This is a genomic window from Arthrobacter sp. 754, assembly GCF_040548695.1.
Lineage (GTDB): Bacteria > Actinomycetota > Actinomycetes > Actinomycetales > Micrococcaceae > Arthrobacter.
The window spans coordinates 1-57276 of sequence record NZ_JBEPSC010000002.1 but is presented as its reverse complement, the minus strand read 5'-3'; the positions used below and the strand labels follow the sequence as shown (position 1 = coordinate 57276).

General features: G+C 64.6%; 50 protein-coding genes, 1 tRNA gene and 1 rRNA gene (1 of these 52 only partly in view). 28 read left to right on the top strand and 24 right to left on the bottom strand.

Annotation, left to right across the window (positions count from 1 at the left end):
• Together ABIA70_RS05810 and ABIA70_RS05805 are read left to right on the top strand one after the other, a co-directional pair.
• Positions 1-483: the 3' portion of a uracil-DNA glycosylase gene (locus ABIA70_RS05810; RefSeq protein WP_354146651.1), read on the top strand. The gene continues 288 nt to the left of window position 1, outside the view; 483 of the gene's 771 nt are visible here — the last part of the coding sequence; its start codon lies beyond the left edge, outside the window; it ends in the stop codon at positions 481-483.
• Between the two features lie 14 nt (positions 484-497).
• Positions 498-1337, top strand: a complete 840-nt coding sequence (locus tag ABIA70_RS05805) for a siderophore-interacting protein (protein ID WP_354146650.1) — start codon at positions 498-500, stop codon at positions 1335-1337.
• A gap of 17 nt (positions 1338-1354) precedes the next feature.
• On the opposite strand, the gene ABIA70_RS05800 is transcribed toward ABIA70_RS05805, so the two are convergent.
• The 3 genes from ABIA70_RS05800 to ABIA70_RS05790 all read right to left on the bottom strand — a co-directional run bounded on the left by ABIA70_RS05800 (position 1355) and on the right by ABIA70_RS05790 (position 5392).
• Entirely contained in the window at positions 1355-2842 is a 1488-nt protein-coding gene (locus ABIA70_RS05800) for a threonine/serine exporter family protein (protein ID WP_354146649.1), read from the bottom strand.
• Between the two features lie 43 nt (positions 2843-2885).
• Positions 2886-4202 (bottom strand): peptidoglycan bridge formation glycyltransferase FemA/FemB family protein, encoded by a 1317-nt coding sequence (locus tag ABIA70_RS05795; protein ID WP_354146648.1) that lies wholly within the window; start codon positions 4200-4202, stop codon positions 2886-2888.
• A gap of 116 nt (positions 4203-4318) precedes the next feature.
• Positions 4319-5392, bottom strand: a complete 1074-nt coding sequence (locus ABIA70_RS05790) for a lipid II:glycine glycyltransferase FemX (protein ID WP_354146647.1) — start codon at positions 5390-5392, stop codon at positions 4319-4321.
• 208 nt (positions 5393-5600) lie between these two features.
• On the opposite strand from ABIA70_RS05790, the gene ABIA70_RS05785 reads away from it, so the two are divergent.
• Positions 5601-6143, top strand: a complete 543-nt coding sequence (locus ABIA70_RS05785; RefSeq protein ID WP_354146646.1) for a TspO/MBR family protein — start codon at positions 5601-5603, stop codon at positions 6141-6143.
• Positions 6144-6163: 20 nt separating this feature from the next.
• Here ABIA70_RS05785 and gcvP read toward each other — a convergent pair whose 3' ends face one another.
• From gcvP to ABIA70_RS05765, 4 genes are all read right to left on the bottom strand, one after another.
• On the bottom strand, positions 6164-9040 hold the full coding sequence (gcvP, locus tag ABIA70_RS05780; protein ID WP_502917174.1) for an aminomethyl-transferring glycine dehydrogenase: 2877 nt from the start codon (positions 9038-9040) through the stop codon (positions 6164-6166).
• 209 nt (positions 9041-9249) lie between these two features.
• Entirely contained in the window at positions 9250-9729 is a 480-nt protein-coding gene (locus tag ABIA70_RS05775; protein WP_354146644.1) for a Dps family protein, read from the bottom strand.
• A 219-nt stretch (positions 9730-9948) separates the two neighbouring features.
• On the bottom strand, positions 9949-10497 hold the full coding sequence (locus ABIA70_RS05770) for an AMIN-like domain-containing (lipo)protein (RefSeq protein WP_354146643.1): 549 nt from the start codon (positions 10495-10497) through the stop codon (positions 9949-9951).
• A 225-nt stretch (positions 10498-10722) separates the two neighbouring features.
• Entirely contained in the window at positions 10723-11025 is a 303-nt protein-coding gene (locus tag ABIA70_RS05765; protein WP_108597886.1) for a DUF4193 domain-containing protein, read from the bottom strand.
• A gap of 175 nt (positions 11026-11200) precedes the next feature.
• Between ABIA70_RS05765 and ABIA70_RS05760 the strand changes: the two genes are divergently transcribed.
• The 3 genes from ABIA70_RS05760 to ABIA70_RS05750 all read left to right on the top strand — a co-directional run bounded on the left by ABIA70_RS05760 (position 11201) and on the right by ABIA70_RS05750 (position 14127).
• On the top strand, positions 11201-11548 hold the full coding sequence (locus ABIA70_RS05760; RefSeq protein ID WP_354146642.1) for a hypothetical protein: 348 nt from the start codon (positions 11201-11203) through the stop codon (positions 11546-11548).
• Between the two features lie 51 nt (positions 11549-11599).
• A complete protein-coding gene (locus ABIA70_RS05755) occupies positions 11600-12541 on the top strand; it encodes an alcohol dehydrogenase catalytic domain-containing protein (protein ID WP_354146641.1) in 942 nt (313 codons plus the stop codon).
• A 155-nt stretch (positions 12542-12696) separates the two neighbouring features.
• Positions 12697-14127, top strand: a complete 1431-nt coding sequence (locus tag ABIA70_RS05750) for an alkaline phosphatase PhoX (RefSeq protein WP_354146640.1) — start codon at positions 12697-12699, stop codon at positions 14125-14127.
• A gap of 653 nt (positions 14128-14780) precedes the next feature.
• Here the strand turns inward: ABIA70_RS05750 and ABIA70_RS05745 are convergent.
• The 3 genes from ABIA70_RS05745 to ABIA70_RS05735 form a co-directional block, all read right to left on the bottom strand.
• Positions 14781-16280 (bottom strand): FAD-dependent monooxygenase, encoded by a 1500-nt coding sequence (locus ABIA70_RS05745; RefSeq protein WP_354146639.1) that lies wholly within the window; start codon positions 16278-16280, stop codon positions 14781-14783.
• 133 nt (positions 16281-16413) lie between these two features.
• Positions 16414-17199, bottom strand: a complete 786-nt coding sequence (locus tag ABIA70_RS05740; RefSeq protein WP_354146638.1) for a glycoside hydrolase family 16 protein — start codon at positions 17197-17199, stop codon at positions 16414-16416.
• 47 nt (positions 17200-17246) lie between these two features.
• A complete protein-coding gene (locus tag ABIA70_RS05735) occupies positions 17247-17945 on the bottom strand; it encodes a maleylpyruvate isomerase family mycothiol-dependent enzyme (protein ID WP_354146637.1) in 699 nt (232 codons plus the stop codon).
• A 280-nt stretch (positions 17946-18225) separates the two neighbouring features.
• Here ABIA70_RS05735 and ABIA70_RS05730 point away from each other — a divergent pair, with 280 nt between their 5' ends.
• The 4 genes from ABIA70_RS05730 to catC all read left to right on the top strand — a co-directional run bounded on the left by ABIA70_RS05730 (position 18226) and on the right by catC (position 22089).
• On the top strand, positions 18226-19611 hold the full coding sequence (locus tag ABIA70_RS05730; protein WP_354146636.1) for an MFS transporter: 1386 nt from the start codon (positions 18226-18228) through the stop codon (positions 19609-19611).
• A gap of 128 nt (positions 19612-19739) precedes the next feature.
• Positions 19740-20684 carry a LysR substrate-binding domain-containing protein gene (locus tag ABIA70_RS05725; protein ID WP_354146635.1) on the top strand — a complete coding sequence of 315 codons (945 nt, stop codon included), beginning with the start codon at positions 19740-19742 and terminating at the stop codon, positions 20682-20684.
• The gene (locus tag ABIA70_RS05720; protein ID WP_354146634.1) at positions 20681-21784 is read left to right on the top strand and encodes a mandelate racemase/muconate lactonizing enzyme family protein; all 1104 of its coding nucleotides are present in this window, start codon (positions 20681-20683) and stop codon (positions 21782-21784) included. Before ABIA70_RS05725 ends, ABIA70_RS05720 begins: the two co-directional genes overlap by 4 nt.
• Positions 21785-21810: 26 nt before the next feature.
• Positions 21811-22089: a muconolactone Delta-isomerase gene (catC, locus tag ABIA70_RS05715; RefSeq protein ID WP_354146633.1), complete on the top strand. Its 279-nt coding sequence runs from the start codon at positions 21811-21813 to the stop codon at positions 22087-22089.
• 41 nt (positions 22090-22130) lie between these two features.
• Here the strand turns inward: catC and ABIA70_RS05710 are convergent, their stop codons facing one another.
• From ABIA70_RS05710 to benA, 5 genes are all read right to left on the bottom strand, one after another.
• Positions 22131-24962: an AAA family ATPase gene (locus tag ABIA70_RS05710; RefSeq protein ID WP_354146632.1), complete on the bottom strand. Its 2832-nt coding sequence runs from the start codon at positions 24960-24962 to the stop codon at positions 22131-22133.
• A gap of 60 nt (positions 24963-25022) precedes the next feature.
• A complete protein-coding gene (locus tag ABIA70_RS05705; protein WP_354146631.1) occupies positions 25023-25850 on the bottom strand; it encodes a 1,6-dihydroxycyclohexa-2,4-diene-1-carboxylate dehydrogenase in 828 nt (275 codons plus the stop codon).
• Positions 25850-27421, bottom strand: coding sequence for a benzoate 1,2-dioxygenase electron transfer component BenC (gene benC / locus ABIA70_RS05700; protein WP_354146630.1), 1572 nt, complete (start codon positions 27419-27421; stop codon positions 25850-25852). Before benC ends, ABIA70_RS05705 begins: the two co-directional genes overlap by 1 nt.
• A 121-nt stretch (positions 27422-27542) precedes the next feature.
• Positions 27543-28079 carry a benzoate 1,2-dioxygenase small subunit gene (gene benB / locus ABIA70_RS05695; RefSeq protein ID WP_354146629.1) on the bottom strand — a complete coding sequence of 179 codons (537 nt, stop codon included), beginning with the start codon at positions 28077-28079 and terminating at the stop codon, positions 27543-27545.
• Between the two features lie 36 nt (positions 28080-28115).
• The gene (gene benA / locus ABIA70_RS05690) at positions 28116-29498 is read right to left on the bottom strand and encodes a benzoate 1,2-dioxygenase large subunit (RefSeq protein ID WP_354146628.1); all 1383 of its coding nucleotides are present in this window, start codon (positions 29496-29498) and stop codon (positions 28116-28118) included.
• Between the two features lie 247 nt (positions 29499-29745).
• On the opposite strand from benA, the gene catA reads away from it, so the two are divergent.
• The 5 genes from catA to ABIA70_RS05665 all read left to right on the top strand — a co-directional run bounded on the left by catA (position 29746) and on the right by ABIA70_RS05665 (position 33217).
• Positions 29746-30642: a catechol 1,2-dioxygenase gene (gene catA / locus ABIA70_RS05685; protein WP_354146627.1), complete on the top strand. Its 897-nt coding sequence runs from the start codon at positions 29746-29748 to the stop codon at positions 30640-30642.
• A 110-nt stretch (positions 30643-30752) separates the two neighbouring features.
• The gene (locus ABIA70_RS05680) at positions 30753-32069 is read left to right on the top strand and encodes a benzoate/H(+) symporter BenE family transporter (protein ID WP_354146626.1); all 1317 of its coding nucleotides are present in this window, start codon (positions 30753-30755) and stop codon (positions 32067-32069) included.
• Positions 32070-32148: 79 nt separating this feature from the next.
• Positions 32149-32433, top strand: coding sequence for a hypothetical protein (locus tag ABIA70_RS05675; RefSeq protein ID WP_354146625.1), 285 nt, complete (start codon positions 32149-32151; stop codon positions 32431-32433).
• A 60-nt stretch (positions 32434-32493) separates the two neighbouring features.
• Positions 32494-32871 carry a YidH family protein gene (locus tag ABIA70_RS05670; RefSeq protein ID WP_354146624.1) on the top strand — a complete coding sequence of 126 codons (378 nt, stop codon included), beginning with the start codon at positions 32494-32496 and terminating at the stop codon, positions 32869-32871.
• Between the two features lie 4 nt (positions 32872-32875).
• Entirely contained in the window at positions 32876-33217 is a 342-nt protein-coding gene (locus ABIA70_RS05665; protein ID WP_354146623.1) for a DUF202 domain-containing protein, read from the top strand.
• 109 nt (positions 33218-33326) lie between these two features.
• Here ABIA70_RS05665 and ABIA70_RS05660 read toward each other — a convergent pair whose 3' ends face one another.
• A complete protein-coding gene (locus ABIA70_RS05660) occupies positions 33327-34028 on the bottom strand; it encodes a hypothetical protein (RefSeq protein ID WP_354146622.1) in 702 nt (233 codons plus the stop codon).
• Positions 34029-34184: 156 nt separating this feature from the next.
• Positions 34185-35234, bottom strand: a complete 1050-nt coding sequence (locus ABIA70_RS05655; protein ID WP_354146621.1) for a LacI family DNA-binding transcriptional regulator — start codon at positions 35232-35234, stop codon at positions 34185-34187.
• 235 nt (positions 35235-35469) lie between these two features.
• Here ABIA70_RS05655 and ABIA70_RS05650 point away from each other — a divergent pair, with 235 nt between their 5' ends.
• The 7 genes from ABIA70_RS05650 to ABIA70_RS05620 are packed head-to-tail and all read left to right on the top strand — an operon-like array spanning position 35470 to position 42761.
• Complete coding sequence (locus ABIA70_RS05650) at positions 35470-36801, top strand: extracellular solute-binding protein (protein WP_354146620.1); 1332 nt, start codon at positions 35470-35472, stop codon at positions 36799-36801.
• Positions 36798-37736, top strand: coding sequence for a carbohydrate ABC transporter permease (locus ABIA70_RS05645; protein ID WP_354146619.1), 939 nt, complete (start codon positions 36798-36800; stop codon positions 37734-37736). The genes ABIA70_RS05650 and ABIA70_RS05645 overlap by 4 nt, the downstream gene beginning before the upstream one ends.
• A gap of 1 nt (position 37737) precedes the next feature.
• On the top strand, positions 37738-38643 hold the full coding sequence (locus ABIA70_RS05640; protein WP_354146618.1) for a carbohydrate ABC transporter permease: 906 nt from the start codon (positions 37738-37740) through the stop codon (positions 38641-38643).
• Positions 38644-38672: 29 nt separating this feature from the next.
• Entirely contained in the window at positions 38673-39866 is a 1194-nt protein-coding gene (locus ABIA70_RS05635; RefSeq protein ID WP_354146617.1) for a Gfo/Idh/MocA family protein, read from the top strand.
• A 25-nt stretch (positions 39867-39891) separates the two neighbouring features.
• A complete protein-coding gene (locus tag ABIA70_RS05630) occupies positions 39892-40896 on the top strand; it encodes a sugar phosphate isomerase/epimerase family protein (RefSeq protein ID WP_354146616.1) in 1005 nt (334 codons plus the stop codon).
• Between the two features lie 51 nt (positions 40897-40947).
• The gene (locus ABIA70_RS05625; RefSeq protein WP_354146615.1) at positions 40948-41646 is read left to right on the top strand and encodes a ThuA domain-containing protein; all 699 of its coding nucleotides are present in this window, start codon (positions 40948-40950) and stop codon (positions 41644-41646) included.
• Positions 41631-42761 (top strand): Gfo/Idh/MocA family protein, encoded by a 1131-nt coding sequence (locus tag ABIA70_RS05620; RefSeq protein WP_354146614.1) that lies wholly within the window; start codon positions 41631-41633, stop codon positions 42759-42761. Before ABIA70_RS05625 ends, ABIA70_RS05620 begins: the two co-directional genes overlap by 16 nt.
• A 159-nt stretch (positions 42762-42920) precedes the next feature.
• Here ABIA70_RS05620 and ABIA70_RS05615 read toward each other — a convergent pair whose 3' ends face one another.
• The 4 genes from ABIA70_RS05615 to ABIA70_RS05600 form a co-directional block, all read right to left on the bottom strand.
• Positions 42921-43952, bottom strand: coding sequence for an aldo/keto reductase (locus ABIA70_RS05615; protein ID WP_354146613.1), 1032 nt, complete (start codon positions 43950-43952; stop codon positions 42921-42923).
• A gap of 21 nt (positions 43953-43973) precedes the next feature.
• Positions 43974-44846, bottom strand: a complete 873-nt coding sequence (locus ABIA70_RS05610; protein WP_354146612.1) for an NAD-dependent epimerase/dehydratase family protein — start codon at positions 44844-44846, stop codon at positions 43974-43976.
• A gap of 362 nt (positions 44847-45208) precedes the next feature.
• A tRNA-Thr gene (locus ABIA70_RS05605) sits at positions 45209-45285 on the bottom strand.
• Positions 45286-45450: 165 nt separating this feature from the next.
• The gene (locus ABIA70_RS05600) at positions 45451-46326 is read right to left on the bottom strand and encodes a DsbA family protein (protein ID WP_354146611.1); all 876 of its coding nucleotides are present in this window, start codon (positions 46324-46326) and stop codon (positions 45451-45453) included.
• A gap of 178 nt (positions 46327-46504) precedes the next feature.
• Here ABIA70_RS05600 and otsA point away from each other — a divergent pair, with 178 nt between their 5' ends.
• The 4 genes from otsA to ABIA70_RS05580 all read left to right on the top strand — a co-directional run bounded on the left by otsA (position 46505) and on the right by ABIA70_RS05580 (position 51689).
• Entirely contained in the window at positions 46505-48007 is a 1503-nt protein-coding gene (gene otsA, locus ABIA70_RS05595) for an alpha,alpha-trehalose-phosphate synthase (UDP-forming) (protein WP_354146610.1), read from the top strand.
• Positions 47997-48827: a trehalose-phosphatase gene (gene otsB, locus ABIA70_RS05590; RefSeq protein WP_354146609.1), complete on the top strand. Its 831-nt coding sequence runs from the start codon at positions 47997-47999 to the stop codon at positions 48825-48827. The genes otsA and otsB overlap by 11 nt, the downstream gene beginning before the upstream one ends.
• Before the next feature lie 235 nt (positions 48828-49062).
• Positions 49063-50145 (top strand): ABC transporter ATP-binding protein, encoded by a 1083-nt coding sequence (locus ABIA70_RS05585; protein ID WP_354146608.1) that lies wholly within the window; start codon positions 49063-49065, stop codon positions 50143-50145.
• Positions 50146-50270: 125 nt separating this feature from the next.
• Positions 50271-51689, top strand: a complete 1419-nt coding sequence (locus tag ABIA70_RS05580; protein WP_354146607.1) for a DUF4032 domain-containing protein — start codon at positions 50271-50273, stop codon at positions 51687-51689.
• A gap of 34 nt (positions 51690-51723) precedes the next feature.
• On the opposite strand, the gene ABIA70_RS05575 is transcribed toward ABIA70_RS05580, so the two are convergent.
• The gene (locus tag ABIA70_RS05575; RefSeq protein ID WP_354146606.1) at positions 51724-53094 is read right to left on the bottom strand and encodes an FAD-binding oxidoreductase; all 1371 of its coding nucleotides are present in this window, start codon (positions 53092-53094) and stop codon (positions 51724-51726) included.
• 207 nt (positions 53095-53301) lie between these two features.
• Here ABIA70_RS05575 and ABIA70_RS05570 point away from each other — a divergent pair, with 207 nt between their 5' ends.
• Together ABIA70_RS05570 and ABIA70_RS05565 are read left to right on the top strand one after the other, a co-directional pair.
• Positions 53302-55029 (top strand): glycoside hydrolase family 13 protein, encoded by a 1728-nt coding sequence (locus ABIA70_RS05570; RefSeq protein ID WP_354146605.1) that lies wholly within the window; start codon positions 53302-53304, stop codon positions 55027-55029.
• A complete protein-coding gene (locus ABIA70_RS05565; RefSeq protein WP_354146604.1) occupies positions 55029-56075 on the top strand; it encodes a LacI family DNA-binding transcriptional regulator in 1047 nt (348 codons plus the stop codon). The genes ABIA70_RS05570 and ABIA70_RS05565 overlap by 1 nt, the downstream gene beginning before the upstream one ends.
• 2 nt (positions 56076-56077) lie before the next feature.
• Here the strand turns inward: ABIA70_RS05565 and ABIA70_RS05560 are convergent, their stop codons facing one another.
• Complete coding sequence (locus ABIA70_RS05560; protein WP_354146603.1) at positions 56078-56572, bottom strand: SRPBCC domain-containing protein; 495 nt, start codon at positions 56570-56572, stop codon at positions 56078-56080.
• 457 nt (positions 56573-57029) lie between these two features.
• Positions 57030-57146, bottom strand: a 5S ribosomal RNA gene (gene rrf / locus ABIA70_RS05555).
• Positions 57147-57276 lie beyond the last annotated feature (130 nt).

Sequence of the window (57276 nt, the reverse complement as noted above, 5' to 3'; positions counted from 1 at the left end):
CACGCCGTCGGCCTTTCGTTCGCGGTCGACGGGCGGACACGCCCCATTCCGCGGAGCCTGGCGAACATCTACCGCGAGCTGGAGGCCGATCTCGGCATCCCCGCCCGCGTCCACGGCGATCTCTCCGCCTGGGCGGACCAGGGTATTCTCCTGCTCAACCGCGTCATGAGCGTCCGTGCCGGCAGCGCCGGATCCCACCGGGGCAAGGGCTGGGAGGCCATTACGACGGCGGCCGTCACCGCCGTTGCCAACCGGCGCACGCCCGACGGCGGCAGGCTCCCGCTCGTAGCGGTGCTGTGGGGCAGGGATGCGGAAAGCGTCCGGCCACTCCTGTCCGGCGCTGCTGTGGTGTCCAGCGCGCACCCCAGCCCGTTGTCGGCGTCGCGCGGTTTTTTTGGCTCCCGCCCGTTCAGCAAAATCAACGAACTGCTGCTGGAGCAGGGATCCCCGGGCGTAACCTGGGAGCTCCCTCCGGCCCCTTAGCTTAGGGTTGCCTTATGAGCACAGTCCCAGCTGCCACGAGCGCCTCCAGGAAATCCCGTCCGCAGATCGACCTCACGGTGATCCGGCGCGAACAGCTCTCGCCCCACATGGTGCGGATCGTTGCCGGCGGTGACGGGTTTTCCGATTTCATCAACAACGACTTCGTGGACCGCTACATCAAGATCGTTTTTCCCCAGCCGGGTGTGGACTACGCGCAGCCCCTGAATCTGTGGACCATCCGCGAAACCATGCCCCGGGCACAGTGGCCGTTTACGAGGACCTACACGGTCCGCTGGGTGGACGCCGCGGCCAGGGAGCTGGCCATCGACTTCGTGATCCACGGTGACGAGGGGCTGGCCGGGCCGTGGGCGGCTGCCGCGCAGCCGGGGGACGCCATCACCTTCACCGGTCCCGGCGGGGCCTACAACCCCTCGCCCGACGCCGACTGGTACCTTTTCGCCGGCGATGAGGCCGCCCTGCCTGCCATTGCGGCCATCCTCGAAACGCTGCCGCCGGACGCGCGCGGACTGGCTTTCCTTGAGGTGGACAGCGATGCCGACATCCAGCCCATCGCGGCGCCAACGGGAATCCAGGTCAGCTGGCTCCGCCGCAACGGCGTACCGGCCGGAGACAGCGACCTCCTGGTTTCGGCGGTCGCTGACGCACAGTGGCCGGACGGGCGGGTGGACGTCTTTGCCCACGGCGAGCGCGGGTACATGAAGGCCCTGCGCGACGTGCTGTTTGTTCAGCGCGGCCTGGAACGGAGCCAGGTTTCCCTGTCGGGCTACTGGGCGAAGGGCCGGGTAGAGGACGATTTCCAGGCCGAGAAAAAGCTGCCCGTCGGGAAGATCTGACAGCCGGCTTCCAACGGTCAGCGGCGGCGGGCGCGTCGCCGCTCGTTGCTGGCCAGGCTGCGGGTCAGCGGCCTGGCGAGGGTATCGCCGAGCACAATCCCGCCCGCTGTGCCCAGGACAATCGCGCCGGCGTTGAGCATGCCCCCGGCACCCAGCAGGATTTCGGATTCTTCGATGGTCAGCACATACATCGAGCGGAAGATCGTGAGCCCGGGCAGCAGGATGAGCGCTGCCGGCACCGCCACCACCAGCTGCGGGGCGCCCATCTTCAGGGCCACCACCCTCGCAAGCAGGCCAATGACGACGGCGGCGAGCGCCGGGGAGAACCGGTCACCGACGCCCAGCTGCCCCGCGCCGAGCAGCACGAAGTAGCCTGCCACCCCCACGGCCGCGGTGGGCAGCAACAGGTCCCAGGACGTCTGTTCGGTGACGCCGATGGCTATCACTGCGACGGCGGTCAGGATCACCAGGACCCAGAGGTCGTAGGCCGGCGGGAACGTCTGGGTGACACTGATCGGCTGCATTCCGCTCATGGCACCCACCACGAAGGCCACCGCGATGCCGGCCACGATCGCGCCGAAGGTAAGCAACGTGGACAGGAACCTGCCGGCCGCGGTCACCGGGAAGCCGTTGATGGCATCCTGGACCGACGAGACCAGCCGCCCGGTGGGCAGGAGCAGCAGGATGCCGCCCACCACCACAATGGCCGGCGAAGTGGTCAGGTCAAAACGCCACAGCAGCAGCGCGCTGAGCGTGACGGCGAACGCGCACGCCGCCGTCGTGAAGAAGTCAGGAACCCGCCACCGGCCCAGCTGGCGGGCCAGGAGGCTCACGCCGATGTTGGCCACAAAGGCAATCGCCGAGGACACAGGACCGCCGCCCAGTACCCCTACAAAGGCGGCAGCGAAGACGCCGAAGGCCACGGTGACCATCCAGCGCGGGAACGGTTTGGGGCTGGTGATCGCCTCGTCGAGCCGGCGGATGGCCTCATCACGGCCCACTCCCCCGGCCACTATGTCGGTCACCAGCCGGTGTACTTTGGCCAGCCCGGCATAGTTGTTGGTCCAGGACCGCACTACACGGAGCAGGGCGATGGGCGGCTGGTCCTTGGGCGCATAGTTGATGGCCACCGACTGGTTGGTGATGTCTACCTCGATGTTCTTCAGGCCCAGCGCCGCAGTGACGGCAATGATGCTCGTCTCCACTTCAAGGGCGCCGGCCCCGTACCGGAACATGGTCTCGGCCAGGTGCAGCGCAAAGTCCAGGGTCTTCCGCGCGGAGGTGTCCACGCCTCCCACCTGGATCATCGGGTTGGCGTAGGGGCTCCCGGCGAGCCGGTCCACAATGCTCATCGGCGCCGTCGGCGGGTGCTCCCCCTGGACCAGGCGCCGCAGCATCCTCTTGGCCGCCGCGTCCTGGCCGATCTGGGAGGGCGTCAGCCGCTCCGTTTTCGGCAGGCCGTCGGTGCCGGGCCTGCCCCGCGGATGGTCGCGTCGGTTGGTCACGCTGATCCTCCTCCCTGTCTGTAGTCTGCTGCTGTTCCGGGCGTTACGCCTGGCGCTTCAGCGGCAGCTTGCCCAGCAGGGTGCGGGCTGCGGCGAGGGCTGCACGGCCCAGGTGGTTGGCCCGGTAAACGAGCGGCCGTACCGGCATGACGAAGTCGCCCACCAGCTGGACCACGTCCCCGCCGAAGCCTTTCTTGAACTCGTAGCCGCCGTGGCCCTCTTCGTCCTGGCCCTGGATGCCGAACGTGCCATAGAAGTTGTAGCGCTTGTAGCCCTTTTCCAGCGCGTGCAGCATCATCCCCCAGTACAGCGAGGTGGCGCCGTTGAAGTAGATGTAGTCCTGCTTGGTGCCGCCGATCACGCACGTGACCTCGTCACCGAAGCAGACAAAGTGGATGGCAGCCACCGTTGCAACCCCCACTGAATCGGGGAAGCGCTCAATATCCTTGAGGCTGCGCTCATAGCTGTCCACGAGGTCCTGGACCACCTTGAGCCGGTTGGCCTTCTTTTTGCTGCCGGTCTCTTCGACCTCCCGGCGCAGCTCGGCGGCGGAGGCGGACTCTGCTTCCAGGCGTTCGGTGATGGACTTCCGGTATGCGGGGATGTCGATCTTGGCCATCATGAGTTTGGTGAACTCGGCCGACGTGGTCCGCAGGAGCTGTTCGTAGTACTCGCGCTCACGGTAGATGAAGCCCTTCTCATCCCCGGCCGTGCTCAGTGCATCGTAGAACTCATCGAGGGTCTCCAGCGTGGCCTGCTCCAGGAAGACGCCGTTCTTTTCAGCCTTCCGGATGGCTTTCCGGGTCCGGTAGCTGGTGCCCATGATCAGCTCCTCGGCGTCCTTGATGCCATCGAGTTTCTTGATGAACATCCAGTTGACGTTTGCGAAGTTCATGTCCGGGCCCTGATGGCTAAAGCCGAGGCCCGCCAGTTCGGCCACCAGCGGCCTGTTGTCAGCGATTTCCGGGTGCTCGGCTCCGTCGGCATCGCGGGCGATGTACGGCAGGTTGGGGGAAATCCGCAGTTCCGCGGCCTTGCGGTCCGCCGCGCGTCCTTTGAGGAGTCCGACGACGTCGCTGACCAGTGCGGAGTCCGTGTAGTCCATGAGGGGGCCTTTGGCGCACTCGCACACGCGGTAGCCGAACCGGTTGGTGGTGTAGTTCAGTTTGCCGGCGGCTACGAGCTCGCCGTTGCGCCGGACACCGAACAGGTCCACGTCCTGTCCGCGGGCGCGCTGGAAGCGGGTGAAGTCTGCGGACTGGATGAAGCTGTTCTGCGGGTGGTTGACGGAGAAGGTCTCGAACTCGGCATCGCTGAGGACGCCGAACTCGAGGGCGGTTGCGGCCTGGGTGGGATTCACGGAAGTAACCTCATCTATCGCTGTGCTGCCGGCTGGGGCAGGCGCGGGCGGTGGTGGTGGAAAAATCGGGGAGGTGGACGGGGGTGCGCTGTCCGTTGGAACTGTCAGCCGGCACCTCAGTAGAACTGGCGGCCTGTGCGTGCGGTTTCGATCCGCCGGAAGATCCGTTCGGCGCCCTTGACCCAGAGCGCATGCCTGAGGGGGGAGAGCACGTAGTCGTAGCAGCCAACGAAATCCGTGACCGTCTTGGTGAAGCTCGTTTTGAACATGCCCATGCCGTACAGCGAATGGGTCTTGTCCTTGATCAGGCTGGCCGGAGGTGTGCCACAGAAGTCGTACTCGGTGCAGCCCAGTTCCTGCATCCGCCGGATCGCCGCCCACTGGACCAGGTGGGAGTCGCCGTACTGTTTGCGGTTCTGGGTTGAGCCGCCGTCCTTGTAGGTGGCCTTGGACCCGTAGTTGATCACGAAGGCGCCGACGCTGGGCTTGCCGTCCTCGTAGACGAAGAAGAAGCTGCCCTGGCCGCGGTTGCAGAATTCGTCCCAGAACCGGGTGTAGTACTCCAGGCTGCGCAACGGCATGGAGCCTTTGGCGTTGACGGTGTCCGCCATCAGGTCATACAGGGCTTTGTATGTTTCAGGGGTCGACGCAAGCTGAACCACTTCGCAGCCTTCACGCTCGGCGCGGCGGATCGCGTTGCGGGCGCGGGACGAGATGGCGCGGAGCACCTGGCCCTCCGGGGCAGAGATGTCCAGCAGGGCGGTGGAGTCGTTGGACTGGATGTTGGGGGCCTTCACCAGGCCGGCCGCAGCGAGCTGGGCCTGCACTTCCGGGGAGGCAACAATGTCCGGTTCAACCTTGATGGTGAAGACGCTGAGTTTCCGGCTCCGGGCAAAGGCGGCGCAGGCTTCCAGGGCGGGCTTCAGATCCTCGACGGCGCCCAGGTCCGGGCCCTTGATCAGGTACCAGAGGCGGCCGAGTACCGGGAATTTCTTCTCCAGGACCAGGTTGTAACTGGCGGTCCCTGCGGACTCGAGGACCAGGAAGCGGGCGCTCCAGCCGTTGCCGTTTTTCACCGATGCATAAGCGGCCGACTGCAGCATGTTGCCGCCGTTGGGGTTGGCCGTGACGTGCTTGTCCCAGTTCTCCATTTCTTCGGCTGTGGCAAAGCGTGCGGTGAATTCTCGCAAGGGGGCCGTGTCCAATCTCAGGGTTTGTGCGCTGTTCTGTAGTCGTGGCTGTGTGCGGACATGTAGCCACAAGTCTAAAGCCTGATCCGCTCAGGGCTTTTCATCGGGCACCTCCTGCGCCTCCCCGTGCGGGCCTTGGAACGAGGCTGCTTGTGGCTCGACTGGGGACTTGCTTGACTCCAGGTGAACGCATGGCAAGGGTTGAGCCATGCAGGTGCATCCAGACAGGTCCGCCCAGGGGCCAACAGCCCGGGAACAGTACACGCCGGGAGTGCAGGTGACAGGCCTGGCGGCTTTCCTGGGAGCTTCGGCTTTCGTGGCCTGGCTGGGCGCCTTTGCCACGGTGAGCAATGTGGATGGCTGGTACCTTGGTGCGGACAAAGCACCCTGGTCTCCGCCGAACTGGGTTTTCGGTCCGGTCTGGACCCTGCTGTACAGCGCCATGGCGGTGGCGGCCTGGCTGGTGTGGCGCAGCCGCTCCCCGCGGTCCAGGCCCGCCCTGACCGCGTACGGCGTCCAGCTGCTGCTCAACCTCGCCTGGACACCGGTGTTCTTCGGCCTCTATCCGGCCATCGGAACAGCGGCACTATGGATCGCCTTGGCCATCATCGCCGCCCTGATCGTCGCGGTCACGGTGACAGTCCTCTACTTCGGTCCAATCAGCCGCACAGCCGGCCTGCTCCTGCTGCCCTACATCTCCTGGCTGGTTTTCGCCGCCAGCCTCAACATCTGGGCCGCCCTGAACAACTGAGAGAGACGTTGGGGCTGGACCTAGTTCTCGAATTCGGACAGCGGCGGGCAGGAGCAGATGAGGTTGCGGTCTCCGGCTGCGCCGTCGATCCGGCCGACGGGCGGGAAGTATTTGTCCTGCTTGAGGTGGTGGAGCGGGAAGACGGCCTGTTCGCGGGAGTATCCGCGGTCCCAGTGGGTGTTGACGACGGCGGCCGCGGTGTGGGGTGCGTGGCGCAGCGGGGAGTCGGTGACGGTGAAGTCGCCGGCCGCGACCTGGTCGATTTCCTTGCGGATGCTGATCATCGCCTCGATGAACCGGTCGATCTCCGCCAGGTCCTCGGACTCGGTCGGCTCCACCATCAGGGTCCCCGCAACCGGGAACGCCAGGGTCGGTGCGTGGAAACCGTAATCAATCAGCCGCTTGGCCACATCCTCCGCCGTCACCCCGGTCTTCGCGGTCAGGTCGCGGAGGTCCAGGATGCACTCGTGCGCCACCAGGCCGCCCTCACCGGTGTACAGGACGGGGAAGTACTCGTTCAACCGGGCCGCGACATAGTTCGCCGCGAGCAGCGCAGCCTTCGTCGCCTCGGTCAGGCCCTCGGCGCCCATCAGCTTCACATACGCCCACGAGATCGGCAGGACCCCGGCCGAGCCGTAGTTCGACGCGCTGATCGCGACGCCATGGCCGTCCTGGTGCGCTGCCTTGTTCGCATCCGAAGGCATGAACGGTGCCAGGTGCGCTTTCGCCGCGACCGGGCCAACACCCGGTCCGCCGCCGCCGTGCGGGATGCAGAAGGTCTTGTGCAGGTTCAGGTGCGAAACGTCCCCGCCGAACTTGCCCGGCTGCGCCAACCCGACCAGGGCGTTCAGGTTCGCCCCGTCCACATAAACCTGCCCGCCCGCGGCGTGGACCGCGTCGCAGATCTCGGTCACATCCGCGTCATACACCCCATGGGTGGAGGGGTAGGTGATCATGATCGCGGACAGGGCATCCTTGTTCGCCTCGATCTTCGCGTACAGATCAGTGTGGTCAATCGTGCCATCAGGCGCCGTGGCCACCACGACGACCTTCATGCCCGCCAGGACAGCGGACGCGGCGTTGGTCCCGTGCGCGGACGCCGGGATCAGGCACACGTTCCGCTGCGTGTCACCGTTGGAGTGGTGGTAACCCCGGATCGCCAACAGGCCCGCAAGCTCACCCTGGGACCCGGCGTTCGGCTGCAAAGAGACCTGGTCGTAGCCGGTGATCTCGGCCAGATCGTCCTCCAGGCCGGTGATCAGTTCGCGCCAGCCCACCGTCTGGGACTCCGGGGCGAACGGGTGGATCGAGGCGAACTCCGGCCAGGAAATCGCCTCCATCTCAGCGGTCGCGTTCAGCTTCATCGTGCACGAACCCAACGGGATCATCGTCCGGTCCAAAGCCAGGTCACGGTCCGACAGGCGGCGGATGTAACGCAGCAGCTGCGTCTCGGACCGGTGCGTGTTGAACACCGGATGCTGCAGGTACTCCGAGGTGCGGAGCACCGCGGCATCAAGCTTGAATCCGGTGCCGCTGCCGGCGGCCGCGTCGACCAGCGATGCACCAAAAGCCGCCACGACGTCGGCAACGATCCCGGGTGTCGTCGTCTCGTCAGCGGAAACTCCCACCGTGTCCTCATCGATATGGCGGAGGTTGATCCCCTTGCCAGCGGCGTCCGAAACAATGCCGGCCGCTTTGCCTGGCACGGACACGGACACGGTGTCGAAGAAACCTGTATGCAGAACGTCCATGCCCGCCTCTTTGAGGGAGGCAGCGATGGTGGTGGCGTGGCCGTGGACGCGCTCGGCGATCGCCTTCAGGCCGTCCGGGCCGTGGTAGACCGCGTAGAAGGACGAGACGATGGCCAGCAGTGCCTGCGCGGTGCAGATGTTCGAGGTCGCCTTTTCACGGCGGATGTGCTGCTCACGGGTCTGCAGCGCCAGCCGGTAGGCGGGGACACCGGCGTCGTCCTTGGAGACACCCACTAGGCGGCCGGGCATGGACCGCTCCAGGCCCTTCGCCACGGCCATGTACGCCGCGTGCGGGCCGCCGAAGAACAACGGCACACCGAAACGCTGCGTGGAGCCCACGGCGATGTCCGCGCCCTGCTCACCCGGAGGCGTAATCAGGGTAAGGGCCAGCAGGTCAGCAGCGACGGTGACGAGTGCGCCGCGTTCCTTCGCTTCCTTGATGACCTCGGCGTGGTCGAAGACGCGGCCGGACACGCCCGGCTGCTGCAGGACAATGCCGTTGATGACACCCTCGGGCAGACCCTTGGACAGGTCGGCGACCTCCACTTCAAACCCGAGCGCCTCGGCCCGGCCCTTGACGATCGCGATGGTCTGCGGCATCACATCGGCATCCAGGACGGTCTTGCCGTCGTGGGCCTCTTTGTTCTTGTTCGCCCGCCGCATCATCAGCACGGCCTCGGCCACGGCAGTGGCTTCATCCAGCAGCGACGCATTGGCGATCGGCAGGCCCACCAGGTCCTGGACCATGGTCTGGAAGTTCAGGAGCGCCTCAAGCCGGCCCTGGCTGATCTCGGGCTGGTACGGGGTGTAGGCGGTGTACCAGGCCGGGGCCTCGAGGACGTTCCGGCGGATCACGGCGGGGGTCACGGTGTCGTAGTAGCCCTGGCCGATCATCTGCACAGCCGTCTTGTTCTTCCCCGCAAGCTTCCGCAGCTCCGCAAGGACCTCAACCTCACTGAGCGCGTCCTTCAGCGCAAGCGGCTTGGCCTGCCGGATGGAGTCGGGAACGGCGGTATCCACCAGCGCGTCCAGGGAGTCGCACCCGACGGCTTTGAGCATGGTGTCGACGTCGGCCTGGCGGCGGGCACCGATATGCCGGTCAACGAAAGCGGCAGAGGCTGAATTTACACTCACAAGGAACTCCATTTTCGGCCCGAGGGATTCCTGGGGAGGACATGCACAGCCGAGCGCGGCCGCACAAGGACTAATTCTCCTCCGCCGCAAACGGACGGGCAAATGGCGATGCCCTAGCCGGCCAACGCGTGAGCGGGCCGTCCTCGGCAGTCCGTGCCGCCGTCGTACTCTCCGCATTCATGCTCCGGAGGGTTCCGACGGCGGCCCGGGACCGCAGGGGGTTACTTCGAGTCTGGTGCGGTGACGCTGGCGGAGGCCTTCATGGTCTCGGCATTCACCATCCAGGCATACTGCTCCAGCTTGGCGATGATCTGGTGCAGCAGGTCAGCAGTGGTGGGATCCTCTTCATCCACCTCGTCGTGGACCTTGCGCATGGTCCCTACAGCGGCTTCAAGGGCCGCGACGATCCGCTCGATGGCGTCCTTGGTGTTGATGAGGCCTTCGGGGAACTGGGCCAGGCTGGTGGACTTGGCCACGGTGGAGCTGCGGCCATCCGGGAGAGCGTGAAGCGCACGCATCCGCTCGGCTGTATCGTCCGCGAACTGCCGGGCCGCGTCCACGATCTCGTCCAGCTGCAGGTGGAGGTCGCGGAAGTTGGTGCCCACGATGTTCCAGTGGGCCTGTTTGCCCTGGATGTGCAGCTCAATCAGATCAGCAAGAACGGCCTGAAGATTGTTGGTCAGGGTAGGTGTTGCTTTCATGAATCCTCCTCGATTGGTCCAGTACTGCCGACGCTATCAGGCACGCGGCGGCCGCGGCCGGGAGCCGACAGTATTTCTCAGTGAGCTTACTAATTTAGGCTTCCCTGCCTGCCGTCGGCAGCGCGAACAGCGGTGCCCTGCCGGGAAAGTCTCCCGACAGGGCACCGCTGTATTGGTTCCTGTTCCTAACTCAACGACTGTTGGTCACCGCGTGGGCTGTCACCAGAAGTGCGCAACGTCCACCACCAGGCGCGATCCGGATCCGGGTCCGTCCAGGGTGAAAACCCGGAAAGGAAGCCGGGCACGTACGCCCAGTCCGAGGCTCGTGTAACCTTCGAAGCTGTTTGCCCAGGCCACCTGCCGGAAGGTCTGGTACCCCGAAACGTTGGTCACTTCGGCCTTATCCTTGGGATCGTACGTTGCGCTTCCGCTGCGGTCATAGGCCGGGGCGTTCACCGTCACCTGAAGGAACGCGCTGCCCCGCAACGGGACACTGAACCCTGAACCGTCCTGCACCACCGTTGGCACGTACCGGACGGTGTAGCCTTCCACCGGGCCGTTGAGGTCAACCACCATCCGGTCGAAGCAGTAGTGCTGCCCCGTCCTGACGTTGGTGACGGATGCGGTGCTCATGTCCCCGTCCATTTTGGCCAGGGACCCCCATACGAGCCCGCAATAGGATGTGGTTGCCGAGGCGGGCCCCGGAGCCAGGAAACCCAATCCGACAGCCATCAGAATGACTGCCAGCCACGTATGAAACTTCTTCATTGTGGGCCACCCTTCGAGTGATTTGGTAGCTCCAGCGTAGGAGTTTCACCCGCCCTTATTAAGGGTTGTTGCCGCTTCGGCACGGAACCGTTAAGGATGGTATTTTCCGGTCACGCAGGCGTAATGCCGCGGCCTTCTTCGCGGCTGCTGAAATGCATTTAACACCGAATCGGCACCGCGCCGTTATGCATAATAACGACGCCGGATGCCGCCGTTCGGGAGGCGCTAGCCTTCACACTCGATGCAGTACTTCATGCCGTTCTTTTCGCGCGCAACCTGGGACCGGTGCCGGACCAGGAAGCATGAGGAGCAGGTGAACTCATCGGACTGCTCGGGAACAACAACGACCGTCAGTTCCTCGCCCGAGAGATCCGCGCCGGGCAGGTCGATTCCCTCGGCAGTGTCGTTCTCCTCGACGTCGATGACGGCGGTCTGGGCATTGCTGCCGCGTGATGCCTGCAGAGCCTCCAGCGACTCGGCGGAAGACTCGTCGTCAGTCTTGCGTGGAGCGTCGTAATCGGTTGCCATAGCGTGGGTCACTTTCGTTGCTGCGCGGCACCATTTCAGGCACCTCAGTGAAGCAGTTTAGGGCATAACGCGGCCGCTTAAGCAATAGTGTGGCCAACCAGACAGATTGCGTCACTGCCTTCCGGGTTTAGGCTGGAAATGCCAGCAAACCACGTGTGGCCCCAAGGGAGGCAGCATGGCCGTCAAACTCAACCCCAAAGCCCTGACGAATGCGCGAAAGCTCATAAAGAGCGGAAAAGTGGAACGCGATGTCCGCGATGACTGGAGCGAGCACGCGCCGTCCACAGACGCCGAAAATGCGTTCATTGATAAGCATGGCTTCGCGGACTACGCGCTGTGGCATCTGGGCCGGGACGACGACGAGTCCGACGGCACAAAAGGCAGTGTCAGTTTTCCGTTCGGGGACTTTCGGAAAATCCACCGCTGCGCTGTCATTTCGCTGGAGAGCCGGGCCGCGCAATACGGGCACGACGACATCCGCGACGCCGCGAAGAAACTGCTGGAACTGATCGATTCAGACTGAGGCGCGTCGCGGAGCTTTCCCAATCCAAACAAGGAGAATCCTCATGAAGGCATGGCAGTTCACCGGAACAACAAGCCCCTGGAGTTGAACGAGGTCCCCGAGCCGCATGCAGGGACGGGACAGGTCGTCGTCGAAGTCAAAGCCGCAGGGGTCTGCCACTCTGACGTGACCGCCCTGGACGATGCCGGGTGGATGCCCCTTTTCCCCCATCTCCCGCGCACCATGGGGCATGAGAACGCCGGCGTGATCACCGAAGTCGGCGAAGGGATGGACCAGTGGAAAGTCGGTGACCGGGTGGGACTGGCGCCGGTCATGAGCGACGGCGACGCCATCGGCTACGGCAAATGGGACGGGGGCTTCGGCCCGAGGCTGCTGGCCACTGCCGACAACCTGGTCAAGCTTCCGGACGAGGTACCGTTCGATCTCGGCGCGATGGCAACCGATGCAGGCCTGACTGCGTACCACGCCATCATGGCCGTCGGTGGCGCCAGGGAAGGCATGAAAGTCGGCGTGATCGGACTTGGCGGGCTGGGCTACATCGGCGCGCGGGTGGCAGTGTTGGCCGGCGCCGAGGTATACGGCGCGGAGATCAACCCCGAGACGCAGAAACTGTCCAACGAGATCGGCCTGGCGGGCGTTGCAGGCTCAATCGATGCTTTCAAGGACAAGCACCTAGATCTCATCGTCGATTACGCGGGATTCGGAACCACCACCGCCGCTGCCATCGAGACACTGGCTGAGTTCGGCACCCTCGTCCAGGTGGGTATGGGCCGCCTCGAATCGAACATCAACACGTACCCGCTCATCATCAACCAGCTCACCATCAAGGGCTCGAAGTCCGGCACCAGGGAAGACCTCGCCGGGATCTACGAGCTCATGAAGTCCGGCAAACTGAACCCGCCGATGAACCTCATCACGCAGGCCGACATTCCGGACGCGATTGACAAGCTCCGCGCCGGGGGCGTTGTGGGGCGCTACATCGCCATCTACTGAACCGGAACAACGAAGGGCTCCGATCCGCGGGTTATTGAACCGCAGATCGGAGCCTTCACTTTGTCCCGCCATGTCCCCGTTGCCGGATGTTCATCCCCGGAGAGCAAGCTCAACGTGTCCCCGAAGACCACATATACGTTTTGAGGAGCATCTCCATGTCCACTCCCCTCTCCCGCCGCAATTTCCTCGGTGCCGGCGCCAGCGCCGCCGCGCTGGGTTTCGCCTTCGCAGGAGCAGGCAGCCTCGCTCCCTTCGCGCGTCCCGCCAACGCCGCTACTCGCAACGCCTTCGGTTACGGGACGCTGGTTGCGGACCCCAACGGCATCCTCGCACTGCCTGAAGGCTTCTCCTACAAGCTGCTGGCCCGCTCCGGACAGTCAGTGACAGCCGAGGGCGTCCACCCCTCCGATCCGGACGGGATCGGCGTTTTTGACGGTACCAACGGCGGTTCGGTGCTGATCGTCAACCACGAAAACAGCGGGTCCGAGCCTTTCCCTGTGCCAGTCGTCGAAGGCCTCACCTACGATCCCGGCGCGAAGGGTGGCACGTCCACCATTTTGGTGGATGCCGATGGCAACCGGGTGGGGCAGTACACCTCCGTTGCCGGCACCAACAACAACTGCGCCGGCGGCGTCTCACCGTGGGGCACCTGGCTCACGTGTGAGGAAACCGAGGCGCGCGCAGGCTCGGGCACCAACACCAAGGACCACGGCTACGTCTTCGAGGTTGATCCCACCAGCCGCGAGGCCAACGTCAACTTCTCCGCCATTCCGCTGAAGTTCCTGGGCCGCTACTCCCACGAGGCCGTCGCCGTCGACCCCGCCACCAGCCAGATCTACCTGACGGAGGACGCCGGAAACCCGAACGGCCTCTACCTGCGCTGGACCCCGCCTGCAGGTTTCACCCCCGGCAAGGGCAAGCTCCTGGCCCTCGCCCAGTCCACCGGCGGCGACGTCGCCGGCAGGCTGCAGGCCATGAAGGCTTTCCTGGGCTCCACCCACGTCAAGGACCTCTCCGAGGCCACGACGGTGGGCACGCGCTACACGGTCGAATGGGTTGACGTGCCGGACCGTGATGCCCGCACCACCTCAGTACGCAAGCAGTTCACCAACGATGAGATCACACGTTCGCGCAAGCTGGAGGGCCAGTGGTGGGGCGACGGCGGGGCGTACTTCGTCGCGAGCTTCGCTCGCACCTCCGACGGTTCGGTCAACGAACACGACGGCCAGGTCTGGCTGTACGACCCCGCAACTGAGACCATCACCCTGACCACGATCTTCGGTGTCAACACGGACCCGGACCAGGACGGCGCCTTCGACGGCCCCGACAACATCACGGTTGCACCGCAGGGCGGCCTGATCCTGGCCGAGGACGGCAACGGCGTCTCCCACCTGGTGGGCGTCACCAGCCAGGGAATGTCGTACCCGCTGGCCCGCAACGAGTACAACGACTCCGAGTTCTGCGGCCCGGCCTTCAGCAGGGACGGGAAGTGGCTCTTCGCCAACATCCAGTCCCCCGGATTCACCCTGGCCATCACCGGCCCGTGGACGCGTCCCTCGAACGCTTCCACTGCCGCTGCCAGCTGATATCCAGTAGGCCTGCTGCAGCCCTCCTTGGTTTGATTGCCGAGAAGTGGCTGCAGCAGTGTACTGGGCGGGGGACCAGCCGGAAAGGGCTGGGCAGCCGTTGAGAGTTGTGCCAGTATCACGCTATGCCGTACCCCCTGCGGCCTGAGGACCTGCGGGCCTGCCTCACGCACCCCCGCCGGACGGTGGCCACAGCCGTTGGACCTGTGGAGTATGCCGGCCGGGCAGGCTGTCGGCAAGGGATCCTGTCATCCGGTTCCAGCTGTGGCTTCTCCGTCATGCCACCACCCAGCTGCTGGGAATCGTGTTTTGGCGCTTCGGCCAGGCGTCCCCGAAGGACGCCGCAAACCTGGCTGTTCCGGGCGCTCGTTCCGCTGAACCTCAGGGCCATCGCCTGCCCCACCCTCATCATGCACGCCGCCCGGGACGCGACTGTGCCGCCAGAGAACGCCCGGCACGCCCGCGCCCGGATCCAGGGCTCGGAGCTGTACTGGATGGAGGGCTCCCATCTCGCGTTCTTCCTCGAGGAAGGGAACCCGCCCCCGCTTACGCACTCGAGTGGCTTAGGAGGAACCGCGCCCGCTAAGGCACCGCAAAAGGCGCAGCTAAGGGCGCCGCTAAGGGCGCCGCTAAGGGCGCCGCTATGGGCGACGCTAAAAAGGAGCAGGCTGGCCGAACCAGGAGCCCAGTGCGTCGGCAAGCCCGTGTTTGGCCCGGTCTCCCACCCATGCCACATAGCCGTCCGGTCGAACCAGTACAGCCCCGGGTGCCGTGACTTCTCCGAGCACCGGTAGTTCCCACGGTCCTTCGTGGCGGGCATCAATCAGCCGGACACGCTCTGGAAGTTGGGTGTGATCGAAGCTGCCGGGCCCGCCGAAGTTGAGCAAAAGGGGCCGTGCGTCGTGCAGCAGCGTGAAGACCCGCAGTTGATTGCCTTTGGTGATGAGGTCCAGATCGGGCATGCGGCGTCCCAGAAGCGGGTGGCCCTCGCCGACGTCGTAATGGATGTCCAGACCCGACTGCATCGCGGCGAACCGCCGTCGCGGCTCGTCCATGCTGAGGAGCTCGGAAATGACTTCGCCCACGGCCTGGATGCGGTCGTCAGAGCGGCGGAGCGCTGTCTGGGCCATCGTGTTACGCAGCACGCGTGCGGCGACCGGGTGGCGTTCGGAATGGTAGGTGTCGAGAAGGCCCTCAGGGGATATCCCGTTGACCACCTGCGCCAGCTTCCATCCCAGGTTCACCGCATCCTGGACGCCAATGTTAAGGCCCTGTCCCCCGTCCGGCGCGTGCACGTGGGCGGCGTCACCGGCCAGGAGAACCCGCCTGTTTCGGTATGCTGCGGCCTGCCTGGTCGTATCGGTGAACCTGGAGATCCAGAGGGGGCTGTGAACCCCAAAATCTGTCCCGCACACTGCGATCAGCGCTTCGCTGAGGTCCTTCAGGGTGGGTTCGGCCGCGGCCCCTACCCGCTCTTCGGTCACCATGACCCCCACAGGCCCCTCATCCTTGTACACCACCTCGCCGTCGCGGATCTCGTACTCCAATCTTCCGAAGGAATGGATGCCAAAGGCATCGCGATGGATGCCCCAGTCCGGCTCCTGGGCCATCTCGACCTCGGCTATCAGGCTGCTGGTGGTCGGGTCCCACCCCGGAAACTCGATGCCGGCCGCTTTGCGGATGAGGCTGCGGCCGCCGTCGCAGCCGGCCACATAGTCCGCACGCAGCGTCCCGCCGTCGGACAGCTCGACGTCGACGCCGGCGTCGTCCTGTGCAATGCCCGCAACTTCACGTCCGCGGTAGACCGTCACCGGCAGTTCGGCGACCCAGCCACCGAGGATGCGCTCGATGTGTTTCTGCCACAGGCCGAGCCCGTAGGGATGCCTGGTGGGAAAATCGCTGATGTCCAACCGGTTGTGCGCGAACCCGGCGACCTGGGCCACCTGCCCCTCTGCGAGGAACCGTTCGGCGATTCCGCGCTGGTCAAAGACCTCGATGGTACGTGAGTGCAGCCCACCGGCGCGGGCACCTGGAAGGTCCTGACTGGCGCGCCGCTCGACAACTGCGACGTCGACGCCGGCCAGCGCCAGCTCCCCCGCCAATGTCAGCCCGGTCGGGCCTCCCCCGGCAATCACCACCTGGTGCCCGGTCATCGCCGCGCTCGAGTCCGCGTCCGTACGTCCCGCTCCATTTCGCCACTCCTGTTCCCTGGGTTCCGGCTTTTTGGCGATTATGGCGCACGAAGCGGGTCTTGCCGCAAGCCCCGGTGCCGGCGATACATTGGAACTAGGGGGAGTTGTTGGATGTGTGGATGGTAGCCGGTGCGGGGTGCGCACCCGCGGCCGCGTACACACGCACCCAATCCACCCGCATTTCCCCAGGACCGTCAGCAGTGGCATCCGGGAACCAGTCAAGCTGGAGCGTCTGATGCATCGGGCCCGGAGGCTGGTGCGCCGGATTGGTATCCTCGAACCACTTCACGCCATCCACATACCCGGCGATCCCGGCAGGCGACCAGTCCACCGCATAGTTGTGGAACCGGGACACGTCCAGGGCCTTGCTGGCTGACGTTTGTGAGTTGCTGCACGAATAGTGCTGGAAGGACTCGATTAAGTTCCAGTTACCGGTCGTTTCCGCGTAATCGATCTCGCCGTCACACGGCCAATTCCCGCTGTCCGGCCACAGGATCGACACCAGGTGATACTCGTTGTCGCCCGAACCCGCAGCCCGGACCTCCCACCGGCCGTACTTCTGCCGCGCGAACTTCGCGCTCACTCCGGCAGTAGTGCCGTTGGGGCTTCCGGTCATGACCATCCTGGAGCCGTCCACAGTAACCTGCTGCGGACTCCGAACGCCGTTCCCGTTATGGCCGGAGCTGTCATGAACGGACCATTTGGCAGCGTCCGGCGCCCCCACATAATTGAACTCGTCACCAGCTGTCGGTGTGCCCCAGCCAAGCCTTGTCGCGGCCGAATCCGTTGCGGGAGCGGTTGAGGTGGGATCCAAGTCCGGAGGCGCGCACGCCGGCAATGCCAGGCCGGCCAGGACAATGATCACCCGGAATATCTTCATTGGACGTTCCACGCGTACGGCTTGACGTTCACACGGTCATAGTAAGTTCACCAGGACGGCAGCACCGGCAGCGGACCGTCGACATCAACATGCTCGGCGTCCCCGCGTGCCAGCCACTGAAGCAGGCCTTCGCGGTCGGAAACAACGCGCAGTCCGCCGTCGCCGATGACCCACTCGTCACGTTCTTCGGTCACCAACGTCATGCCCGGGGCACCCTTGGCGCGCAGTGACCGCACAACGGATTCAAGGGCATTCAGGAGCGAATCCGGATCGGCCTCCTCAATGGTCCAGGCAGTGTCGAGGTCATGGTGATGCACCACCACCTCGGCGATCCGGAGGGCCACAATGGACGTGGACGGCACCGTTTTGCCACCCACCTGCACTTCCGTTGCCACGAGTTCCCCGCTCAGCCGCTGGGCCTGCTCCGCAAAGTTCCGGGCGGACGTCCGCAGCTCGCCAATGAGCTCCTCCCGGGGCAGTACAGCTAAGGCGGCGATCTCTTTCGAGCGGGCCTCGCTTGAGGCATAAAGGGGACGTTCCTCGCCGGAGGTCGCCCAGTCGATGAGTTTTACCAGGGCACGGCTGTTGGAGGCGAGGTGCGCGATGACGTCGGCCCGCGACCACCCCTTACATAGCGAGGGAACGGTCATCTCGTCATCGGCGAGGGACTCGACGGTGGCCAGCAACATGTCCGTCTCCCTGCCGAGGCGGGACAGATCCGAGTGGAGGCGTGCGGGGTTGATCATTGTGCCAGCCTACCCACGAGCCGCTACCCGGACCACCGTTCGGCCGCTGCTGTTCCATACCCAGATCGTCTGGACTGAGACGGGATCGCCGACGGGGCCGCGCACCACATAAACGGTCGTTTGAGAGCCGCAGCATATAAGTACCCCCCGGGCGGAAAGCCGGACATTCCCCTCATATGGCTTGCGTCACACGTCTGTCAGGCTGGAGGCACTCGGAGGACGGCCCTCGGATCCTCCCGGCGCCGCATGCCTCCACTTTGCTCAGAAAGGACTGGAGACCATGTCACAACCGCACGCCGTCATAGCCGAAAATCCACAAAAGGAGGCGCGTACGGCAAATTGGGTCGCCTTCGTCATCTGCACGGCCCTCCTGTTTGACGGGTACGACCTCGTCATTTACGGCACCGTCCTTCCGGGACTGCTTGCGGACCCGGGCCAGATCGGCGCATTTGACGCAGTCGCCGCCGGCCTTCTTGGCTCCTGGGCCCTCATTGGAGTCCTTGTAGGCTCACTGATCTGCGGCATAATCGGTGACTTCTTCGGCCGACGCCGGCTGATGCTCCTGGGCATTGCCTGGTTCTCCATCGGTATGTTCGTTACGGCATTTGCCACCACCGTCCCGGCATTCGGTGCCTTGCGGTTTATCACCGGACTCGGCCTCGGAGTCGTCATCGCCACTGCCGGCGCCACCATGGCTGAATTCGCCCCCGCGGGAAGACGGCAGTTCTACAACGCGATCGTGTACTCCGGGGTCCCGGCAGGCGGGGTCCTGGCATCGATCCTGGGCATCCTGTTCCTCAACAGCATCGGCTGGCGCGGGTTGTTCATCCTGGGCTCGCTCCCATTGGTCATTCTGCTGCCCATCGCCTGGTTCAAGCTCCCGGAGTCGCCCCGGTGGCTGCTCTCCCGTGGCCGTGAGCAGGAGGCCCTGGCCGCCGCACAACGTACCGGCGTCCCCCTCATCGAAGAACGGGTGATCCTGGAGGTCGGTGCCGCGCCACAGAAGACCGGCTTCGCCGCCGTCTTTTCCCGGCAGTTCGCCGTCGCATCCGTCCTGCTGGCCCTGATGTCCTTCTCCGGCCTGCTGCTCACATATGGACTCAACACCTGGCTGCCCAAAATCATGGAGGGCTACGGCTATGGGCGGACATACTCCCTCTTCTTCCCGCTGGCCCTGAACCTTGGCGCGGTGGCGGGCGGCCTGCTCGCGTCCCGCCTGGCGGACAAGAGCGGACCCCAGCGGGTCATCGCCGCCACCTTCGCGCTGGCGACCATTTCCCTGGCACTGATGACCTTCAGTTTCCCGCTGCCGCTGCTTTTTGCCTTCATTGCCCTCGCAGGCGTGGGAACACTTGGCACGCAGGTACTGGTTTACGGCTTCCAGTCCAACTACTTCACCACCAATGCCCGTGCGGCCGGCGTTGCCTGGTGCGCCAGCGTGGGCCGGCTCGGCGGGGTCCTGGGCCCGATTATTGGAGGCTGGCTGGCAGCTGCCGGCATCGGCGGTTCCACGGCTTTTTACATTTATGGGGCGGTGGCACTCTTCGGCGCTGTGGTCACGGTGCTGGTACCCCGCCAGCGGAAGCTTGAGGAGGCCGAGCACAAAGTCGAGGAGATCGCCGAAGGGCGGGCAAAGGACAGCAGCCCTTCTGAGGTACTTCGCTAATGGGCCCCAGCCGCCCTGGCATGATTACATCTATTGCATAACCTAGTAGGGCTTATTATGGTTATTATTTGAATCAATAAGCCTGGGGCGGCATCGCCGGGGCCGGCTAGCTGAAGGACGGCAACACTGTGGACATCCGGCAACTGAACTACTTCATCGCCGTTGCCGAGGAGCGGCACTTCGGCCGTGCGGCCAAACGCCTTCATATGGCCCAGCCACCTCTCTCCCAGCAGATCCGCCAACTGGAAGACCTGATTGGAGTCCAGCTGTTCAACCGCACCACCCGCAGGGTGGACCTCACGGCGGCGGGGCAGCTCCTTCTTGACCGGGGACGTCAGATAGTCAATGACGTAGCAACACTTCAGGCGGACGTGTATCAGGTTGGAAAGGGCGCAACCGGCGTCCTGCGGGTGGGCTTCTCGGGCTCGGCAACCTATGGCGTCATGCCGCAGGTTGCCCGCCTTGCCAAACAGCTGCTGCCAGGCCTGTCCCTTGCCCTGCACGGCGAAATGCTCACGCCGTCCATGGAAGCGGGCCTGCGGAACGGTACCCTGGACGCCGCGTTGCTGCGGCCCCCGGTCACAGCACAAGATATCGACTACCGGACTGTGGCCCGCGAGCCACTCGTCGTGGCGCTTCCCTCGTTCAGTGCGCTGGCCGTGGATCAGCCCGTGGCGATGCACGAACTGCAGGACCAGGACTTCATTGCCTACCCGCCCGAATCCGTGCTCTACCGCACCACCGCCGATCTCTGCCGCCAGGCGGGTTTTCAGCCGCGCATCACGCAGGTGGTCGGGGAGACCTCGACGATGCTGGCGTTTGTGGCGGCAGGAGGCGGGGTGGCGGTCATGCCCTCCAGTGTGCAGGCCTTCCAGCTGGAAGGTGTGGCCTACCGGGCAATTGAAAACGTTCCGGATGTGGAGCTCGCGGTCGCCTGGATGCGAGGCCACCACTCGGCGCTGCTCAAAAACTTTCTGGACGTCGTCGTCACCGCCACCGCGGGACCGACGGCGCCTGCCCCCACGTCCGGCACCCCGCCGTTTCCTACTGATGAAAGGCTTCCCCGCCCATGAAGATCGCAGCCATTGAGGCGATTCCCTACTCGATCCCCTATCTTCATCCTCTGCATTTCGCTTCCGGTTCCGTGCACGAGGCAGACCACGTCCTGATCCGGCTTCGCACCGATGATGGTGTGGTGGGAACCGCCGATACCCCGCCGCGCCCTTACACCTACGGTGAGACGCAGAAGTCGATCGTGGCGGTGGTGGAGGACATTTTCGCGCCGCAGCTGATCGGCGTCGACATTTTTGACCGGGAGAAAGTCCAGTCAATCCTGCACCGGACCGTTCACAACCAAACCGCCAAGGGCGCCGTGGACATCGCCCTGTGGGATGTCATCGGCAAGACTCTGGGGCAGCCGGTGACCAAGCTGCTGGGCGGGTACACCGACTCGCTGCGGGTCTCCCACATGCTCGGCTTCAAGCCTGCCCAGGAGTTGCTCGCCTTGGCGCTGGAGTTCCGCGGGACCTACGGCATCAACACGTTCAAGCTCAAGACCGGCCGCCGTCCCCTGAGCCTCGATATTGAGGCCGCCCGGGTTCTCCGGGAAGGTCTTGGCGAGGACGCTGAGCTGTACATGGACGCAAACCGCGGGTGGTCCGCCAATGAGGCCGCCGAAGTGCTTCGCCGCACGGCGGAGTTGGGCCTGCAGTTCCTGGAGGAGCCCGACGACGCCCGCGAAGTCCTCGGCCGACGTCGCCTGGTGACGAACTCCCCCATCCCCATCGCCGCGGACGAGTCTGCAGCAAACCTTGGCGAGGCCGCCCGGGAAATCCTGACCGGCGGTGCGAACCTCCTTGCGGTGAAGACGGCCCGGTCCGGTTTCACCGAGGCGGCGAAAATCGTCGGCATGGCCGAGGGGATGGGCATCGACGTCTATATCGGCAATCAGATCGACACCCAGGTGGGCACGGTAGCCTCGGTGGTCTTCGGCGCTGCCTTCGCCCATTCGGCCAAACGTGCAGCGGAGCTGTCCAACTACCTGGACATGGCCGACGACCTCCTGGCCGAGCCCTTGGCCATCACCGGCGGGCGGATCCGTGTTCCCGAGGGTCCGGGCGTGGGCACCTCTGTTGATGAAGAAAAGCTCTCGCGCTACCGCACCGACCGCTAGCAACCTCTTTACCGAAAGGACATTTCATGAAGTACCTGGTCCATATGGACGTAAACCTGCCCAAAGACCTTCCCGACGCTGAAGCCGCGGAGATCAAAGCCACGGAAAAGGCCTACTCCCAGGAGCTGCAGCGCTCGGGCAAGTGGCCGGAGATCTGGCGGGTGGTGGGGGAATACGCCAACTATTCGATCTTCGACGTCGATTCGAACGACGAACTCCACGAGATCCTGCAGAACCTGCCGCTGTTCCCTTATATGGACATCTCCGTGGTCCCGCTCGCGAAGCACCCTTCCGACATCAAGTAGCCAGCGGCGCTAGAGCCCTCTGGATCGGGCCGTGTTCCGGGTCAGTCCTTGGCCCGGAACACGGCCGCGAGCTCGCTGCGGGAGCGGATTCCCATTTTCCGGTAGAGCCGGGTCAGGTGGTACTGCACGGTCTTCTCTGCCAGGAACAGGGTCCGGGCCGCTTCCTTGTTGGTGGCGCCCCCCGCTACCAGTTCGGCCACGGCGCGTTCCTGTGCCGTGAGCTGGAGGTGGTGGTCTCCGACGGCGGTCAGCACGGGGTCGGCAGGGTCAGGCAGGTTCCCGACGTCGAGCCCTGTTGCCTTGAGCTCCCGGTCGCACCGTTCCACGTACGTGGCCGCGCCAAGGGAATCGTAGAGGTCCCTGGCGGCCCGCAGGACCGAGGAGGCCAGGCGCCGTTTGCCTGCCCGGCGCATGCTTTGGCCGAACGCAAAACTCACCCGGGCCCGCAGATATGGGCGGTTGAGCCCCCTCAGGTGGCCCAGGGATGCCTCGAAATGCTCCCTGGCAGTGTCGGGGTCCCCCTGTGCAGCCACCAGCCTGCCCCTTGCCCAGGCCATCCGCGCCATATCCGAGGGGACTTCCCGCTCGCGCGGCACGCGCTCGAACGCCGTGAGGAACGAGTCGGCTGCGTCGAGCTGGTCAGTCATGACCAGGGCGTTGACGTAAGTGTCCTGCCAGGGCCAGAAGGACACGCGTTTCTCCGTCCACGGGTCCAGCTCAGTCAGCGGCTGCAGGACAGCCAAAGCGCCCTCATAATCCGCCCTCGCCTCGTGGAAGCGGGCACGGGCGAGGACTGCCGGCACCTGCATGGCACGATACGTTCCTGGCTGCACTGCCGCCTGCGAAACGTAGTACCGCGCCCTGTCCCAGTCTCCCCGCATGGACCAGAGCTCCGCCGCTGTCCAGTAGAGCAGCGGCCGGATCAACGGCATACGAGACGTCTCGAGGCGGACGGAGGCACGCGCCACCGTGGCGGCCGCCGCATCCCAGTTGCCGAGCACCAGGTGGGTGCGGGCCAGCCAGGCCTCGGCCCACAGCGAAATCCGCATCGATCCGCCCCGGTACTCGGTGGGAGCCGCGGACTCGAAGTTCGCGAGCGCTGTCTCAACGTTGTCAAGGCGCAGTGCCAGCCAGCCCGCGCCCATCTGCACCCGCTGTTTCTGGGCGTTCTCGGCAGCATGTTCGAAGGCCCGGTGGTAGGAGGCTTCCGCCTCGGAAATCCGGCCCTGTGCATACAGGCCCAGCCCGTAGATGGCCTCTGATTCAATGTGGGCGGGCGTTCCCGGCGGGGTAAGCTCCATGGCCCGTTCTGCCCAGGTGGTAATGACCGGGCCGTCCCACGAGGCCACCCCGTGCAGGACAAAGCGCTGCGCCACCTGCGCGGCGGCCGATGGATCGCGCTGCGGGTTGGAGGTGCGCCAGGCCATCTCCAACTGCGTCTGCGCGCTGTCGTTCTGTCCCGACGCGGTGGAGAGGTAACCCAACACCGAGGAGCGAAGCGGCGACGGCGGCAAGGCGTCCACTGCCGCAGTCCACATCTGGGCCTGGGCGATGTTGCCCGAACCCACCAGGGCATCCACCGCCCTCAGGAGCCTGTCGTTCCGGGAACGGATGTCCTGGGAAAGCCTGGACGCGGAGAACAAGGCTGTTGAGGCGTCCTGCCACGCCCCAATGAGGGCTTGGCGTCGGGCAAATTCCTCCAGCTCCCCGGCCAGGGCCTCGTCCGCTCCGGGGGTTGCGGAGACCCGGTGGCCCCACCGTTCGCCCTCAGGCTGCACGGCTTCAGCGGCCAGCCGATGAAGGGCAATGCGCCGACTGGGAGCGATCTGTTCGTAGATGGCGGCATCGGTGCCTGGTTCAAAGAACACGACGGCGGAACGTGCCTGGTCAACGCTCAACCCGAGCAGCCCGGCACGGTGCCCCTCGTCGAGTGCCTCCATAATGGGTTCCACTCCGCTGACCTGGGAAACCTCTGCCATGCTTCCGGCGCGCCCGAGCACTGACGCCGCTTCCGCGACAGCGACCAGCCCCGGGGACGCTGCTGCCAGGACACTTCGCACCCGGGCACGGACACGGGACGTCGGAGGCAGGGAAGGAAACCAGGTCTGCCAGGTGTCCGCCGGCAGCTCACGGAGCAGCTCCACGATCGGTTGGGCGACTCCCTTGGTGTGCTGGACCAGGCCGTGCGCCGCGGTCGCGCTGAGGTCGAGGCCGAGCATCCTCCGCGCGAGGTCCTGAACCTGCTGTGGGGTCAACGGATCAAGCGGGATACGTGCCACTTGGTGGCCCGTCAGGAAGTCCAGCACACCGCCGGGGACACGTGACGCGTCATCGGGGTTGAGGGTAAGCACGAACAGAATCCGTTTTCCGTACAGCCGGCGCATGACGAAGGTAAGGATGCGCAGGCTCTCCACGTCGAGTTTGTGGACGTCATCGACGGCGACCACGACGCTGCCGTGGGCCTGCAGTGCTTCGAGGTGGGTGCTGAGGGTGGAAGCGTAATTGACCACCCGGGCGGCGGTGAGCTCCGGAACGGGGCCCGCGGGCAGCCCAGGGCCGCCGTCGTCATCCTTTGCCGAGCGCAGCGGCGACGTGAGCATGAGCTGGGAGTACCCGGCGAGCGGGAACTGTGCCTCCCATTCGTCGCCCATGGCGGACAGCACCCTGACACCACGGGCCACCGCGCGGCAGTGCTCAAGGAAGAGCTCCAGCACGGCGGTCTTCCCGGAACCTGACGGACCCGTGATCACCACTGACCCTACTTTGCCCTTACGGACCGCGCGGAGGATCTCCAGCAGCTCCTCAAAGACCCCTGCCCGGCCGACGAGAGGAAGGCCCTCCGCACCGTCGCCTTGCATGGACCCCGCCGTCATGGCCGCAACTTTACCGGAGCCAGCCGGCCGGACCTGACGGCGGGCATCGTTCACAGCGCCTTAGCCCAGGTCCCCGCCGGCGACCGGGAGGATGGAGCCTGTCAGGTATGACGCCTCATCCGAGCCGAGGAAGACGATGGGGGCGGCCTGTTCATCCAAAGTCCCGTAGCGCTTGAAAAACGACGAGTCCACAGTCTGGTCGACGATCGTCTGGTACCAGGCCTTCTCCGTGGCGGATTCGGCCTCCGGCCCGCGCTTGACCTTGCGGGCCGGGGCCTCGGTGCCGCCGGGGGCTGTTGCCACCACGCGGATGCCGCGTCCGCCTACCTCCATCGCCAGTGACTGGGTCAGGGCGTTGACTCCACCCTTCGCCGCCGCATATGGCACGCGGTTCATCCCGCGGGTGGCCACAGAGGAGACGTTGACGATCGTGCCCGAGCCCTGCTGCAGCATGGCCGGGAGAACGGCCCGGCAGCTCCATAGGGTGGGAAAGAGCGAGCGGCGGATTTCTTTCTCGATCTTTTCCTCGTCGTACTCTTCGTAGGGGCGGGCCCAGATGGTGCCGCCGACGTTATTGACGAGCACGTCCACGCGGCCGTGGGCGGTCAGTGCCGCGTCCACGGCCTGTTGTGCTCCTGCGAAGGTCTCCAGGTCCGCGGTCACGGAGATGGCGGAGCCTCCCGAACCGGAAGCCTGGGCGGCCGACTGGATCGCCTGGGCCACCTCATGGACCAATTCGGCCCGGTCAACGAGGACGACGTCCCCGCCCTCGGCCCCGATGCGCTCGGCCACCTTCTGGCCGATGCCTTGGGCGGAGCCTGTTACAACAACTACCTTGCCGGCGTACCGGCCGGGACTAACGAACTGTCCGGCGTATGGCTGCGCCATCAGCGGCCGGCCTTGGCATCGATGGCGCCGGCCATGGTTTCCTTTGCATCATGTGCGTGGACCATGATGACCTCCCGGACCCGCGCTTTGTCATGGCGCTCAAAAGCGTCAACGATATCGAGGTGGTCCTGCGTGACCCGCTCGAAGATAGGGGTTCCCGCTTCGAAGGCCGCGGCCATCTGGGCGTGGACGTCGAGCCGGCGGTAGGACTCGAGCAGCATGGGGTTGTCGCAGACCATGAAGAGGTATTCGTGGAACTCTTCATTGGTCCGTGCGAACTCATCCGGTTCCTGGACGGTGCCGGCCGCTACTGAGCGCGTGGTGGCTTCGGCAAGCCGGCGGAACTGCCGCAGTTGCTCATCGCTCAGTCGGCCCAGCATCAGCTCGCTCACGGCAAGCTCCAGGCCCATGCGCGCGTCGAGCTGGGCGAAGCTGTCCTCCTTCCGGAAATCGAGCCGGCCGGTTTCCAGAGACGAAACTGCCTCGCTGCGGCTCATCGTGTCGCCTTCTGAGGCAATCTTCTCTGCGGGAACCGGCGCACCCGTTTCCGCGTCACCGCCGGTGGTTTCCTTCGGGGCAAAGCGCTCGAAGTAGAAGTTGGCGGGCTTGATACCCTCGGAATCCAGCCACTTCGACACCGCGTTGACCATGGGAGGCGGACCGCACAAGTAGATGTCGACGTCGCCGTCGAACAGGTGCTTCGGCTCGATGATCTGGGTGACATAACCCGTGTGGGGAGCAGATGTGCCCGGCTCGGAGGCGATGTAGTCCCACGTGAATCCGGGCAGCTTGGCTTCATAGTCCCGCAGCCACTCGAGGCCGACGATGTCAGCCTCGCGCGTCAGGCCATAAATGAGGTGGACCGGTACCGACGGCGGGTTCTCGGAAAGCTTCTCGAGGATGGACAGGAGGGGGGCCAGGCCGGTGCCGCCTGCCAGGAGAAGCAGGGGCCGCTTGGGCTCACGCAGGAAGAACGAGCCGTAGGGACCCGTGAACTCGATAGTGTCGCCCACCGCTGCCCTGTCCCGCAGGTATTCGGACATCGCGCCCTGCGGCGTCACCCGCACCATGAACGACGCATCCTGCACCTCTGGGCCGCTGCTGAACGAATAGGAGCGCTCCGCGTCCGTTCCGGGGACTTTGATGTTGACATACTGGCCCGGGAGGAAGGCCAGGGCGTCCCGGTTTTCCGCCTCCAAGGTGAAGGAAACTGTGGTTTCCGAGTGCTTGTTCAGTTCCTTCATGGTTGAGGTGAAGGTGGTGGCTCCCGTTTTGGCCGATTCGGACGTGGCGGGGATTTGGATGGCGAGATCCGATTCGGGGACCGCCTGGCAGGTAAGCATGTAGCCCTTTTCGAGCTCGTCCTCGGTCATTGCGTCGTCGATGTAGTCGCCCGGATCGAAGGAGCCGGAATCGCAGAAGGCCTTGCAGGTGCCGCACGCCCCGTCCCGGCAGTCCGATGGAATGTTGATGCGTGCCTTGTACGCGGCGTCCATCACGGTCTCGTAATCGCCGACCTTGATGACCTTGGTGACGCCATCCTCGAAGCTGAGGGCTACTTTGTGGCCCATGGTTTCCTCCTGGCTGGGGGCGCGTCGACGCGACCCGGGGTAGTGCGGATGTGCCCTACGGGCACGGGTTTGGAAACGGCCAAGGCCGGTGCCGGGCAAATGCGGCACCGGCGCGGGGCCGTCAGATCATGTAGACGTCCACTACGTGGTGGATGTAGTCGTTCTTGAGGACAACCTTCTTTTTCATGATGACCGGCTCGGCGCCGGCGAGGTCGACCGTGTAATAGCTGGTGCCGAAGTACGTGTCCGTGGTGTTGTAACGGAAGTACAGGGTGAACCAGTTGAAGCGGACCTTCACCTGGTCGCCGTCGTGCTCCATGATTTCGACGTCGGTGATGTTGTGCCCGGTGCGGGGCTCCGGCAGGGAGGTGGCCGAGGACCGGTCCGTCTTGATCCGGAAGACGCGGTCCTCAATGCCGCCTCGGTTGTCATAGTAAATGAGCGAAATCTCGTTCTGCGGGTCCTCGGTCAGCCGGTCGTCCACGTCCCATGCAGGCATCCAGAACTCCGAGTCCGGGTGGTAGCACTGGAGCCACTCATCGAACTGGCGGTCATCCAGGAGGCGGGCCTCCTTGTAGAGGAAGGCGCGGACGGTTTCGAGGGTGGCGATCTCCTCGGCGCTCTTGAGCGCCGCAGCGGGCTTTGTCAGGTTGGTCATGGGTTCTGCGCTCTCTCTGGTTCCACGTGGTCCGGGTCAGGCGGTGACGGGAACGGTGTCCAGGGCGGAAAGCTCTTGTTCCGCGAGGGCCCGGTCCATCACTTCCTTCCAGTACCCGTGCTGGATCGGGTAGAGCCCCTCGTCCTCGGTGCGTACCCCGGAAGCGATGACCCTGGTCATCCCCAGTGCCTGGGCCTGCTCGTCAGGGCCCGCGATCTCGTGGGTGGATCCGCGGGTCATGTCGTTCCAGGGCGCCGAGGTGGCCCAGTAGGTTTTGTTGCAGGACCGGAACTCTTCGAGGTCATCGGGAGTGGCCATGCCGGTGGCGTTGAAGAAGTCCTCGTACTGGCGGATGCGCTTGGACCGGTTCTCCTGTGATTCGCCCTTGGGGGCGATGCAGTAGATGGTCACCTCGGTCTGGTCCGCGGAGATGGGACGGAAGTGGCGGATCTGCGAGGAGAACTGGTCCATGATGTAGACGTTCGGGTAAAGGCAGAGGTTCCGCGAAATGTTGATCATGAAGTTGGCCATCTCCTCGCCGTACTTGGCGACGAGCTCCTCACGGCGGTCCCAGAGCGGACGGTCCTCCGGGTTTGTCCATTCCTGCCACAGCAGCAGGTGACCGTGGTCGTAGGAATAGAAGCCGCCCTTGACCTTGCCCCACTTCCCGGCGTCCATGGCTTTGGTCTTGTTTGCGGAGTCCCCGGCGGTGCGGCGGGCCGTGGTGGCTGCGTAGTTCCAGTGCACTGCGGTGACATGGTAGCCATCGGCGCCGTTCTCGGCCTGTACTTTCCAGTTGCCGTCGTACGTGTAGGTGGATGACCCGCGCAGCACCTCCAGGCCCTCCGGGGACTGGTCCACGATTGAGTCGATCACCTTGGTGGCATCCCCCAGGTGCTCTTCGAGCGGGAGGACGTCAGCTTTCAGCGAGCCAAAGAGGAAGCCCCGGTAGGACTCGAAACGGGCAACCTTGGTGAGGTCGTGGGAGCCCGCTTTGTTGAAGGATTCCGGGTAGCCGGCATTGCGGGAGTCTTTGACCTTCAGCAGTTCACCGGAGTTCTTGAACGTCCAGCCGTGAAAGGGGCACGTGAATGTGGTGCGGTTGTCTGTCTTCCGGCGGCACAGCATCGCGCCGCGGTGGGAGCAGGCGTTGACGATGCAGTTGAGTTTTTCGTCCTTGTCACGGGTGATCATCACAGGGGTGCGGCCGATGTTGGTGGTGAAGTAGTCCCCCACATTGGGGATCTGGGATTCGTGGGCGAGGTAAACCCAGTTGCCCTCGAAGATGTGCTTCATCTCCAGTTCGAAGATCTCTTCATCAGTGAAAATCTCGCGCTTGGCCCGGATGACGCCGTTTTCACGGTCGTCGATCACGGCGTCGGCAAGGACCTCGCGGACGTGGGTCATGTTCTCGGTCATGGCTGCTCCTTCATTGGAGAGTGCTGGACGGATGGCTGGTGGTCCGGGCAAGCGCGCCGTACGCCCAGGACGTTTGTCAGCCAAGTCTTGCCTACCGTGACAGCTCTCACATCAGGCAAATACCTAGGTTCGACCAAGGGGGTCTTTATGTCCGCTTTTTGACAGAAAACCCTCTAAATCGATATTTGTAGCGTCCTTATTTGAGACCTACGATGAACAGACATCACCCCAATATTCAAAGAGGAGTATGGACATCACCATGACCGAGACCCAAGCAGACACCCGCAAAGAGGACGAGGGCACTGCAGTCGAAGCCGGCTCCAAAGCCACTGAACGCTTCACCGCCTCAGGCAAGCTCGCCCGCCTGGACGTGCCGAGGGAAAGGGTAAGCCTGCTGGCGGGAGCACTCATCAAAGCCGCCAACGACATCGTCGTCGAACACCAGGTCACCTACGAGGAATACAACGCACTTAAAGCGTGGCTCATCAAGGTAGGAACTGATGGGGAATGGCCGCTGTTCCTCGACGTGTGGCTGGAACACACTGTGGAGGACGTCAACTCCCAGGACCGCCCCGGCACAGTGGGCACCATCGAAGGACCTTACTACGTACCGGGCTCCCCCGTGCTGCAGACCCCGGGCACCGTCGAAATGCGTGAGGACGAGGAGGGCACCCCGCTGCACTTCAGCGGCCGCTTCACCGATACGGACGGCAACCCCATCCAGAACGCCCAGGTGGAGATCTGGCACGCCGACAGTGCCGGGTTCTACTCCCAGTACGCGCCGGGCCTCCCGGACTGGCTTTTCCGGGCCACGGTCAAGGCGGACGACGACGGCCGCTTCGTCATCAACACGATGCGCCCTGCGCCGTACCAGATCCCCACGGACGGGGCCTGCGGGCAGCTGATCAACGCGGCAGGCTGGCACGCCTGGCGCCCGGCCCACATCCACATCAAGGTCTCCGCGCCGGGATTCCAGCCCGTAACCCAGCAGCTGTATTTCCCGGGCGACCCGCACAACGCGGACGACATCGCCTCGGCCGTCAAGCCTGAACTGATGCTCGACCCCAAGCCCCGCACGGATGGCGGGGCCGGCGAAGAAGTGGTCTATGACTACGTCCTCGCCAAGGAAGGCCAGCACAAGTAGGAATTACAGGTAGGAATCGGTGCCGGCGCCCAGGCCCGGCACCGAAGGCGCTCTGGAGTACAAACTCCAGGGCGCCTATATTTTGTGGAACACCGTTGCCAGGAGCCCGAATGCTGCCATCACGCAAGGACCCACCCGCCGTCGTCCCCCATGCGGGAACTGCTGCGGCACATGTACCCCAGCCCCTGCTGGAACGCCCGGGTGTCCGCCCCGCAGGCGTGCGCCAGGTCTTCCGTGATCTGGGCCTTCCCTATGTTTCCAACGGGGTGATCGGGCTCATTTTCTCCGCGTCCGGCCCGATCGCCGTCACCCTGGCCGTGGGTGCGGCGGGAGGACTTACGGAAGCCCAACTCGCGTCGTGGGTTTTTGGCATCCTTTTTTCGGGCGGTGCAGCCACTCTGGTCATGTCTCTGCTCTATCGACAGCCTCTGGGGTTCGCCTGGTCCATTCCCGGGACGGTGCTTCTGGGTCCCTCGCTTCAGCACCTGTCCTTTGCGGAAGTGGTGGGTGCCTTCTTCACATCCGGACTTCTCATCCTCGCGCTCGGTGCCAGCGGAGTGGTGCGCCGGATCATGGCGGTGGTCCCGATGCCGATAGTCATGGCCATGGTGGCCGCCGTCTTCCTGAAATTCGGCACGGACATCGTCATCTCAACACAGGCGAACCCCGTGGTGGCCGCCCCCATGGTGGTCGCGTTCCTGGTCCTCACCGCAGTCCCCGCCCTTGGCCGGCGCGTCCCCCCGGTGCTCGGCACCCTTGTGGTCGGATGCATCGCCGTCGCGGCAAGCGGTCAATTCTCGCTCCAAGGGGGCGGTCAGGTTCTGGCCGCCCCGGTCTTCACCCTCCCCGAGTTCACCTGGGCCGCCCAGCTCGAACTCGTTGTGCCGCTGGCCATTACCGTGCTGTTCGTTCAGAACGGCCAGGGCATCGCAGTACTTCGCGCAGCCGGCCACAATCCCCCAGTCAACGTCTTCGCCATCGCATCGGGCGCGTTTTCCCTGCTCAACGCATGCTGCGGCGCTGTTTCGGCTTGCGTGACGGGCCCTACCAATGCCCTCATGACGTCCACAGGAACAAGGCAGCGCCAGTACACCGCCGCCGTGGTGTTCGGTGTCCTGGCCGTGGCATGCGCCCTCCTGGCTCCAGCCCTGACCCGGCTCATGCTCGCCACGCCGAAGGAATTCATCCTCGCACTGGGCGGCATTGCGATGCTGCGGGCGCTTCAGCAGGCCTTTGTCACAGCCTTCGCCTCAGCCTTCACCCTGGGGTCCCTGGTGACATTCGTCGTGACCATCTCCGGCATGAGTCTTTTCAACATCCACCCGGCGTTCTGGGGCCTCGTTTGCGGTTACGCGGTGTCACGCCTGCTGGAGCGTGCCGACCATGCAGGGTCCTGGCGCCACCGTGGCCAGCCGCCTGGTAAGTAAAGGCTGAGGTGGTTCTGTCTACTGAAACATTCTGTGGCTGGTTGAAAGCGGCAATACGCTCAACTTCACCATCGCGGTGGTGCTGGGCCAGGCATTGCAAGGGCTGATCTTCGGACCCTTCGGGGCCTTCACCGCCGAACTCTTCCCGACCGAAGTGCGCTATACAGGCGCTTCGCTTGCCTACCAGAGTGCCTCGACCTTCGGCGCAGGCTTCACTCCCGCGCTGGCAGCCGGGCTGGTGGTCCTTGGCGGCGGCAATCTGGGTCTCCTGGGCTGGGCGTGGGTCGTGACCTTCGTGGTTGCCGCCGTCGCCGTACTCCTGACCAGGGAAGGCCGGAGCCGCGACCTTGCGTCGATTTCCTAACCCGTATTGCATCTGGGCAAAGGCCCCTCGGGTCAAACGCGCAAGGAAGAAACCAGGACAATGAGCGCTCCTCCATCCCGCAGGAAGATAGCCGAGCGCCTGCTGCCCGGTAACGTCGAACCTGATCCTCGCTTCACACTGGCCAATGAACGGACGTTTCTGGCATGGATACGTACCTCTCTGGCGCTCCTGGCGGGGGGTATCGCCATCGAAGCCTTCACCTCAAATCTGTTTCTGGAACCAGTCCGTGAGGGCCTTGCCGTGGTTCTACTGCTGCTGGGGATGCTGCTGAGCGCCGGCTCCGCAGTGCGATGGGTCCGGGTGGAGCGGAGCATGCGTCAACAGGAGCCGCTGCCGCTGGCGCTCACTGCTCCCTGGCTCGCGGGGGCAGGGGCGCTGGCTGCCGCCGTTGTTGTGCTCTCCATCCTTTGGCGATGACCGGATGAAGCCCCGCAGGCGGCCAGCAACGAGTCACGGCGACGCGGGGCTTCAACCGGAACGGACCTCTCTCGCCAGGGGAAGAACGATGATGGCCCTGGTCGTTGTGAGCGTCATTTTCCTGCGCTGGCTTCCCCACCACGGATTTCCGGTCCTTTTACCGTTTGGGGTTGCCATTGCGGCTGCCGCAGGCATCTACCTCAACCAGAGCCAGCGCTACCGCTCTGGTTCTGAGGGCATCACACGGGAACGAATTGACGCCGATATCGCTGGCGTTTTCCTGACGGCTTTCCCCTGTGCTGCGATTGGCGCACTGGGTACGGGAGTCGTCCTCGCCGCGGGCTGAATGGGATGGTTCGCCGAACTGCTGGCGGACGAAGTTGGCAGCGTTGCCCGAATAGAACTTCGACCCACCGCGGCCTGTACGTGATGTCGGTGCCGACGTTGTCACCACATCAGCGGAGGACCCCGCATACTGCCGGGTCTGTGGCCTCGGCGGGCAGGTCCGGGGTCAGTTCACTGCCGCCTTCAGGGTCACTGAAGTTGTAGGTTCCGTTGCCGTCGTAGTCCAGTCCGTGAATGACGAGCACGCCTTCGCCGTCCCGGATGGCATCGGCGATCTGCTTTGCCGTGCCGAGGCCACCCGCGCCGGGGTAACCTGTCCCGGCTACGTCGGTGAATTCGATGTTGTTCCGGCTGTAGTTGAACATGCCGTCATGGGAGACCGGGAACCGGGCGACGTCCAGGAAGCTGGCCGGCGTTGTGTCCCCGGTGGTGTTCAGGGAGACGACCACGGGACCGTAGGCCGGTATTCCTTCAACAGTGTTGAGTCGCCCGTCCCTGTTGGTGTCCAGGGCCAGGGTCGGGCACTCGTTCAGTGCGTCGTTGCCGTAGTGGATGTGCTGGGCGTGGGGTGCATCCGGGGTAAGTCCCTCGGCGTGGACCTCGATGTGTTCAATCTTCTGGTTCTTCACCACCGCTGTTGCGGTCCCGGATGCGCCGGAATTATTCAACTCAGTGAGCACAGCATTGAGCGTCACCGACTTGTCTGTCGCTTTGCCGTTTTGGGCCAGGACAGGCCCAGCACCCAGTGATACTGCGGTAAGTACCGCCGCTGCTGCTGCTCCGCTAAGGGCCAGCTTCGAATTTCTTTTCATGTTTGTTCGCTCCCTATCCCAGGGGCCACCGATAATTTCGATGGTCGAATGTGATTCGCACCACAACGGCGGGGAGATGGGCGCAGCGCCTACCTTTTTTCGCCCTTGGCACTCCCGGCATGCCGACAAGCGGACCATCAGCCAACGGGCCCCCGCTTACAGGGCCACCGAGGGAGGGGCTGTGGAATTGCGGACTATCAAATGCGTGGCAAGTTCGACCCGATGCGAATCCAGGACTTCCCCCCGGGCCTGGCGGAGAAGCGACCGCAGCGCTGCACGTCCCATCTCCTCAAGCGGCTGGGCGACGGAGCTTAGTGACGGGACGGCTTCCTGGCCCTGGGCTGTCCCGTCAAAGCCGATAAGACTGATGTCCTGGGGAACCCTGATACCTTGGCGGCCTGCCTCGCTGAGAACACCCAACGCGATGCTGTCACTCCCGGCAAAGATAGCAGTGGGGAGCTGGTCCAACTGGAGCAACGCCTTGAGCCCCGCGATTCCGCTTTCCCTGTGGAATCTGCCGCCGGAGACAATGTAGTGGGGCTCGACTGGAACGCCTTGAGCCATCAGGGCGGCCATATACCCGTGCAGCCGCGCCTGGTTGCATTCGGCCCCTGGTATCCCGCCAATGTACGCGATGCGCCGATGCCCTAACTCCAGCAGGTGTTCGGTCGCGGCCTTGCCACCGGCCCAGTTGGTCGCTCCTACGCTGACCACATCGGCTGAGGGCGGATTGAGCGGGTCGATGACGACGACGGGGATCTTGCGGCGCCTGAACGCATGCAGTTGCGCCTCACTGAAGGCGGACGTGACCACGATCATCCCCAGCCGGCCCTCGTCCAGCATGCGCTGGGCGCGGCGCTCCGGACTGCGCGGGCTCGAAGTTGCCTTCCCCGTGACGCTTATAAGAATCTCAACGTCGGCACCCGCCGCACACTGCAGTACCCCGTTGAGAACCTCAATCATGTAAGCGGAGTCAAGTACGTCAATGACCACCTCAACGACAGTCCCGGCCTCCTGGCTGGAACGGCGCTGCAATGGGGACTGGTATCCCGCCCGCTCCAGAGCAGCCAGGACCCGTGCCCGGGTCTCCGGCGCCACATCCTCACGGCCGTTCACCACCTTCGAGACCGTTGGGGCCGAAACACCAGCCTGGCGCGCCACAGTTGCAAGCGTCGGTTTTGCCCGTTCTGACACTTTTGTCGCCATACGTTCGCAGCCTTTCGAAATGTTTCGTTGTTTCATTCTGCAGAAGTTGCGCGCCGTTGGTCAAGCGCCGGAACGTAGGCCGAAAAATAAGTCCCCGATTGCTCTTGACCTCTACTAGCCCGGGCATTTAGTTTAGACCGTGATCCAAATCACCTTTTCGAAATGTTTCGAAAGATAGATGATTCGGAGCTCAAGCCCGCACATTTGCAAAGAAGCAATTTCAGATGGAGAAGCAATGAAGCAATCTCAGACCTCCCGTCGCTCTTTCCTCGCCCTGGCTGCCCTCACTCCCTTCGCCGCCATGACGGCCACTGCCTGCGGGACGTCGGGACCGGGTACCTCCAGCGCCGCAGGCGGCGGCGCCAGCATGTGGTTCCTGTCCGGTGAGCCGAACCAGACCACTATGCAGAAGGCCGTGGACACGTTCAGTTCGGCGAACCCTAACGACAAGATCGCCGTGACCTACTTCCAGAACGACGCCTACAAGACCAAGATCAAGACCGCGATCGGTGCCGGCCAGGCCCCCACCATCATCTACGGCTGGGGCGGCGGCACCCTGAAGACATACGCCGAGGCCAATCAGGTCGACGACCTGACCAGCTGGTTTGACGAGAACAAGGACCTGAAGAACAAGTTTTTCCCCGCCTCATTCGGCGCAGCCACCGTCAACGGGAAGATCTACGCGCTGCCCAACCAGTACGTCGCCCCGATCGTTCTGTTCTACAACAAGGAACTGTTTGCGAAGGCCGGCGTTCAGCCGCCCAAGACCTGGGACGACGTCATGTCGTTGGTCAAGACCTTCAACGAGATGGGCGTGGCTCCATTCTCGCTTGGCGGACAGTCGCGCTGGACCTCCATGATGTGGCTTGAGTACCTGCTCGACCGCATCGGGGGCGCCCAGGTATTCACTGCCATCTTCGAGGGCAAGCCCAATGCCTGGATGGATCCCGCAGTGATCGAGACCGGCACCAAGATCCAGGAGCTCGTCTCCGCGGACGGCTTCATCAAGGGTTTCTCCTCCATCGCTGCAGACTCCAACGCGGACCAGGCGCTTCTGTTCACGGGCAAGGCAGCCATGATGCTGCACGGTTCCTGGACCTATGGCGCCATGAAGAAGGGCGGGCAGAACTTCGTCCAGGACGGGAAGCTGGGCTTCGTCCAGTTCCCGACCGTTGCCGGCGGGAAGGGCGACCCCAAAAATGGCGTGGGAAACCCTGCCCAGTACATGTCGATCTCCTCCAAGGCCACCGATAAGGAAAAGGAGTCGGCCAAGAAGTTCTTCAAAGACGGCATCCTGACCGAGACGGTCATCGATACCTACATCAATTCCGGATCCGTCCCCATTGTTAACGGCATCGAAGCCAAGCTCAACACGTCACCGGACAAGGACTTCCTGAATTTCGTCTACGATCTGGCCAAGAACGCCCCGAACTTCCAGCAGTCCTGGGACCAGGCACTGAGCCCCACCGCCGCAGAAGCCCTGCTGAACAACATCGACCAGCTGTTCCTGAAGTCGATCACGCCCCAGCAGTTCGCCCAGAACATGAACGCCACCCTCGGAAAATGAGTAACGCCGTCTCCACCGTTCGAAAGACTGCCGTTCCGGGCAGGACTGACGGGAAGCAAAGCGGGCAGCGCAGTGCTGCACTCGCGTGGCTGAGCGTGCCTGCTTTGTTCTTCTTCCTGATGTTCGCAGTCGTGCCGCTGGCCGGTGTCCTCATCCTGAGCTTCAGCAGCTGGGACGGTATCGGTGCCATCGGGTCAGCGGGACTGGGCAACTGGTTCTCGGTGCTGGCGGACCCGGTGCTGTACAGCTCCCTGGGACTGACATTCCTGATCATGATCGTCTCCTGGCTGGTCCAGACGCCCATCAGCCTCCTCCTGGGTGTCTTCACGGCAGGGAGCCAGCGCTACCGGGCCGCCCTGGCAGTGCTGTACTTCCTGCCGCTGCTGCTCTCATCGGCAGCAGTCGCCATCGCTTTCAAGGCCCTCCTGGATCCGAACTTCGGCCTGGCCACGGGCCTGGGACTCCCTTTCCTGGCCCAGGACTGGCTGGGAGTCCCGCATCTGGCCGTGGGTCTGGTGATCTTTGTGATCGCCTGGCAGTTCGTACCGTTCCACACGCTGATTTACCAAGGCGGCGTGCGCCAGATTCCCAAGTCACTGTACGAGGCAGCGGAAATCGACGGGGCGGGAACAATCAAGAAGTTCTTCCACATCACGCTGCCCCAGTTGAAATACACCATCATCACCTCGTCCACGTTGATGGTCGTAGGGTCGCTGACGTACTTCGACCTGATCTTTGTCCTCACCGGCGGGGGTCCAGGAAACTCCACGCGGATCCTGGCCCTGGACATGTACCTGAGGGGCTTCCGGGCCAACCTCATGGGCCCGGCCAGCGTCATCGCCGTCATTCTCGTACTCATCGGCCTTGCACTTGCCTTGTTCCTCCAGCGCCTTGGAGGCAAGGACAAGCAGGGCAGCCAATTGGAAGGTATGTAGGGTGAGCACCGTCCTGAAAAACAGTATGGAGGAAACTCCCGTTGGCTCCCGGTCCGGATCCGCAGCCCCCAAGCGGGGATTCGGCTCCCGGATGAGGCGGCCCAACGTCCCTGCGGGGCTCGGCGGCTGGATCTGGCTTGCCATCATCATCATCCCGATCTACTACGTGGTCATCACCAGCCTGAAGACGCAGGCGGGCTACTTCGGCCAGAATCCGTTGGCGCTTCCTACTGCGCCGACCCTGGAGAACTACCAGATGGTTCTTGAGGCCGACTTCGCGAAGTACTTCATGAACAGCACGATTGTCACGCTCGGTGCCGTCATCCCGACGGTACTGGTTTCCTTCATGGCCGCGTTCGCCATTGTTCGGGGCAAGGGCAGGTTCCTCAAGCTGGTCAACGGCTTGTTCCTGATGGGACTGGCCATACCCCTGCAGGCAACGATCATCCCGATCTACCTGATGATCATCCGGCTCAACCTGTACGACAGCCTGCTCGCGCTCATGCTTCCCTCCATTGCCTTTGCCATCCCGTTGACGGTCCTGATCCTGTCCAACTTCATCCGCGACGTTCCGAACGAACTGTTCGAGTCGATGCGGCTGGACGGCTGCAGCGAATGGCAGACAATGTGGCGGCTGGCCCTGCCCCTGACCCGCCCAGCCATAGTGACCGTCGCCATCTACAACGGCCTGCACGTCTGGAACGGATTCCTCCTTCCGCTGGTCCTCACCCAGAGCCCTGGCCTGCGCGTCCTTCCACTGGCCCTGTGGACCTTCCAGGGCGAATACAGCGTCAACATCCCGGCCGTGCTTGCGTCGGTGGTGCTCAGCACCCTCCCAATCCTGGTGCTCTATGTGGTGGGCCGCCGCCAGCTGCTCAGCGGCCTCACCGCCGGCTTCAGCAAATAGCACCGGGATTTTTACGAAAGGACATACACATGACCACCGCAAGGCCCCTTCGTGTCGGCATGGTGGGCTACGCCTTCATGGGAGCAGCCCACTCCCACGCCTGGCGCACTGCACCACGGTTTTTCGACCTGCCGCTGCAGCCACAGCTCACCGCCGTCGCAGGCCGGAACGCCGGCAGCGTACGCGCCGCGGCAGACAAGCTTGGCTGGGAGTCGATTGAAACCGACTGGCGCCGCCTGATCGAGCGCGACGACATCGACCTGATCGACATCTGCACGCCCGGCGACACTCATGCCGAGATTGCGATCGCCGCCCTTGAAGCGGGCAAGCATGTGCTGTGCGAGAAGCCGCTGGCGAACTCCGTGGAGGAAGCGGAGCGCATGACCCTGGCAGCTGAGACCGCTGCCAAGCAAGGCGTTCTCTCGATGTGCGGCTTCAGCTACCGCCGCACGCCGGCCCTGGCCCTGGCCAAACGGTTCGTGGAACAAGGCCGGCTGGGCGAGCTGCGGCACGTCCGGGCGCAGTACCTGCAGGACTGGCTCTCGGATGCCGATGCCCCCATGACCTGGCGGCTGGACAAGAGCAAGTCCGGGTCCGGCTCCCTCGGCGACATCGGGGCGCACAGCATCGACGCTGCCCAGTGGGTCACCGGGCAGAGGATCTCCGGCGTCTCGGCACTGCTCGAAACCTTTGTCACGGAGCGCCCGCTCGCCGGCGACCTCATCGGCCTCGGCGGCCACGGCGACCTCAGCAGTGACGCGCCCCGCGGGACGGTCACCGTGGATGACGCCGCTATCTTCAGCGCAAAGTTCGACGGCGGCGCCTCCACCTCGGGCGCGGTAGGCGTCTTCGAAGCCACTCGATACGCGCTGGGCCGCAAGAACGCCATGCGACTGGAACTGAACGGCACCAAGGGTTCCCTCGCCTTTGATTTCGAGGAAATGAACGTGCTGTCCTACTACGACGCAGCGGAGTCTCCGGACGCCGGATTCCGGCGGATCTTCGTCACCGAGCCCGAGCACCCGTACGTCGGCAACTGGTGGCCCACCGGCCATGGCTTGGGCTACGAACACGGATTCACCCACCAAGTGGTGGACCTCGTCACCGCCATCGGCCAGGGCCGCCAGCCGGAACCGTCCTTCGCGGACGCCTTGCAGGTCCAGCGGGTCCTCGCGGCCGTGGAGGCCAGTGCCGCCAACTCCAGCCAGTGGCAGAAGGTCTGAAGTGATCACAGGACAAGGAACCCCGATGACACGACCCATCACGCTTTTTACCGGCCAGTGGGCCGACCTGCCATTTGAAGAGGTGGCCCGGCTCGCCGGCGAGTGGGGCTTTGACGGGCTTGAGATCGCCTGCTGGGGTGACCACCTGGACCCGCGCCGCGCTGCCGAAGACGACAACTACCTCCAGGGCAGGCTGGACATCCTGGAGAAGAACAACCTTAAGGTCTTCGCCATCGCCAACCACCTCACCGGACAGGCGGTCTGCGATGACCCCATCGATGAACGGCATCAGGGCATCCTGTCTGCGGAAATCTGGGGCAACGGTGAAGCGGAAGGAGTGCGGCGCCGGGCCGCCGAGTCGGTGAAGGACACGGCACGGGCTGCCGCCCGCCTCGGCGTCAAGACCGTGACCGGGTTCACCGGCTCTTCCATCTGGAAGGCCGTTGCCATGTTTCCGCCCGCCTCCGAGGCCATGATCGACGCCGGTTACCAGGACTTCGCGGACCGCTGGAACCCCATCCTGGACGTCTTCGACGAGGTGGGTGTCCGTTTCGCCCTGGAGGTCCACCCGTCCGAAATCGCCTACGACTACTGGACCGCCAAGCGCACCCTGGAGGCCATCGGGCACCGCAAGAGCTTCGGCCTGAACTTCGACCCGTCCCACTTCATCTGGCAGGACCTGGATCCCGTCATGTTCCTGCAGGACTTCGCGGAGCACATCCTCCATGTCCACGTAAAGGAATCCATCCGCCAGCTCGATGGCCGCAACGGTCGGCTGGGCTCCCACCTGCCCTGGGCAGACCCGCGGCGCGGCTGGGACTTCGTCACCGCAGGGCACGGGGACGTGCAGTGGAACCGGATTTTCCGGACCCTCAACGCCATCGGCTATGACGGCCCCACCAGCATCGAATGGGAGGACGCCGGAATGGACCGCCTCATTGGAGCCCCGCAGGCGCTGGCCATGGTCAGGGAACTGGCCCGGATCGCCCCGCCTGCAGCCGCGTTTGACGCAGCCTTCACCAGCCGCTGACCGACTTTGCCGGTCCTCACCGGCCGCCAGCCAACAAAAGGAAACCCCGAAATGACAGAACGCAAGAATGCCTTGGTGGTCCGTGGCGGTTGGGACGGCCACCAGCCCTACGAGGCAACCGAGCTCTTCATCCCCTACCTCAAGGACAACGGCTACGACGTGCGCGTCGAGGAATCCCCCAAGGTCTACGCCGACGCCGAATACATGGCTGGGGTGGACCTGATCATGCAGTGCATGACCATGACCACCATCGAAAAGGACGAGTTCGCCGGGCTGCGCGACGCAGTGGAAAACGGCACCGGCCTGGCCGGCTGGCACGGCGGCATCGCCGATTCCTACCGGAACAATTCGGACTATCTGCACCTGATCGGCGGCCAGTTCGCGTGCCATCCCGGCAAGCACCCGGACGAGTGCGTCGGCGAACAGTCGGACAACTACGTGCCCTACACCGTGAACATGCTTCCCGCAGCCGCGGAGCACCCCATCACCAAAGGCCTCACCGACTTCGACCTTGTCACCGAACAATACTGGGTGCTCTCGGATGACTACATCGACGTCCTCGCCACCACCACGCAGAAGGTCCGGGAATGGGACCCGTGGAACCGTGAAGTCACCTCACCGGCCATCTGGACCCGCCAATGGGGCAAGGGCCGCATCTTCGTCACCACCCCCGGCCACCGGGTCGAAATCCTCCAGGACACGAATGTCCGCACCATCATCGAAAGGGGCCTGCTGTGGGCAAGCCGTTGAAAGTCGGAATCGTTGGCTGCGGAGCCATCATCGCGCAGTACCTCGCCAATTTCCGCAAACTCAACCAGATTGAGCTGGTGGCCGTGGCCGATCTCGACCCCGCACGCGCCCAGGCAGTGGCCGATGACTATGAAGGGGTCCGCGCCGTCTCCGTGGACGAACTCCTCGCGGCGGACGACGTCGAACTCGTCCTGAACCTCACCATCCCGGCGGCGCACGCCGAGGTGGCACTGAAGGCCATCGCCGCAGGCAAGAGCGTATACGGCGAGAAACCCCTTGCTGCCACGACTGCCCAGGCACGCCAGGTGCTGGACGCAGCACGCAAAGCGGGAGTCGCCGTCGGCTGCGCCCCCGACACCGTGCTGGGCACGGGCATCCAGACGGCCCGCAAAGCCATCGATGACGGCCTGATCGGCGCGCCAATCTCCGCCTCCGCCACCATGGTCACGCCGGGCCATGAGCGCTGGCACCCGAATCCCGACTTCTATTACCAGCCCGGTGGTGGTCCCCTTCTGGACATGGGCCCTTACTACGTGACCGCCCTCGTTACTCTGCTGGGCCCCGTCGTCTCGGTGGTTGGAGCCGCAAGCCACACCCGCAGCGAACGCACCATCGGCTCCGGCCCCCGCCAAGGCGAGAAGGTCCCAGTTGCCATCGATTCCCACGTCACCGGCGTCCTGGTGCACGCCTCCGGTGCGCTCTCAACCCTTTTTATGAGCTTCGACGCCGTGAAGTCCAAGTCGCCGAACATCGAGATCCACGGTGAACGGGGATCCCTGGTTGTGCCGGACCCCAACCACTTTGACGGCGAAGTCCAGCTGTTCGCTCTGGGCGCAGACGCCTGGGAGACCCTACCGGTGGCCGCCGGATACGTGGACGCCGGACGCGGCTTCGGCATCGCCGACCTGGCCACCACTGATCCTGGCGCTGAGCCGCGCGCGGGAGGCACCCTGGCCTACCACGCCCTTGACGTCATGGAATCGGTCCTCGAATCAGCCCGCACCGGCAGCGCAGTACCCATCCGAAGCACTGCTGAACGGCCGGCAAGCGTCGAACTGACCGTCCTGACCGACCGCGTGGGCGCGCTGCAGGCCCAGGAGGCAACCCGATCATGATCGAAACGGCAAGCACCCCTGCTCCAGATCACGCGAACAGCAGCCGGAACATCGCCGTCGTCGGCTCCGGCTAATTGGGCGGCGGGATGGCGCAGGTCCTGGCGCTCGGCGGAGCACGCGGCGGACGCCGATGGGACACCCGGCGATGACAGTCGACAGCTAGCGACCGCCTTCGAGCTTCCTGCTGCGCTGCTCGTGCGCCATCGGCCCGTAGGGGTACACCCCGACGCGCGGACTGCTGACCTCTGTCAGCCGTTCCAGCTCCCCCGGCGTGAGCGCGAGGTCCGCTGCCGCCAGGTTGTCGGCGAGTTGGGCAGTCGTCCGGGCGCCGAGGATCACCGAGGTCACGGCAGGGCGGTCCGCCAGCCATGCCAGCGCCACCTGCGAGGGACTCACGCCGTGGCGGCCGGCGATCTCCTCCACTTCGTCGATGACTTCCCACGTGCGGGCGTCGGCGTTCCGGGCCTTCCACGCCTCCATGCCGCGGTCGGGGTTTTCACCCAGGCGGGTGGCACCGGTGGGCGGGGCATCACGTTTGTACTTGCCCGAGAGCCAGCCGCCGCCCAGTGGCGACCAGGGCAGCAACCCGATTCCGGCGTCAAGCGAGGCCGGCACGATCTCGGATTCGATCTCGCGAACCAGCAGGCTGTACTGCGGCTGCAGAGTCACTGGGGCGTCCCAGCCGTGGGCTTTGGCCAGGTGGACGGCCTTGGTCAGCTGCCAGCCGAGGAAGTTGGAGAATCCGTAGTAGGCGATCTTTCCGCTGCGGACGGCGTCGTGCAGGAAACCCAGGGTCTCCTCCAGCGGCGTGACCGGGTCCCACGCATGGAGCTGGTAGAGATCGATCTGCTCCACCCCCAGGCGGCGCAGGGAGTCATTCAGCGCCCGGGTCAGGTGCCGGCGGGACGTGCCGACGTCGTTCGGGGCCGTCCCCATCGGGAACCTGCCCTTGCTGGCGAGCACCACTTTGTCCCGGTCCTCCGGCCGGTCGGCCAGCCAGCGTCCGATGATCTCCTCGGAGACGCCGGAACTGTAGACATCGGCGGTGTCTATGAAGTTGCCGCCAGCCGCGAGGTAGTCGTCCAGGATCGCGCGGGACTGCTCCTCGGTGGCTTCAGCGCCGAAGGTCATGGTGCCCAGCGCATAGTTGGAGACGACGGCACCGCTGTTGCCCAGTGTGCGGTATTGCATGGAGCTCCTCATTCTTCGGGGTCAGTCTTCGGTGGGGGTGGTGCGGTTAGGGTACGAAGCCCGCCAGCTATGCTCGGGGGCGAAGCCCAGCAGGCGCTTGGCCTTGTCGATCGAGAGCATCGTCTCGTGCTCGCCCAAATCCTTGACAACCTTGACGTTGGGGAAAACCTCAGCGGCCAGGCTGGCACTCGAGCGGCTCATCACGGTGTCCTCGTTGGCGATGATAAATGCCTCGAAGCCGGGCTTGGCCTTATCCAGAGCGCATGCCACGGCCTGCGCGCCGTCGCGGCCATCGATGTAGCCCCAAAGGTTCCACTTCCGCAGCGCGGCGTCGGCGTCGAAGGCAGGGAATGCCTCGTAGTCCGCCGGATCCATCACATTGGAAAACCGCAGGCCGGTGATGCTTAACTCCGGGTCCCAACGCGTGAACTCGACGGCCATCTGCTCTTCAAGAACCTTGACCAGCGAGTATGTGCTTTCCGGCCGGGCCGGATATTCCTCATCCACCGGGATATAGGGAGGGTCGACGTCGAACGGCAATCCCAGCACCGTCTCGCTGGAGGCATAGACAATCTTCTTGATCCCTGCCCTGCGGGCCGCCTGGAACACGTTGTACGTTGCCAGCATGTTGTTCTCGAACGTGGCAGCGTCTGGCGCGATACCCGGAGCGGGAATGGCCCCCAGATGAACGACGGCGTCGAACCCGGTGTGCCTGTCGTCAAGGCCCATGAACACGTCCACCACCTGGCCGTAATCGCGCAGATCCACCACCGTGAACCCGCGCCCACGCTCGCCCGTGCGGTCCAGGTTGGTGACCTCATGACCGTCCTGGCTCAGCCGCCGAATCACGCTCCGCCCTAGTTTTCCGCTTCCTCCGGTAACAACAACTCGCATCGATACTCCCTCAATAGGGCCCAATCGTTCCGACCGGACGTTCTGGTCAAAGCTCGTCAGGCCAACCCTCTTGGCGAGGCTGACCCGGGATGAGCGTAGTTCATCCACCATAGAACGCAGATTAGGTCCCTCGCATGGCCCTCTGGGTCCTAGGAAAGCCAGACCCCCCCATTCCGGATCTTTGACTTCGCGCTAAGGGCGGCAAGGCATATGGTCCGGTATCGGTAATGTCCCGCGGTCAAGGCTCGCGTGGGGTCGCAGGGCCGTTGCCCCGAACTACGGCCATCGTGAAGTGTGAGTCCCGGACCGGACAATGGAATGCTGTCGTGAGCCGGACTTAAGCCGGAGGTAATAGCCATAACTGGAGCCTCCTGTCAGATTCGAACTGACGACCCCCGCTTTACAAGAGCGGTGCTCTGGCCAACTGAGCTAAGGAGGCGCACCCACATTGGGGTGTGCGCGGCAACGGCGCTAGATAAGGTTAGCCCAAGTCCTGCCGCTGGTAAAAACCGCAGCCCCGGGCGGTGCGGACAAAAAGGTGGAAGAGAAAAGGACCCGCCCCCGGAACAGTTCCGGAAGCGGGCCCTTTGCTGACGAAGAAGGCTTAGGCCTTGGCGTCGATTGCGGCCTGGATGTCAGCGTTCAGGTCCGTGGTGCCATCCCACTTCTTGCCGTCAACAAAAATGGTGGGCGTGCCGGTGATCCCGGTGTTCGCGGCCAAATCAGTCGAGTACTTCACGTAGGGGCGGAAGGTCTTGTCATCAACACAGCTGTTGATATCCGCGCCGATGTCCGAGGCGAGGGACTTCAGTTTGTCGTCCGACAGGCCGGCCGAGCCTTCCTTAGGCTGGTTGGCGAAGAGCACGTTGACGTATTCGGCGTACTTATCCGGTGCCTTATCAGCCACGCAGGCCGCTGCGTTGGCGGACCGTGAGGAGTAGTTGGTGGTGGACTGGCGGTCCAGGAAGCCCAGCGGCCGGTATTCCATCGAGATCTTGCCTTCATTGCGAAGGCTCGTGAGGGCTTCGTTGTAGGTGGTCTCGAAGCGCAGGCAGACGGGGCAGATGAAGTCGATGTAGGCAACAACCTTCACGGGCTGCCCTGCTTCAGCTTCGGCGCCGGGAGCCACCACGGGGTTGGGCAACGTGGCTGGCTTGGCCGGAAGGTTGGCCATGTCCACGGTGGCAGCGTCCGTCTTCTTTACTTCGGTGTTGGCCAGCAGGGTGACGCCGCCGTTGACGTTGGCGCTCGCAGGGACAGGTCCCTTATCCGCAATCGGAGTGTTCTGCTTGATGCTGGTGGTGACCACCAGAGCCACAATCGCGAGGATGGCGATCACCGCCACCACGATGCCCCAGCCGATGAGCTGCTTGTTGCGCTTGTCCTTCTTCAGCTGCGCCTCCCGGATCAGGCGCGCCTTCTCGCGGGCTTCCAAGGTTCGCTCAGCTTTGGACTTACGTATTTCATTTGCGGGGCTCATGTGTTCCTTGGCTCGATCGACATAGGGGGACCACTCTGTGGCGACTCCACCATTTTAGGGCAGAAAGCTGGGAGCTTGCGCTTTCAAGTATTTCGTCCTCTTGACCAACGGACGAATAGCCCCGAAGATTCCATCCTATTAGGGTTGCTTAGAGGCACAAGCAACCCCAGGGGGCGCAATGCAATCACCTGTCCAAGAAAAACCGGCATCCGGAACTGAATCCGACCCGGCCGAGCACCGCCACGGCAATGCCACCAAATACGACTTTATGGTGGTCTCCAACAGGCTGCCCGTCGACCGAACCGCGCCAGGCGAGAGCGGCGACGACGGCTCCGGCTGGCGCCGTTCTCCCGGCGGCCTGGTGACGGCACTGGCACCCATGATGACCAAGACCGACGGCGCGTGGGTGGGCTGGCACGGCGCGCCGGATGAAACGGTGAAGCCCTTCAGCCACGGCGGCATGGACCTGGTCCCGGTGCAGCTGAGCACCGACGACGTCGAGCTCTATTACGAGGGGTTCTCCAACGCCACACTGTGGCCGCTGTACCACGACGTCATCGCCCCGCCGGAGTTCCACCGGACCTGGTGGGATGCCTACCGCAGGGTCAACAGGAGGTTCGCCGACGCCGTCGTCCGCCATGCCGACCAGGGCGCAACAGTCTGGATTCAGGACTACCAGCTGCAGCTGGTGCCGCGGATGCTGCGCGAAGCGCGGCCGGACCTGCGGATTGGATTTTTCAATCACATCCCGTTCCCGCCGCCGGAAATCTTCGCCCAGCTGCCGTGGCGCCACGCCATCATCGATGGCCTCATGGGCGCGGACCTGGTGGGGTTCCAGCGGCCCAGCGACGCCGGCAATTTCATGCGCTCCGCCCGCCGGTTCCTGGGCGCCAGCGTTAAGCAGCAGCAGGTACACGTCAAGGGCCAGGACGGCAAGCTCACCCACATTGCCCGGGCCCAGGCCTTCCCGATTTCCATCGACGTTGCCCACATCACCGAACTCGCCAACAACCCGGAGATCATCGAGCGTGCCCGGCAGATCCGGCAGGACCTCGGCAACCCCAAGACGATTCTCCTGGGCGTGGACCGGCTGGACTACACCAAAGGCATCCGGCACCGGCTCAAGGCGTACGAGGAACTCCTTCAGGAGGGCAAGCTCAAAGTGGGTGAAGCCACACTGATCCAGGTGGCGAGCCCCAGCCGCGAACGCGTGGAACAGTACAGGCTGCTGCGCGAGGAGGTCGAAGGTACCGTCGGCCATATCAACGGCACGTACGACACCATCGAAAACACAGCCGTCCGCTACCTGCACCACAGCTATCCCGTGGAGGAAATGGTGGCCCTCTACCTGGCCGCCGACGTCATGCTGGTGACCGCACTGCGGGACGGCATGAACCTCGTGGCCAAGGAATATGTCACTGCCCGCAAGGACAACGACGGCGCCCTGGTGCTCAGCGAGTTCGCGGGCGCGGCGGACCAGCTCAAACAGGCGCTGCTGATGAATCCCCACGACATCGACGGCCTCAAGGACACCATCATGCAGGCCGTCAACATGTCCCCCAAGGACGCCGGCCGCCGCATGCGGTCCATGCGCAAGCAGATTCTTGAGCACGACGTCGACCACTGGTCAGCTGATTTCCTCAACGCCCTGAACGAGAAAGTTGTGCGCGATGACTCCTGACGCCCGGCACGCCAAGGGCCCGCTGACCCTGTCCCCCGAACTCCGTGAGGCCCTGCGGCGGATCGCCCGGACGGACCACCTGCTGGTGGCCATGGACTTCGACGGCACCATCGCCCCAATTGTTGACCGCGCCGGAGACGCCCGCCCCCTCCAGCGCTCCGCTGCGGCCTTCGCCGGGCTGGCTGCCCTGCCGCGTACGACGACGGCGCTCATCTCGGGGAGGGCCCTCGCCAGCCTGCGCGCAGTGGCTTCGCCGCCCGTTGACACCCTGCTGATCGGCAGCCACGGGGCCGAAGCCTGGCTTGGTCCGGGCTCCACAGAGCTCACGCTGGATGAGAGCCAGCGCAAGCTTCTCGCCGAAGTCCGCGGTGTCCTCGAGGACATAGTTGAGCAGGCGCCAGGAACCCTGCTGGAGGACAAGCCGGCGGGCGTGGTCCTGCACACCAGGCTTGCTACGGACGATGTGGCAGAGGATGCGGTGGCTGCTGCCCGTTCGGTGCTTCAGGAGCGCAAGGGGGTCTTCCTCAAGAACGGCAAGCGGGTCCTGGAAACATCGGTGGTCAACGCTTCCAAAGGCGAGGGCCTGGACTTCCTGCGCCAGATCACCGGGGCCACAGCGGTCCTGTTCGCGGGCGACGACGCCACGGACGAGGACGCCCTGGGCCGCCTGGAACCCGGGGACGTCGGCGTCAAGGTGGGCCTGGATTTCACGCAGGCGGAATTCCGGGTCGAGGCGCCGGTGCACGTGGCTGAACTGCTGGAAGCACTGCTGCAGGAACGGAGCCTGGTGGTGGCCGAGGAGGAGCCCGGCGACGCCTGAGGGCAGCCGGCTTGCCGAAGCTCACATGTGAGGTTCGTAACATTCACAACGATTTGCCATTCGTCTGACATACTCTTGGTTGTGATGTGGCGCACAAGAACCGTGCGGCGTCACGTGATACTCCTCGGCTTCGGCCGGGGAGTACACGGCTGCAATGCCGTGGATAACTGAACAAACATGAACCATTCACAACGGATCGTCCGGCACGTACCTGCCGGTGAAGGGATTGATAACTGTGGCTACAGTTACTTTTGATAACGCTACGCGTCTGTACCCGGGCACAGAGAAGCCCGCTGTTGACAAGCTCAACATTGAAATCGCCGATGGCGAATTCCTGGTCCTCGTTGGACCCTCCGGTTGCGGTAAGTCCACCTCGCTGCGCATGCTCGCAGGCCTTGAGGACGTCAACGCCGGCCGTATCCTCATTGGCGACCGCGACGTTACCGACGTTCCGCCGAAGGACCGCGACATCGCCATGGTCTTCCAGAACTACGCCCTGTACCCGCACATGACCGTTGCGGACAACATGGGCTTCGCGCTGAAGATCGCCGGCGTCTCCAAGGAAGAGCGCGCCGAGCGCGTCCGCGAAGCAGCCAAGCTTCTTGACCTCGAGCCGTACCTGGACCGCAAGCCGAAGGCACTCTCCGGCGGTCAGCGCCAGCGTGTTGCCATGGGCCGCGCCATCGTGCGTAACCCGCAGGTCTTCCTCATGGATGAGCCGCTTTCCAACCTTGACGCCAAGCTTCGTGTCCAGACGCGCACGCAGATCGCATCCCTAACCCGCCGCCTCGGCGTCACCACCGTCTACGTCACCCACGACCAGGTCGAGGCCATGACCATGGGCGACCGCGTGGCTGTGCTGAAGGACGGCCTGCTGATGCAGGTTGACACCCCGCGCAACCTCTACGACAAGCCCAAGAACGTCTTCGTCGCCGGCTTCATTGGCTCCCCCGCCATGAACCTGCTTGAGCTCCCCGTCGTCGACGGCGGCGTGCAGTTCGGCGGAACGGTTTACCCGGTGCCGCGCAATGTCCTCGAAGAGGCCCACGGCAGCACCGTCACCCTGGGCTCACGCCCCGAGGACCTGGAGCAGGCCGCACAGGGCGAGGGCCTGCAGGTCGAGGTCGACGTCGTCGAAGAACTCGGCGCGGACGCCTACGTCTACGGCCACACCACGCTGGACGGCAAGGACCACGACATCGTGGCACGCGTCGACGGCCGCCGCCCTCCGATGAAGGGCGAGACCATCTACGTCCGCCCGCAGTCGGGCCACGTCCACCTGTTCGACACAAAGACCGGTCTGCGCCTGGGCGACTAGTCCCACCGCTGATCAACACTTACGAGATCCGCTAACCGACGGCGGCCCTCCCCACATCGGGAGGGCCGCCGTCGGCTTTTGTGCCCGTTGCCCCAGGCCGCCCCAATGTACGGAAGAATTGACCCATGACCGAAGAAAACAGCGCACAGTGGCACGATGAACCCACCGACTACGCACAGGTGGGCAAACTGCCCCGGTTTGAGGCGGCCAGCGCCAACGACTCGAAACTCGCCGCTGTCTCCAGCTCGCTGAACATCACGGCCGCCGCTGCCGAGCCTGAACTACTGGACCTGCCCTGGCACATCGCACTGGAGGACTGGCCGTCCGAAAACCTGGCTGCCCTCCCCCGCGGCATCTCGCGGCACATTGTGCGCTTCGCCCACCTCGGCGGCTCCGTCATTGCCATCAAGGAGACGTCCGAGCACGTTGCCCGGCACGAATACCACATGCTCCGCAAGCTCGCCCGGCTGGATGTCCCCTGCGTCGTCCCGGTAGCGGTTATCACCGGCCGGACCACCCTCGAAGGGCGGCCACTGAACCCCGTCCTGGTCACGCGCCACCTGAAGTTCTCGATGCCCTACCGCGCGCTGTTCTCGCAGATGCTGCGCAAGGACACCCTGACCAGGCTCATCGATGCCCAGGCCCTGCTGATGGTGCGCCTGCACCTCATCGGTTTCTACTGGGGAGACGTCTCGCTCTCCAACACGTTGTTCCGCCGCGACGCCGGGGCGTTCGCCGCCTACCTCGTGGACGCCGAAACCGGCGAGCTCTATCCGGACCTGTCCACCGGCCAGCGCGAGTATGACCTCGAAATCGCCCGGGTCAACATCGCAGGCGAACTCATGGACCTCCTGGACGGTGGCCTGATCGAGGAAAAGGTGGACCCCGTAGCCACCAGCGAACTCATCATGGAAAGTTACCGCCGCCTGTGGGCCGAGCTGACCGAAAAGGAATCCTTCGAACTCGGCGAACGCTGGCGTGTGGGCGCCCGGATCCGGCGGCTCAACGAACTCGGCTTCGACGTCGAGGAATACGCGATCAAGACCACCCAGAACGGTTCCACCATCCAGCTCCAGCCCAAAGTGGTGGACGCCGGCCACCACCAGCGCCGCCTCCTGCGCCTCACCGGGCTCGACGCCCAGGAGAACCAGGCAAGGCGCCTGCTCAATGACATGGATACCTTCCGCGCGGACAACAACCCGGAGATGGACGAGGAATACAGCGCGCACCTTTGGGTGAGCCAGGTCTTCGAGCCCATTGTGCGCTCGATCCCGCGCGACCTCTCCCGCAAGCTGGAGCCCGCGGAGGCGGTCCACGAGGTGCTGGAGCACCGCTGGTACATGTCCGAAAAGCAGGAGCGGCACATCCCGCTCGCGGAGGCCGTGCAGTCCTACATCGATTCCATCCTGCGCCACCGCCGGGACGAGGCGGCCATCATGCTGAACCCGGACACCGGGCTGCTGAAGATCCTGGAAGTGGAGACTGAAGAGTCAAGGTACGGCGACGACGAAACGATCGACGAGTACCCCGACGTCGACGACTGAGGGTCACTGACGGGCGCGACTTAACACAGGCAGGCTAAATGGCCTTGCCGGGGTTCAGGATGCCGGCCGGGTCGAACAGTTCCTTGATTCTGCGCTGGAGCTCCCGGACCGGCTCCGGCTGCTCCAGTCCCAGCCAGCGCAGCTTGTACTGGCCGATCCCGTGTTCGCCCGTGATGGTGCCGCCCATTGCCAGCGCAGCGGCCACGGAGCCGTCAAGGGCAAGGTTCAGCCGGTCCATCGCATCAGCGTCCACGGCGTCATCCTGCCGGTCAATCCAGAACGTGGGGTGCAGGTTGCCGTCCCCGGCATGGGCCACCACCTTCAGGTTCACGCCGTTGGCAGCCGCCAGCTCTTCGAGCACTGCCACATATTCCACCAGGCGCGAACGGGGCACGGCCACGTCCTCGCCCACCCGGTATTCGTCATCCACCTCCACGCCGCGGCTGTTGCGGCGCAGCTCCACGAGCTGCTCGGCCTCCGCTGTGGTTTCCGTGCTGACTACGGCACCGCCGGCGGCAAGGACTGAACGGACGACGGCGGCCTCCGCCTCAGCCCCGAACCCGTCTGTCTGGATCAGGAGCAGCGAACTGCCACGGGCGCCCAGGTCGGAGCCGTGAAGCGCATCCAGCTGGGCGAGCGTGCCGCCGTCGAGCAGTTCCATGATGGCCGGCTGCACCCGTGCCCGTCCAACGGCTAGGACCCCTGCGGCCGCCTGCCGGAAGTCAGGATAGAACGCGGCGATGGTGTGCACGTCGCGGGGCAGGTACTTGAGCCGGACCGTTGCCCCCACCACGATCCCCAGGGTGCCCTCGGAACCGACGAAAAGCCCGGTGAGGTCGTAGCCCGCCACGCCCTTGAAGGTCTGGTGGCCGGTATGGATGAGCGAGCCGTCCGCCAGGACCACGTCGAGCGCCAGGACCGAGTCCCTGGTGACGCCGTACTTGGCGCACCGCAGTCCACCGGCGTTGGTGGCCACGTTGCCGCCGATCGTCGACGCACGGAAGCTGGCAGGATCGGGCGCATACATCAGGCCGTAGGCAGCCGCCGCCTCGTTCAGGGCAGCATTGACCACGCCGGGTTCGACGACGGCGGTCTCGTCGTCCGGATTGAGGTCGAGAATCCGGTTCATCAGCTCCAGGGACAGGACAACAGAGTTCTGGCTCGCGTGCGCACCGCCGGACACACCGGTGCCCGCACCGCGGGCCACCACCGAAACGCCGCCCGCTGCACAGAGCCTGACCACTGCCTGGACATCGTCCACGTCGCGGGCGAAGACCACGGCTTCAGGCAGTTGGAAGTCCAGGACCGGGGCCTGATCCACAGCATATCTGGCCAGCAGTTCCGGCTCGGCGGAGACCTGCCCTTCACCGAGGGCGGTTACCAGCTCGTCAACAATGCTGCCCACGCAGCCTCCAGTTCCGTCGTCGCAAATGTTGTTCCCAGTCTAGAACGCGCCAGCGTTACGCCACTGGGCAGCATTGTGTCGGGCAGGGTCGATGCAAACGTTTCCACAGGTCAGTGGCAGTAAGGTCAGGCAGTTGGGGGCACGACGCGATAAAGCAGGGTGGAAGCGTTTTCAGTTTTTCGCGACAACGCGTCTAAGCTGACTCCCATGTCTGTTGATACAGTGATCTCCGCCACATCGTCCCTGACGGGTCCCCTCACACTTATCCACGCCGCTGACACTGCTCCGGGCTGGTGGCGGTCGGCAGTCATCTACCAGGTGTACCCACGGTCATTCCGCGACCTCAACGGTGACGGCATCGGCGACATTGCAGGGATCACTGAGGAACTGCCGCAACTGGCGGACCTGGACGTCGACGCCGTCTGGCTGTCCCCGTTCTACCGGTCACCGCAGCGCGACGCAGGCTACGACGTCAGCGACTACTGCGACGTGGACCCGATCTTCGGGACCCTGTTGGACTTCGACGTGATGATGGCAGAGGCAAACCGCCTGGGCCTGCGCGTCATTGTGGACCTTGTTCCCAACCACTGCTCGGACCAGCACGCTGCCTTCCAGGCGGCGCTGGCCGCCCCGGCAGGAAGCCCCGAGCGGGACATGTTCATTTTCCGTGACGGAACGGGCCATGAGGGGCACGAGCCGCCGAACAACTGGCAGTCCCACTTCGGCGGGCCGGCCTGGACACGCGTCGTTGCCCCTGACGGACAGCCGGACCAGTGGTACCTTCATCTCTTTGATTCTTCCCAGCCGGACTTCAACTGGGACAACGCCGCCGTCCACGCCGAATTTGAGCGGGTCCTCCGGTTCTGGCTGGACCGCGGCGTCTCAGGCTTCCGGGTGGACGTTGCGCACGCCCTGGTCAAGGCCCCGGGCCTCCCTGCCTGGGGCGGACGGGCCGACGGCGGCAGTTCGGACGGGTTCCCCGGCCACGAGGCCCCGATGTTCGGGCAGCCGGGCGTCCACGACATCTACCGGGCCTGGCGCAGGATCCTTGACGAGTACGGGCCGGACAGGATTCTGTGCGCGGAGGCAAGCGTGGACCTGGACCGCCTGGCGCACTGGGTCCGGGCCGACGAAATGCACCAGGCCTTCAACTTCCCGTACCTGCACGCCGGGCTGGACGTTCACCGTCTCCGGGGCGTCATTACCGACTCCCTGACAGTCCTGAACGGCGTGGGGGCGCCCAGCACTTGGGTGCTCTCCAACCACGACGTCGTCAGGCATGCATCGCGCTTCGGCTACAACGGCCACGGTCCCCGCGACGGCGACGGCATCGGCCCGGCGGATCCCCAGCCGGATACCGAGCTCGGCAGGCGGCGCGCAGCCGCTGCCTCGATGTTCATGCTGGGCCTGCCGGGTGCCGCCTACCTGTATCAGGGAGAGGAACTCGGCCTGCCGGACGGTATCGACATCCCCGAGCACCTGCGCCAGGACCCCACGTTCGCGCGCACCGGCGGGGAGCGCCTCGGCCGGGACGGCTGCCGGGTGCCGCTGCCTTGGAGGGCCGCGGAGCGGCACCTGGGCTTCGGGTCCGGAGAAGCCCCCTGGCTCCCCCTCCCACCGGCCTTCACGGAACTGGCGCGGGACGCGCAGGCCGCATCGCCGTCGTCGCACCTCTCCCTGTACCGGAACATGCTGGCCCTGCGCCGCGAACTGGGCCTGGGAAGCGGATCACTGGCCTGGGCCGAGGACTGGTGCAGCGGTTCGTCCCTGGCCTACGTCAACGGCGCTACTCTGGTGGTGATGAATCTTAACCACGAGCCCCTGGAACTGCCTGCCGGCGAGCTGCTCCTGCGCAGCGCGGAACCGGCTGAGGGCCGCTTCCTGGCCAGCGGCGAGACCGCTTGGCTGCGGATTGACGGAGGAAGCGCCGACTAGTGGGACTTGCTGGCATCAAGGACGTTGCCGACCGCGCCGGGCTGTCCATCGCCACGGTGTCGCGGGCGCTCAGCGGCAAAGCGAATGTGTCCACGAAGAGCCGGCAGCTTGCGCAGGCAGCGGCCGACGAGCTTGGCTTCGTTCCGTCCTACCATGCGTCCAGCCTGGCCTCGGGCCGCAACCACAACGTGGGACTGGTTGTCCCTTCCATCCACCGCTGGTACTTCTCCTCGGTGGTGGACGGCGTTTCTGCCGCACTCCTGGACGCGGGCTACGACCTCACGCTCTACAACGTGGGCGACGATCCGGCGCGGCGCCAGAGCGTCCTGGCGGACTTCCTGCTGCGCAAAAGGCTCGATGCGGTCATCGCTGTCTCTCTGGTTCTCAGCGAGGCGGAGATCAAGCAGCTGCTTGCCGTCCGCCGGCCCATCGTGGGCATCGGTGGAGCGCTGGCAGGTGCATCCACCATCAGGATCGACGACGCCCGCCTCGCCCGAACGGCAACAGAACACCTGATCGGCCTTGGCCACAGCCGCATCGCGCATCTGACCGGGGACGCCGAGCTGAACAGGGACTTCAAGCTTCCCGGCCTGCGCCAGGCCGGCTTCGAAGCGGCGATGGCGGCCGCCGGGCACACCGTCCGGCCCGAATGGCAGGTCAGCGCAGACTTCACCATCCAGGGCGCGTACGCGAGGGCCCGCAGCCTCCTGGCCACCGCGTCCGAGCGGCCAACGGCCGTGTTTGCCGCGTCCGACGAAATGGCCATCGGCACCATCCTTGCCGCCCGTGATTTCGGCCTGCGCGTGCCCCAGGATCTGTCTGTGATCGGCATGGACGGCCACGAGCTCGGCGAAGTCTTTGGCCTCACCACCATCAACCAGGACGCACGCGGCCAGGGTGCCCTCGCCGCCCACATGCTGCTGGAAACGCTCGGCGCCGGCGCGAAGCCCGGTACCAAGCGCACCACGCCGGCTCCGGCTGCCACGGACCGTGAGTACCCTACAGAGTTCCTGGTCCGGTCCAGCACCGCAGTACCGCCCGTGTAGAGCTAGGACGCTTGGCCGCCCATAAAGCGTACAAACCGGTCCAGCACCGACGGCCAACTGCTCGCGGAAGATGTCCGGGCTGCAGCCGGGTCCTCCGCGCCCTCCCAGCCATCCTGGACAAGCCGCACCTCCGTGCCGTCCGCAACGGCGCGGAAGGCGACTCTCAGCTCGGTAGACCACAGGGCCGTCGTGCCGGGGTGCCAGGAGGCGTGGAAGGACAGCGGCGGCTGCCAGTCATCTATGGTGCCCCAGACGGCGGTCCTGCCATCGTCAGCTGTCTCCAGGATGAGGATGTCCTCGAACTCGACATAGGAACCAGCGCCGAACACGCTGTTGGATTCCATTGGCCACCACAGATGCGTGTGGTCAGTAAACCCGGCGAACGCCTGGGCAACCGGCCCCGGAACCACCGCGGTGCAAATGACCGGATACAGCTCCGCCGCTGACTCGTTGTCTTCGGGGACCGACGCGTCCGCGTGGCTGAAAAGGTTCTCCATGGACGCCAACTCTACGCCGGACGCCCTCCCACTTCCTTCACCCCCTCCCGCACGCTCTGGCAGCTCCTGCAGTGCCGGGGCCGACGCTCTGGCAGTTGATGTGCTGTTCCGCCGGACGCTCTGGCAGTTGATGTGCTGTTCCGCCGGACGCTCTGGCAGTTGAGGCGGTCTTCAGGGACGCCCGACGGCGGCTGGTTGGTGGGGCGGTGCCGGTTGCCAGCCGTGGGGCCGGGGTTGGTGTCCTTGGTGCCAGAGCGTTCGCGGATTTCCTGCATGTGCTGGCAGAGCGTGTGGATAATCGCTGCAGTTGCTGCCAGAGGGTTTGGGGTGCCCGACGGCGGCTGGTTGGTGGTGCCGGAGGGCCGGCAGGGGTTGGTGTGGCCTGCCGTGGGGTTGTGGGTGTTTAAATGGGTCAGGCCCCGGACACTTTCGTGTTCGGGGCCTGGCCTGAATGATGTTCCGGCGGTGACCTACTCTCCCACACCCTCCCGGGTGCAGTACCATCGGCGCTGTGGGTCTTAGCTTCCGGGTTCGGAATGGGACCGGGCGTTTCCCCCACGCTATGACCGCCGTAACCCTTGCTCCACACCGTCCCGGCGTGTGCCGGGTGGTGGGAAATCTGTGGTTACAACATGTGTTCCTGCCGGTGAAGGCAGGTGTGGTGTTGTTATTTTGTTGTTGGTTCCGGCCATCAAACCTGGGTT

What these genes read in the sequence shown, in the direction of transcription:
- ABIA70_RS05740 (WP_354146638.1), bottom strand. Translation starts at nt 17,199, where the DNA reads ATGAAGATATTCCGGGTGATCATTGTCCTGGCCGGCCTGGCATTGCCG.
- otsB (WP_354146609.1), top strand. Translation starts at nt 47,997, where the DNA reads ATGACTCCTGACGCCCGGCACGCCAAGGGCCCGCTGACCCTGTCCCCC.
- ABIA70_RS05785 (WP_354146646.1), top strand. Translation starts at nt 5,601, where the DNA reads ATGCAGGTGCATCCAGACAGGTCCGCCCAGGGGCCAACAGCCCGGGAA.
- ABIA70_RS05655 (WP_354146621.1), bottom strand. Translation starts at nt 35,234, where the DNA reads ATGGCGACAAAAGTGTCAGAACGGGCAAAACCGACGCTTGCAACTGTG.
- ABIA70_RS05645 (WP_354146619.1), top strand. Translation starts at nt 36,798, where the DNA reads ATGAGTAACGCCGTCTCCACCGTTCGAAAGACTGCCGTTCCGGGCAGG.
- ABIA70_RS05730 (WP_354146636.1), top strand. Translation starts at nt 18,226, where the DNA reads ATGTCACAACCGCACGCCGTCATAGCCGAAAATCCACAAAAGGAGGCG.
- ABIA70_RS05570 (WP_354146605.1), top strand. Translation starts at nt 53,302, where the DNA reads ATGTCTGTTGATACAGTGATCTCCGCCACATCGTCCCTGACGGGTCCC.
- catC (WP_354146633.1), top strand. Translation starts at nt 21,811, where the DNA reads ATGAAGTACCTGGTCCATATGGACGTAAACCTGCCCAAAGACCTTCCC.
- ABIA70_RS05705 (WP_354146631.1), bottom strand. Translation starts at nt 25,850, where the DNA reads ATGGCGCAGCCATACGCCGGACAGTTCGTTAGTCCCGGCCGGTACGCC.
- ABIA70_RS05680 (WP_354146626.1), top strand. Translation starts at nt 30,753, where the DNA reads ATGCTGCCATCACGCAAGGACCCACCCGCCGTCGTCCCCCATGCGGGA.
- ABIA70_RS05755 (WP_354146641.1), top strand. Translation starts at nt 11,600, where the DNA reads ATGGCAGTTCACCGGAACAACAAGCCCCTGGAGTTGAACGAGGTCCCC.
- ABIA70_RS05625 (WP_354146615.1), top strand. Translation starts at nt 40,948, where the DNA reads ATGACAGAACGCAAGAATGCCTTGGTGGTCCGTGGCGGTTGGGACGGC.
- ABIA70_RS05735 (WP_354146637.1), bottom strand. Translation starts at nt 17,945, where the DNA reads ATGATCAACCCCGCACGCCTCCACTCGGATCTGTCCCGCCTCGGCAGG.
- ABIA70_RS05745 (WP_354146639.1), bottom strand. Translation starts at nt 16,280, where the DNA reads ATGACCGGGCACCAGGTGGTGATTGCCGGGGGAGGCCCGACCGGGCTG.
- ABIA70_RS05710 (WP_354146632.1), bottom strand. Translation starts at nt 24,962, where the DNA reads ATGACGGCGGGGTCCATGCAAGGCGACGGTGCGGAGGGCCTTCCTCTC.
- ABIA70_RS05720 (WP_354146634.1), top strand. Translation starts at nt 20,681, where the DNA reads ATGAAGATCGCAGCCATTGAGGCGATTCCCTACTCGATCCCCTATCTT.
- ABIA70_RS05770 (WP_354146643.1), bottom strand. Translation starts at nt 10,497, where the DNA reads ATGAAGAAGTTTCATACGTGGCTGGCAGTCATTCTGATGGCTGTCGGA.
- ABIA70_RS05665 (WP_354146623.1), top strand. Translation starts at nt 32,876, where the DNA reads ATGAAGCCCCGCAGGCGGCCAGCAACGAGTCACGGCGACGCGGGGCTT.
- benC (WP_354146630.1), bottom strand. Translation starts at nt 27,421, where the DNA reads ATGGGCCACAAAGTAGCCCTCAGCTTCGAGGATGGCGTCACCAAGGTC.
- ABIA70_RS05610 (WP_354146612.1), bottom strand. Translation starts at nt 44,846, where the DNA reads ATGCGAGTTGTTGTTACCGGAGGAAGCGGAAAACTAGGGCGGAGCGTG.
- ABIA70_RS05560 (WP_354146603.1), bottom strand. Translation starts at nt 56,572, where the DNA reads ATGGAGAACCTTTTCAGCCACGCGGACGCGTCGGTCCCCGAAGACAAC.
- otsA (WP_354146610.1), top strand. Translation starts at nt 46,505, where the DNA reads ATGCAATCACCTGTCCAAGAAAAACCGGCATCCGGAACTGAATCCGAC.
- ABIA70_RS05775 (WP_354146644.1), bottom strand. Translation starts at nt 9,729, where the DNA reads ATGAAAGCAACACCTACCCTGACCAACAATCTTCAGGCCGTTCTTGCT.
- ABIA70_RS05580 (WP_354146607.1), top strand. Translation starts at nt 50,271, where the DNA reads ATGACCGAAGAAAACAGCGCACAGTGGCACGATGAACCCACCGACTAC.
- ABIA70_RS05635 (WP_354146617.1), top strand. Translation starts at nt 38,673, where the DNA reads ATGACCACCGCAAGGCCCCTTCGTGTCGGCATGGTGGGCTACGCCTTC.
- gcvP (WP_502917174.1), bottom strand. Translation starts at nt 9,040, where the DNA reads ATGGAGTTCCTTGTGAGTGTAAATTCAGCCTCTGCCGCTTTCGTTGAC.
- ABIA70_RS05750 (WP_354146640.1), top strand. Translation starts at nt 12,697, where the DNA reads ATGTCCACTCCCCTCTCCCGCCGCAATTTCCTCGGTGCCGGCGCCAGC.
- ABIA70_RS05615 (WP_354146613.1), bottom strand. Translation starts at nt 43,952, where the DNA reads ATGCAATACCGCACACTGGGCAACAGCGGTGCCGTCGTCTCCAACTAT.
- ABIA70_RS05630 (WP_354146616.1), top strand. Translation starts at nt 39,892, where the DNA reads ATGACACGACCCATCACGCTTTTTACCGGCCAGTGGGCCGACCTGCCA.
- ABIA70_RS05765 (WP_108597886.1), bottom strand. Translation starts at nt 11,025, where the DNA reads ATGGCAACCGATTACGACGCTCCACGCAAGACTGACGACGAGTCTTCC.
- benA (WP_354146628.1), bottom strand. Translation starts at nt 29,498, where the DNA reads ATGACCGAGAACATGACCCACGTCCGCGAGGTCCTTGCCGACGCCGTG.
- ABIA70_RS05660 (WP_354146622.1), bottom strand. Translation starts at nt 34,028, where the DNA reads ATGAAAAGAAATTCGAAGCTGGCCCTTAGCGGAGCAGCAGCAGCGGCG.
- benB (WP_354146629.1), bottom strand. Translation starts at nt 28,079, where the DNA reads ATGACCAACCTGACAAAGCCCGCTGCGGCGCTCAAGAGCGCCGAGGAG.
- ABIA70_RS05600 (WP_354146611.1), bottom strand. Translation starts at nt 46,326, where the DNA reads ATGAGCCCCGCAAATGAAATACGTAAGTCCAAAGCTGAGCGAACCTTG.
- ABIA70_RS05670 (WP_354146624.1), top strand. Translation starts at nt 32,494, where the DNA reads ATGAGCGCTCCTCCATCCCGCAGGAAGATAGCCGAGCGCCTGCTGCCC.
- catA (WP_354146627.1), top strand. Translation starts at nt 29,746, where the DNA reads ATGGACATCACCATGACCGAGACCCAAGCAGACACCCGCAAAGAGGAC.
- ABIA70_RS05650 (WP_354146620.1), top strand. Translation starts at nt 35,470, where the DNA reads ATGAAGCAATCTCAGACCTCCCGTCGCTCTTTCCTCGCCCTGGCTGCC.
- ABIA70_RS05805 (WP_354146650.1), top strand. Translation starts at nt 498, where the DNA reads ATGAGCACAGTCCCAGCTGCCACGAGCGCCTCCAGGAAATCCCGTCCG.
- ABIA70_RS05760 (WP_354146642.1), top strand. Translation starts at nt 11,201, where the DNA reads ATGGCCGTCAAACTCAACCCCAAAGCCCTGACGAATGCGCGAAAGCTC.